The organism is Streptomyces sp. NPDC006997, assembly GCF_040635175.1.
Classification (GTDB): Bacteria; Actinomycetota; Actinomycetes; order Streptomycetales; family Streptomycetaceae; genus Streptomyces.
Genome location: NZ_JBEYHH010000015.1, coordinates 1 through 55,710, shown reverse-complemented (window position 1 = coordinate 55,710; position 55,710 = coordinate 1). Strand labels below are relative to the sequence as shown.

53 protein-coding genes (1 of these 53 only partly in view) are annotated in these 55,710 nt (G+C 74.5%); 31 read left to right on the top strand and 22 right to left on the bottom strand.

Going from position 1 to position 55,710, the window contains the following annotated elements; translation table 11 throughout:
• The 3 genes in view from ABZ659_RS16875 to ABZ659_RS16865 are tightly spaced (at most 38 nt apart) and all read left to right on the top strand, a layout consistent with a single transcriptional unit that may run on beyond the window.
• On the top strand, window positions 1-2,449 hold the 3' end of the coding sequence (locus tag ABZ659_RS16875) for an amino acid adenylation domain-containing protein (protein ID WP_360219714.1). Its footprint begins 6,845 nt before the window's first position; 2,449 of the gene's 9,294 nt are visible here — the last part of the coding sequence; its start codon lies off the left edge, out of view; the stop codon is at window positions 2,447-2,449.
• A gap of 38 nt (window positions 2,450-2,487) precedes the next feature.
• Entirely contained in the window at window positions 2,488-3,705 is a 1,218-nt protein-coding gene (locus ABZ659_RS16870) for a cytochrome P450 (protein WP_360219711.1), read from the top strand.
• Between the two features lie 34 nt (window positions 3,706-3,739).
• The gene (locus tag ABZ659_RS16865; protein WP_360219708.1) at window positions 3,740-4,954 is read left to right on the top strand and encodes an MFS transporter; all 1,215 of its coding nucleotides are present in this window, start codon (window positions 3,740-3,742) and stop codon (window positions 4,952-4,954) included.
• An 11-nt stretch (window positions 4,955-4,965) separates the two neighbouring features.
• Here the strand turns inward: ABZ659_RS16865 and ABZ659_RS16860 are convergent, their stop codons facing one another.
• The 6 genes from ABZ659_RS16860 to ABZ659_RS16835 are packed head-to-tail and all read right to left on the bottom strand — an operon-like array spanning window position 4,966 to window position 11,116.
• On the bottom strand, window positions 4,966-5,814 hold the full coding sequence (locus ABZ659_RS16860; protein ID WP_360219705.1) for an STM4011 family radical SAM protein: 849 nt from the start codon (window positions 5,812-5,814) through the stop codon (window positions 4,966-4,968).
• Window positions 5,815-5,825: 11 nt separating this feature from the next.
• Window positions 5,826-7,178 carry an STM4012 family radical SAM protein gene (locus tag ABZ659_RS16855; protein ID WP_360219703.1) on the bottom strand — a complete coding sequence of 451 codons (1,353 nt, stop codon included), beginning with the start codon at window positions 7,176-7,178 and terminating at the stop codon, window positions 5,826-5,828.
• Window positions 7,175-7,981: an STM4013/SEN3800 family hydrolase gene (locus ABZ659_RS16850; RefSeq protein WP_360220028.1), complete on the bottom strand. Its 807-nt coding sequence runs from the start codon at window positions 7,979-7,981 to the stop codon at window positions 7,175-7,177. Before ABZ659_RS16850 ends, ABZ659_RS16855 begins: the two co-directional genes overlap by 4 nt.
• 31 nt (window positions 7,982-8,012) lie before the next feature.
• A complete protein-coding gene (locus ABZ659_RS16845) occupies window positions 8,013-9,203 on the bottom strand; it encodes an STM4014 family protein (protein WP_360219701.1) in 1,191 nt (396 codons plus the stop codon).
• Window positions 9,184-10,152 (bottom strand): STM4015 family protein, encoded by a 969-nt coding sequence (locus ABZ659_RS16840; RefSeq protein WP_360219698.1) that lies wholly within the window; start codon window positions 10,150-10,152, stop codon window positions 9,184-9,186. The genes ABZ659_RS16845 and ABZ659_RS16840 overlap by 20 nt, the downstream gene beginning before the upstream one ends.
• 7 nt (window positions 10,153-10,159) lie before the next feature.
• Window positions 10,160-11,116, bottom strand: coding sequence for an STM4015 family protein (locus tag ABZ659_RS16835; RefSeq protein ID WP_360219695.1), 957 nt, complete (start codon window positions 11,114-11,116; stop codon window positions 10,160-10,162).
• Window positions 11,117-11,301: 185 nt separating this feature from the next.
• On the opposite strand from ABZ659_RS16835, the gene ABZ659_RS16830 reads away from it, so the two are divergent.
• The 7 genes from ABZ659_RS16830 (at window position 11,302) to paaE (ending at window position 16,622) form a co-directional block, all read left to right on the top strand.
• Window positions 11,302-11,628, top strand: coding sequence for a hypothetical protein (locus ABZ659_RS16830; protein ID WP_360219692.1), 327 nt, complete (start codon window positions 11,302-11,304; stop codon window positions 11,626-11,628).
• Between the two features lie 70 nt (window positions 11,629-11,698).
• On the top strand, window positions 11,699-12,778 hold the full coding sequence (locus ABZ659_RS16825) for a DUF6745 domain-containing protein (protein WP_360219689.1): 1,080 nt from the start codon (window positions 11,699-11,701) through the stop codon (window positions 12,776-12,778).
• A gap of 128 nt (window positions 12,779-12,906) precedes the next feature.
• Entirely contained in the window at window positions 12,907-13,860 is a 954-nt protein-coding gene (paaA, locus tag ABZ659_RS16820; RefSeq protein ID WP_360219686.1) for a 1,2-phenylacetyl-CoA epoxidase subunit PaaA, read from the top strand.
• Window positions 13,857-14,153: a 1,2-phenylacetyl-CoA epoxidase subunit PaaB gene (gene paaB, locus ABZ659_RS16815; protein WP_360219683.1), complete on the top strand. Its 297-nt coding sequence runs from the start codon at window positions 13,857-13,859 to the stop codon at window positions 14,151-14,153. Before paaA ends, paaB begins: the two co-directional genes overlap by 4 nt.
• A 29-nt stretch (window positions 14,154-14,182) precedes the next feature.
• Entirely contained in the window at window positions 14,183-15,010 is an 828-nt protein-coding gene (gene paaC, locus ABZ659_RS16810) for a 1,2-phenylacetyl-CoA epoxidase subunit PaaC (RefSeq protein WP_360220025.1), read from the top strand.
• A complete protein-coding gene (paaD, locus tag ABZ659_RS16805; RefSeq protein WP_360219680.1) occupies window positions 15,004-15,519 on the top strand; it encodes a 1,2-phenylacetyl-CoA epoxidase subunit PaaD in 516 nt (171 codons plus the stop codon). The genes paaC and paaD overlap by 7 nt, the downstream gene beginning before the upstream one ends.
• Before the next feature lie 2 nt (window positions 15,520-15,521).
• Window positions 15,522-16,622: a 1,2-phenylacetyl-CoA epoxidase subunit PaaE gene (paaE, locus tag ABZ659_RS16800; protein ID WP_360219677.1), complete on the top strand. Its 1,101-nt coding sequence runs from the start codon at window positions 15,522-15,524 to the stop codon at window positions 16,620-16,622.
• A 20-nt stretch (window positions 16,623-16,642) separates the two neighbouring features.
• Here the strand turns inward: paaE and ABZ659_RS16795 are convergent, their stop codons facing one another.
• On the bottom strand, window positions 16,643-17,515 hold the full coding sequence (locus tag ABZ659_RS16795; RefSeq protein ID WP_360219674.1) for an alpha/beta hydrolase: 873 nt from the start codon (window positions 17,513-17,515) through the stop codon (window positions 16,643-16,645).
• 335 nt (window positions 17,516-17,850) lie between these two features.
• Here ABZ659_RS16795 and ABZ659_RS16790 point away from each other — a divergent pair, with 335 nt between their 5' ends.
• The 4 genes from ABZ659_RS16790 to ABZ659_RS16775 are packed head-to-tail and all read left to right on the top strand — an operon-like array spanning window position 17,851 to window position 20,795.
• Window positions 17,851-18,966, top strand: coding sequence for a Gfo/Idh/MocA family oxidoreductase (locus ABZ659_RS16790; RefSeq protein WP_360219671.1), 1,116 nt, complete (start codon window positions 17,851-17,853; stop codon window positions 18,964-18,966).
• On the top strand, window positions 18,963-19,889 hold the full coding sequence (locus ABZ659_RS16785; RefSeq protein WP_360219668.1) for a PmoA family protein: 927 nt from the start codon (window positions 18,963-18,965) through the stop codon (window positions 19,887-19,889). The genes ABZ659_RS16790 and ABZ659_RS16785 overlap by 4 nt, the downstream gene beginning before the upstream one ends.
• Complete coding sequence (locus ABZ659_RS16780) at window positions 19,886-20,617, top strand: cupin (RefSeq protein ID WP_360219665.1); 732 nt, start codon at window positions 19,886-19,888, stop codon at window positions 20,615-20,617. The genes ABZ659_RS16785 and ABZ659_RS16780 overlap by 4 nt, the downstream gene beginning before the upstream one ends.
• Before the next feature lie 37 nt (window positions 20,618-20,654).
• Window positions 20,655-20,795, top strand: coding sequence for a hypothetical protein (locus ABZ659_RS16775; RefSeq protein ID WP_360219662.1), 141 nt, complete (start codon window positions 20,655-20,657; stop codon window positions 20,793-20,795).
• Window positions 20,796-20,819: 24 nt separating this feature from the next.
• Here ABZ659_RS16775 and ABZ659_RS16770 read toward each other — a convergent pair whose 3' ends face one another.
• Window positions 20,820-21,692: a cytochrome c biogenesis CcdA family protein gene (locus ABZ659_RS16770; RefSeq protein WP_360219659.1), complete on the bottom strand. Its 873-nt coding sequence runs from the start codon at window positions 21,690-21,692 to the stop codon at window positions 20,820-20,822.
• 6 nt (window positions 21,693-21,698) lie between these two features.
• Window positions 21,699-22,259 carry a redoxin domain-containing protein gene (locus ABZ659_RS16765; RefSeq protein ID WP_360219656.1) on the bottom strand — a complete coding sequence of 187 codons (561 nt, stop codon included), beginning with the start codon at window positions 22,257-22,259 and terminating at the stop codon, window positions 21,699-21,701.
• A gap of 132 nt (window positions 22,260-22,391) precedes the next feature.
• Here ABZ659_RS16765 and ABZ659_RS16760 point away from each other — a divergent pair, with 132 nt between their 5' ends.
• Entirely contained in the window at window positions 22,392-23,042 is a 651-nt protein-coding gene (locus tag ABZ659_RS16760) for a phosphoribosyltransferase family protein (protein ID WP_360219653.1), read from the top strand.
• Between the two features lie 8 nt (window positions 23,043-23,050).
• A complete protein-coding gene (locus tag ABZ659_RS16755; protein WP_360219650.1) occupies window positions 23,051-23,914 on the top strand; it encodes a universal stress protein in 864 nt (287 codons plus the stop codon).
• A gap of 9 nt (window positions 23,915-23,923) precedes the next feature.
• Here ABZ659_RS16755 and ABZ659_RS16750 read toward each other — a convergent pair whose 3' ends face one another.
• Both ABZ659_RS16750 and ABZ659_RS16745 read right to left on the bottom strand, forming a co-directional pair.
• On the bottom strand, window positions 23,924-25,762 hold the full coding sequence (locus ABZ659_RS16750) for a glycoside hydrolase family 15 protein (protein WP_360219647.1): 1,839 nt from the start codon (window positions 25,760-25,762) through the stop codon (window positions 23,924-23,926).
• 98 nt (window positions 25,763-25,860) lie between these two features.
• Window positions 25,861-26,640: a DeoR/GlpR family DNA-binding transcription regulator gene (locus ABZ659_RS16745; protein ID WP_360219644.1), complete on the bottom strand. Its 780-nt coding sequence runs from the start codon at window positions 26,638-26,640 to the stop codon at window positions 25,861-25,863.
• 135 nt (window positions 26,641-26,775) lie between these two features.
• Between ABZ659_RS16745 and ABZ659_RS16740 the strand changes: the two genes are divergently transcribed.
• Together ABZ659_RS16740 and ABZ659_RS16735 are read left to right on the top strand one after the other, a co-directional pair.
• Window positions 26,776-27,681 carry a sugar isomerase gene (locus tag ABZ659_RS16740; protein WP_360219641.1) on the top strand — a complete coding sequence of 302 codons (906 nt, stop codon included), beginning with the start codon at window positions 26,776-26,778 and terminating at the stop codon, window positions 27,679-27,681.
• A gap of 2 nt (window positions 27,682-27,683) precedes the next feature.
• Entirely contained in the window at window positions 27,684-28,547 is an 864-nt protein-coding gene (locus tag ABZ659_RS16735) for a ketose-bisphosphate aldolase (protein WP_360219638.1), read from the top strand.
• A gap of 16 nt (window positions 28,548-28,563) precedes the next feature.
• Here the strand turns inward: ABZ659_RS16735 and ABZ659_RS16730 are convergent, their stop codons facing one another.
• Window positions 28,564-29,697: a methyltransferase gene (locus ABZ659_RS16730; RefSeq protein WP_360220022.1), complete on the bottom strand. Its 1,134-nt coding sequence runs from the start codon at window positions 29,695-29,697 to the stop codon at window positions 28,564-28,566.
• A gap of 362 nt (window positions 29,698-30,059) precedes the next feature.
• Between ABZ659_RS16730 and ABZ659_RS16725 the strand changes: the two genes are divergently transcribed.
• The 4 genes from ABZ659_RS16725 to ABZ659_RS16710 all read left to right on the top strand — a co-directional run bounded on the left by ABZ659_RS16725 (window position 30,060) and on the right by ABZ659_RS16710 (window position 35,049).
• Window positions 30,060-31,307, top strand: coding sequence for an ROK family protein (locus ABZ659_RS16725; RefSeq protein ID WP_360219635.1), 1,248 nt, complete (start codon window positions 30,060-30,062; stop codon window positions 31,305-31,307).
• Window positions 31,308-31,454: 147 nt separating this feature from the next.
• Window positions 31,455-31,736: an SHOCT domain-containing protein gene (locus ABZ659_RS16720; RefSeq protein WP_360219632.1), complete on the top strand. Its 282-nt coding sequence runs from the start codon at window positions 31,455-31,457 to the stop codon at window positions 31,734-31,736.
• A complete protein-coding gene (locus ABZ659_RS16715; RefSeq protein ID WP_360219629.1) occupies window positions 31,733-32,491 on the top strand; it encodes an ABC transporter ATP-binding protein in 759 nt (252 codons plus the stop codon). The genes ABZ659_RS16720 and ABZ659_RS16715 overlap by 4 nt, the downstream gene beginning before the upstream one ends.
• Window positions 32,488-35,049, top strand: a complete 2,562-nt coding sequence (locus ABZ659_RS16710) for an FtsX-like permease family protein (RefSeq protein WP_360219626.1) — start codon at window positions 32,488-32,490, stop codon at window positions 35,047-35,049. The genes ABZ659_RS16715 and ABZ659_RS16710 overlap by 4 nt, the downstream gene beginning before the upstream one ends.
• A 159-nt stretch (window positions 35,050-35,208) precedes the next feature.
• On the opposite strand, the gene ABZ659_RS16705 is transcribed toward ABZ659_RS16710, so the two are convergent.
• Window positions 35,209-35,697, bottom strand: coding sequence for an ATP-binding protein (locus tag ABZ659_RS16705; protein WP_360219623.1), 489 nt, complete (start codon window positions 35,695-35,697; stop codon window positions 35,209-35,211).
• Between the two features lie 183 nt (window positions 35,698-35,880).
• Entirely contained in the window at window positions 35,881-36,201 is a 321-nt protein-coding gene (locus ABZ659_RS16700) for a hypothetical protein (RefSeq protein WP_360219620.1), read from the bottom strand.
• Between the two features lie 342 nt (window positions 36,202-36,543).
• Between ABZ659_RS16700 and ABZ659_RS16695 the strand changes: the two genes are divergently transcribed.
• A complete protein-coding gene (locus tag ABZ659_RS16695; protein WP_360220019.1) occupies window positions 36,544-37,686 on the top strand; it encodes a PLP-dependent cysteine synthase family protein in 1,143 nt (380 codons plus the stop codon).
• 36 nt (window positions 37,687-37,722) lie between these two features.
• On the opposite strand, the gene ABZ659_RS16690 is transcribed toward ABZ659_RS16695, so the two are convergent.
• Both ABZ659_RS16690 and ABZ659_RS16685 read right to left on the bottom strand, forming a co-directional pair.
• Window positions 37,723-38,205, bottom strand: a complete 483-nt coding sequence (locus tag ABZ659_RS16690; RefSeq protein ID WP_360219617.1) for an SRPBCC family protein — start codon at window positions 38,203-38,205, stop codon at window positions 37,723-37,725.
• 83 nt (window positions 38,206-38,288) lie between these two features.
• Window positions 38,289-39,137, bottom strand: a complete 849-nt coding sequence (locus tag ABZ659_RS16685) for a DeoR/GlpR family DNA-binding transcription regulator (protein WP_360219614.1) — start codon at window positions 39,135-39,137, stop codon at window positions 38,289-38,291.
• Window positions 39,138-39,612: 475 nt separating this feature from the next.
• On the opposite strand from ABZ659_RS16685, the gene ABZ659_RS16680 reads away from it, so the two are divergent.
• Complete coding sequence (locus tag ABZ659_RS16680; RefSeq protein ID WP_360219611.1) at window positions 39,613-41,958, top strand: hypothetical protein; 2,346 nt, start codon at window positions 39,613-39,615, stop codon at window positions 41,956-41,958.
• Between the two features lie 11 nt (window positions 41,959-41,969).
• Here ABZ659_RS16680 and ABZ659_RS16675 read toward each other — a convergent pair whose 3' ends face one another.
• From ABZ659_RS16675 to ABZ659_RS16660, 4 genes are all read right to left on the bottom strand, one after another.
• Entirely contained in the window at window positions 41,970-44,408 is a 2,439-nt protein-coding gene (locus ABZ659_RS16675) for a right-handed parallel beta-helix repeat-containing protein (protein ID WP_360220016.1), read from the bottom strand.
• 131 nt (window positions 44,409-44,539) lie between these two features.
• Window positions 44,540-45,142 (bottom strand): hypothetical protein, encoded by a 603-nt coding sequence (locus ABZ659_RS16670; RefSeq protein ID WP_360219609.1) that lies wholly within the window; start codon window positions 45,140-45,142, stop codon window positions 44,540-44,542.
• Window positions 45,143-45,389: 247 nt separating this feature from the next.
• Window positions 45,390-46,214 carry an MOSC N-terminal beta barrel domain-containing protein gene (locus ABZ659_RS16665; RefSeq protein ID WP_360219606.1) on the bottom strand — a complete coding sequence of 275 codons (825 nt, stop codon included), beginning with the start codon at window positions 46,212-46,214 and terminating at the stop codon, window positions 45,390-45,392.
• Window positions 46,215-46,257: 43 nt separating this feature from the next.
• A complete protein-coding gene (locus ABZ659_RS16660; RefSeq protein ID WP_360219603.1) occupies window positions 46,258-46,701 on the bottom strand; it encodes a DUF6643 family protein in 444 nt (147 codons plus the stop codon).
• 297 nt (window positions 46,702-46,998) lie between these two features.
• Here ABZ659_RS16660 and ABZ659_RS16655 point away from each other — a divergent pair, with 297 nt between their 5' ends.
• A complete protein-coding gene (locus ABZ659_RS16655) occupies window positions 46,999-48,318 on the top strand; it encodes a TerD family protein (protein ID WP_360219600.1) in 1,320 nt (439 codons plus the stop codon).
• A gap of 1 nt (window position 48,319) precedes the next feature.
• Here the strand turns inward: ABZ659_RS16655 and ABZ659_RS16650 are convergent, their stop codons facing one another.
• Complete coding sequence (locus ABZ659_RS16650; RefSeq protein ID WP_360219597.1) at window positions 48,320-49,495, bottom strand: glycosyltransferase; 1,176 nt, start codon at window positions 49,493-49,495, stop codon at window positions 48,320-48,322.
• A gap of 57 nt (window positions 49,496-49,552) precedes the next feature.
• On the opposite strand from ABZ659_RS16650, the gene ABZ659_RS16645 reads away from it, so the two are divergent.
• Complete coding sequence (locus ABZ659_RS16645) at window positions 49,553-50,338, top strand: aspartate/glutamate racemase family protein (RefSeq protein ID WP_360219594.1); 786 nt, start codon at window positions 49,553-49,555, stop codon at window positions 50,336-50,338.
• Window positions 50,339-50,410: 72 nt separating this feature from the next.
• Window positions 50,411-50,968, top strand: coding sequence for a hypothetical protein (locus tag ABZ659_RS16640; protein ID WP_360219591.1), 558 nt, complete (start codon window positions 50,411-50,413; stop codon window positions 50,966-50,968).
• Here the strand turns inward: ABZ659_RS16640 and ABZ659_RS16635 are convergent, their stop codons facing one another.
• On the bottom strand, window positions 50,969-52,012 hold the full coding sequence (locus tag ABZ659_RS16635) for a hypothetical protein (RefSeq protein ID WP_360219588.1): 1,044 nt from the start codon (window positions 52,010-52,012) through the stop codon (window positions 50,969-50,971).
• A 238-nt stretch (window positions 52,013-52,250) separates the two neighbouring features.
• On the opposite strand from ABZ659_RS16635, the gene lnt reads away from it, so the two are divergent.
• From lnt to ABZ659_RS16615, 4 genes are all read left to right on the top strand, one after another.
• On the top strand, window positions 52,251-53,861 hold the full coding sequence (lnt, locus tag ABZ659_RS16630) for an apolipoprotein N-acyltransferase (RefSeq protein WP_360219585.1): 1,611 nt from the start codon (window positions 52,251-52,253) through the stop codon (window positions 53,859-53,861).
• A 68-nt stretch (window positions 53,862-53,929) separates the two neighbouring features.
• Complete coding sequence (locus ABZ659_RS16625; protein ID WP_360219582.1) at window positions 53,930-54,409, top strand: NUDIX domain-containing protein; 480 nt, start codon at window positions 53,930-53,932, stop codon at window positions 54,407-54,409.
• Between the two features lie 54 nt (window positions 54,410-54,463).
• On the top strand, window positions 54,464-55,264 hold the full coding sequence (locus tag ABZ659_RS16620; RefSeq protein ID WP_360219579.1) for a 3-hydroxybutyrate dehydrogenase: 801 nt from the start codon (window positions 54,464-54,466) through the stop codon (window positions 55,262-55,264).
• Between the two features lie 199 nt (window positions 55,265-55,463).
• Window positions 55,464-55,710: helix-turn-helix domain-containing protein (locus ABZ659_RS16615; RefSeq protein WP_360219576.1), on the top strand; the 247-nt coding region annotated here is incomplete at its 3' end.

Sequence of the window (55,710 nt, the reverse complement as noted above, 5' to 3'; positions counted from 1 at the left end):
CCACTTCGCCGTCGACGGCGTCTCCTGGCGGATCCTGCTGGCCGACCTCGCCGCCGCCTGGGACGCGGTGGCCGCGGGCCGCGAACCGGTCCTCGCGCCGGTCGCGACGTCGCTGCGCGGCTGGGCCGCCCGGGTGGCCTCCCCGGCGGCCGTCGCCCGGCACCGCGCCGAACTGCCGGTCTGGGAGGACGTCCTGCGCGACGCCGAGCCGCTGGTCGCCGGGGAGCCGGACGCCGACCGCGATGTCACCGGCACCGAGGGACGCCTCACGCTGACCCTGCCCGTCGACGCCACCCAGCCGCTGGTCGGACAGGTGCCCGCCCTGTTCCACACCGGCATCCAGGACGTCCTGCTGACCGCCCTGGGACTCGCCGCCGCCCGCTGGCGCCACCGCCGGTCCGGCGCCGACGGCGGCCCGGTCGTCCTGGACGTGGAGAGCCACGGCAGGCACGAGCACCTGTTCGACGGCGTCGACCTGTCCCGCACGGTGGGCTGGTTCACCAGCGTCCACCCCGTCCGCCTCGACGGCGGGGCGCTCACCTGGGACGAGGTGACCGGCGCGGGCGACGCCCTGGCCGCGGCCGTCGTCCACACCGGCGAACGGCTCCGGGCGCTCCCGCGGCGCGGCCTCGGCTACGGAGTCCTGCGCTACCTCGACCCGGAGACCGCCCCCCGGCTCGCCGCGCTGCCCGCGCCGCGGCTGCTGTTCAACTACCTCGGCCGGGTGCCCGTCACCGACGCCGAGACACCGTGGCTGCCGCTGCGCGACGACACCGCCCCCGGCACCACCGGCGCCCGGCCGCTGCCGTACCCCCTGGAGGTCAACGCCGTCACCCAGGACGGACCGGACGGTCCGCGGTTGGTGGCCAACTGGAGCTGGGCCAGCTCACTGCTCACCGAGGACGAGGTGCGCGCCCTCGCCGACGACTGGTTCGACGCCCTGCGGGCGGTCGCCCGCTGCGCCCGCGCCGTCGAGGACGGCACCGTCACCCTGGTCCGCGCCGCCGACCAGCACGCCACGGCCGCCAGCGCCACCGACCTGCTGCACGCGCCGATCCCCCGGGCCGACCGCGCCGACGGCGCCGGACTCTCCTTCGGCCAGCTGGAGTTCCTGCTCCAGCCGGTGGGCCCCAACCACCCCCACCACGGCGTCATCACCGCCTGGCACCTGCGCGGCCCCCTCGACACCGCCGCCCTCCGCCGCGGCCTGGACGACCTGGTGCGACGCCACGACATCCTGCGCACCCGGTACGTCCAACGCGGCTCGTCCACCCTCCAGTTCGCCGACGGCCAGCCCACCTGGCCCCTCGACACCGTCGACCTGCGCGGCCACGGCGAGCGGGACCGCTACGAGAAGCTGCGCGCCCTGCTCACGGAGGAGACCGGACGGCCGTTCCGCATCGAGGACGGCAACCTGGTCCGCGCCCTCCTCGTCCGCCTCACCGACCAGGAACACGCGCTGGTCCTCGTCGCCCACCACATCCTCGTGGACCACTGGGGCTTCCTCGTCATCGTCGACGAACTGTCGGAGCTGTACGCCGCCCACACCGCCGGACGCCACCCCGCGCTGCCCGACGTCATGGTCCAGCACCTCGACTACGCCGCCTGGGAGCAGGGCCTGCTGGCCAGCGGCGCCCTCGACCAGCACGTGGAGCACTGGCAGGGCGAACTGGACGGCGCAGCCCGCGTCCTCGACTTCCAGGCGCCGCCGCACCAGCAGGACGACTGCGTCGACGGCTACAGCCACGCCGTCGTCATCGACGCGGAGCTGATGGCCGTGGTCAAGGACGCCGCCCGCCGCGAGGGCGTCACCCTGTTCATGATGCTGATGTCCGCGTTCCACGTGCTGCTGCACACCTACACGGGCGCGACGGACATCGCCGTCAGCCACCCGCTGGCCGGACGCGAACGGCCGGAGACCAAGTCGATGGTCGGCCCGTTCATCAACATCATCCTCAACCGGTCCCGGATGGCCGACGACCCGACCGCGCACGAACTGGTCCAGCGGGTGCTGCGGAGCGAACTCGACGCCTACTCGCACCAGAACGTGCCGCTGCGCGCCCTCGTCCACGACGGCGTCGTCGGCGACGGCAACCAGCTGCCCCTGCGCGTGATGCTCAACCTGCTCGGCGTGCCGAGCGGCTCACTCACCCTGGACGGCCTCGACGTGGCCCCGCTGGACGTGCAGGTCGGCGACGAGAGCCCGCTGCCCGGGCTCATCCTCGACATCGAGCCGCACAACCTCGACCTCTACCTGGTGGCCCGCGAGGTCGACGGCGAACTGCGCGGCCTGTGGGTCTACTCGCCGGACTACGTCGCGCCGCCGGTCATGGGCGCGCTGGTCCGCCAGTGGCCGCGGGTCCTCGAACTCGTCGCCCGGCACCCCGACCTCACCGTCTCGCAACTGCGCGAGCGGGTGCGCGCCGCCACCGGGGACACCTCCGACTGACACCCCTTGGCCCCTCACCCTCACCACCCGAGAAAGACATGGGAGACACAGAAGACATGGGCGACATGACCGAGAAGAAGTGCCCCATCACCAACGGGCTGCCGACGCTGCGGGAGCGGCCGTTCGACCCGCCGGAGGCGCTGCGCGCCGTGGACACGTTCTCCCGGATGACCTTCCCCGACGGGCACGAGGGCTGGCTCGTCACCGGGTACCGGCAGGGCCGGGAGATCCTCTCCGACAAGCGGTTCAGCTCGGCCGCGGTGCACAAGCACCTCGCGTTCCCGTCCGACCGCGCCTCCGACCTGGAGGCGGAGATCCCGGGCCTGTTCGAGCACATGGACCCGCCGGACCACACCCGCTTCCGGAAGCTGCTCGCCGGTCAGTTCACCCTGCGCCGGATGCGGCAGCTCGCGCCGCGCATCGAGGAGATCACCGCGCAGTACGCCGACGCGATGCTGCGCAAGGGGCCGCCCGCCGACCTGGTCGCCGACTACTCGGTCCCGGTCTCCTCGCAGGTGATCTGCGAACTGCTCGGCGTGCCGGTCACCGACCGGGACCGGTTCGAGGCCGCCTCCGAGAAGCTGCTGCGCCTGGACATCGACCCGCAGGAGGTCCAGGCGGCGCTGATGGACCTCGTCGACCTCACCGCCCAGCTCCTCATGCGCAAGCAGGCCGAACCGGCGGACGACGTGCTGAGCGTGCTGGTCGCGGGCGAGGACGTCAGCCTGGAGGAGTCGATCGGCGCCACCCTGCTGCTGCTGGTCGCCGGGCACGAGACCACCGCGAACATGCTCTCGCTCGGCACCTACGCGCTGCTGAACAACCCCGACCAGATGGACCTGCTGCGCGTGGACGAGTCCCTCGTCGAGAACGCCGTCGAGGAACTGCTGCGCTACCTGACCGTCGTCCACGTGGGCGTGCAGCGCAGCCCCACCGAGGACGTCGAGATCGACGGGGTCACCCTGCGCAAGGGCGAGACGGTGCTGATCCACCTGCCCACCGCCAACCGCGACCCGCACCAGTTCACCGAGCCCGACCGCCTCGACGTCACCCAGGGCGGCCTCGGCCACCTCACCTTCAGCCACGGCATCCACCAGTGTCTCGGCCAGCAGCTGGCGCGCCTGGAGCTGCGCATCGGCTACACCACCCTGCTGCGCCGCTTCCCCGGACTGCGCCTCGACGCCAAGCCGGACGACATCCCGATGCGCTCCAACATGACCGTCTACGGCGTGCACCAGCTGCCGGTGGCGTGGTAGCGGCGATGCGCCCGGCCCGGACGGGGGCGGCCCGGTGACCACCGCGCCGCCGCGCCGCTCACCCCTGCGGGGCTGGCAGTTCCGCAGGGTCATCACCGCGGAGTTCATCTCCTCGGTCGGCACGCAGATGACGACGCTGGCGCTGCCGTGGTTCGTCCTGACGACCAGCGGCTCACCGGCGCGGATGGGACTGGTGTTCGTCATCCAGATCCTGCCGGTGCCGCTGCTGAGTATGCCCGCCGGGCTCCTCGTGGCCCGGTGGGGCGCCCGCCGGGTCACGATCGTCGGGGACGTCGTCAACGCCGTCCTGCTGGCGGCCGTGCCCACGCTGTACCTCGCGGACATGCTGCCGTTCTGGGCGCTGCTGGTGATCGTCGCCCTCGTCGGCAGCGTCGCGTCGGCGTACCTGTCCGCGCAGCGCATGTTGCTGGCCGAGGCCATCGGCCCGGACGAGGGCGCCGTCACCGCGGGCAACGCCCTGTTCGAGACGGCGACCTCGTCGGCGCGGCTGGTCGGGCCCGCCGTCGCGGGATTCCTCATCGCCCAGTTCGGCGCGCTCAACGTGCTGTGGATCGACGCGGCCACGTTCGCGCTGTCGGCCGCGCTGATGACCGGCCTGCCGCGCCGCGAGACGGTGCCGGAGAAGCTGTCGGCCAACAACATGGCGGAGGGCGTGCGCTACCTGCTCCGGGACCCGGTGCTGCGCACGATGTCGCTCGCCGCCCTCGGGTACGGCACCCTCATGCCGGTCGTGCTGCTCGCGCTGCCGGTCATGGCCAAGGCCCGCTACGGCGAGGACCCCCACGTGGCGGGACTGCTGCTGGCCGCCTGGGGTGGCGGCACCGCCCTGGGTACGGTGATCGTCGCCCGGCTCGCCCGGCGGATCTCACCGACCCGGTTCGCGGCGTACGGCGGTGTGGGCGCCGCGGTCATGCTGTGGCTGCTGCCCTGGGACCAGCCGGCCGCCACCGTCGGGCTGGTGGTGGCGGCCAGCTGCATGTTCCTGCCCGCGGTGACCGCGCCCGCCGTCGCCCTGCTGACCCTGCGGCCACCGGAGCACCTGCGCCCGCACGTGCTCCCGGTGTTCGGCGCCGCCGTCTTCCTCGCCAGCCCGATCGCCTACGCCGTCGCGGGCTTCCTCTTCGAGCACCTCGCGGTCGGCACGGTGCTCGTGGCGGTCGCCGTGGGCGCGACCCTGTGCGCGCTGGTGCTGCTGAACCTGGCCGGACGCGGGGCGGAGGCGGACTGACCCGAGGCGGCTCAGGGCACGGCGGCCGGGACGCGTTCCAGGACACCGCCCGCGAACACGTCGTACAGCGGCAGCGTCTCCAGGTGCACGTAGCCGATGTGGCAGTCGCAGACCGCCAGCGGGCAGGGGCGCGGGCGCAGCGCGTCCCGGTAGGAACCGTCGTAGAGGTTGCCCAGTTCGGCGCGGACGAAGTGGCAGCGGCGGACCGTGCCGTCGCCGTCCACCGAGACCACCGACTCGCCGGTGCGGCAGGGCAGCCCGGCGCTGCGGTGCGGGTGGCGGCTGTACGGGAAGAGCGGGTCGAGGGCCGTCCACGTGTCGGCCTCCGGGTCCGTGTACGTGTGGCCCTCCGCCGCGTTGACCCACAGGTACACGTGCGCGGGCAGGTCGGCGCGGAGCCGTCGGGCGTGCTCCAGGTGCTCGGGCAGCCCGACCACGCCGACGCTGTACCGGACGCCGCGGGCGGCCAGGTCCCGGCACTTCGCCAGGAAGCGGTCGTACGGCGTCTGACCGGGGTGGTACGTGCACCACAGGGCGAGGGTGTCCGGGTCGGCGTCCGCCAGCCAGTCCGTGCGGCAGCTGAGGTTGGTCTGGATCGCCACCCGGTCGACGTGCGGCAGTCGGCTCAGGTCGGCGAGGGCACGGCGGTACCAGGAGCGCACCAGGCCCTCGCCCCACGGCGTGAACAGCAGGGAGAGGCGGTCCTCCCGCCGCTCGGTCGCCCAGTCGGCGAAGCGGGCCAGCGCCTCGCGGTCCGCGGTCAGCTGGGCGCGGCTGTCGCGGCGCTTGGCGAACGGGCAGTACGGGCAGTCGTAGTCGCAGGACGCCAGCGGGCCGCGGTACAGGATCGTCAGGTCCATCGCCGCGGCCGTCACTTCGCCTCGTAGGCGGCCATGCGCTCCCGCACCGCCGGGGAGAACAGCTCGGGGCCCAGCGCGTCCGAGTGGGCGAGGCCCTCGGGGGAGAGGCGCAGCAGGCCGGGGGCGGCGGAGTCGTCCAGCCAGCCGTGGGCCGCGAACCCGGCCAGCTCGCGGCCGAAGTCGGCCTCGGGGGCGCTGCCGAAGCGGCCGTGGTAGTCCGCCACCGACATGCCCTCGGCCTGGAGCAGCGACTGGAGCAGATGGCGGCGCCGGGACTCGTCCGCCGTCATCCGCCAGCCGAAGTCCGCGTGCCGGAACTCCTCGGTGGTGCGGGCCGTGTAGTCGTCGACGATGCCCCGGATGCGGCGCATGTCCACGGCGTAGTCGAAGGAGTAGTGCAGCCCGGCCGTGTACGAGCGGGCGCCGCAGCCCAGGCCGATCATGCCGTCCGACTGGCAGGAGTAGTCCTCGCCGCCGCCGTCCGGGGCGTCCGCGCGGCGGAACATGCGCATCGACACCTGCTCGTAGCCGTGCGCGAGCAGGTGGTCGCGGCCCTCCCGGTACCGCCTTAGCCGCTGCCCGTCCCACTCGGAGTCCGCCGCCGCCCGGCCGCGGTGCCGGTCCAGGCCGGTGAGGGGGCGGACGTACAGGGGGTAGAGGTACAGCTCCTCGGGGCGCCAGGCCAGCGCGGCGTCCAGGGAAGTGCGCCAGGTGTCGGCCGTCTGGCCCGGTATGCCGTAGATCAGGTCGATGTTGAGGACGGGGAAGCCCGCGTCGCGGATCCGGGTCAGGGCCGCCTCCACGTCGCCGCGGCGCTGCGGGCGGACCGCCGTACGGGCCTCGCTGTCGACGAAGCTCTGCACGCCCAGGCTCAGCCGGGTGGTACCGCGCTCGGCGAGCACGCCCAGCCGGTCCGCGGTCGCCGTGGCGGGCGACGCCTCCACCGACACCGGGACCGCCCGCAGGTCGGCGCCCAGGCCGTGTTCGGCCAGGTCGCACAGGCGCGCCAGCTCGGCCGCCGTCAGGAACGTCGGAGTGCCGCCGCCGAAGGCCGCGTTGGCGAACCGCGCGCCGTCGCCCAGCGCCTCGCGCACCGCCGTCGCCTGGCGTTCCAGGGCGTCCAGGTAGGCCGTGGTCAGGCCGTCCGGCGCGCCGATCCGGGTGAAGAGGTTGCAGAAGCCGCAGCGCACCTCGCAGAACGGGATGTGGAAGTAGAGCGACAGGGCGTCCTTCGGTTCCCCCGCCCACACGTCGCGCAGGCCCGCCTCCGCGCGGGGCAGGGGGCGGTAGGCCGTCTTGTGCGGGTAGGCGTAGACGTACTGCTGGTACGGGCTGAGGATCGGGGTGGCTGCTGCGCTGGTCATCGGGCCTCGTCGAGGAAGAAGTGGGCGTAGGGCACGGTCCAGACCACGTCGTGGCCTATGCGGTGGCCGGTGTGGCCGTCCTCGCCGTACGCGGTGCCGTGGTCGGAGCAGACGACGGCGAAGCACGGACGGCGGGAGCGGACGGCGTCGAAGAGCCGCCCGATGTGCCGGTCCACGTACTCCAGCGCCGCGGCGTGGGTCTCGCGTGTGTCGCCCGCCTCGCGGGTGGCGCCGGGCAGGTGGAACCAGTTGGGCTGGTGCAGCGCCGACACGTTCACGAAGAGGAACAGCCGCCGCTCGCGCGGGAGTCCGGCCACCACCTCCTCGGCGCGGGCCACCTGTGCCTCGAAGGACGTGGGCGACGGCACCCCGAACTCCGGCTCCCAGTGGCTCTCCTGGAAGAAGCCGGGCAGCACCGAGCCCAGCGGGCCGCGCTTGTTGAAGAACCCCACGCCGCCGACGCACACCGTGCGGTAGCCGACGGCGGCCAGGCCGGAGACCAGGTCCGGGGTGTCGTAGACGAAGGTGCCCTCCGCCGTGCTCTCGCTGCCCGCGAACGCGGCGGCGAACAGCCGCGGGTGCGGGCCCGGGGTGACCGGTGTCGGCAGGAAGCCCGCGAACATGGCGTGGTGGGAGGCGTAGGTGAAGCTGCCCGGCGCGTGCCGCCGCTCCCAGGCGCCGCCGGGCAGGTGCCGCGCCAGGTTCGGGATGCGCCCGGCCTCGGCCAGCTCCCGCGCCACGTCGTAGCGCAGGGTGTCCAGGGTGACCATCAGCAGGTCGTGGCCGCCGACGACCTCGTTCATGTCGACCGGCGGCGACTGCGCCGACGGGGCGTCAGCCGGTGGCGTCATGGTGGTGCTCCTCGTGCTGTTCCTGGTGCTGTGCTCGGTGCCTGGGGCAGCGCGTCGCCGCCGGTACGGCGGCCACCTGCGCGCCGTAGGTGTCCCGCCCCTCCGCGCCGCTGCCGGGCAGGCCGGTCAGGCGGGGCAGGAGGTCGCCGAAGGCGTTCACCTCGCCGACGGTGAAGCCGCGCCAGCCGGTGGACGGCAGCACGTCCACGCCGACGCAGAGCGTGCCCGGGAAGCAGGCCGCGGCGCGTTCGGCGACGCGCAGGGCGTCCTCGAAGGAGCCGCCCGCCGCCCGGATCGCCGCGCGGGCGGCGTCCAGGTCACCGCGGGCGCCGCCCAGGTGCAGGTTGGTCATCGGGTGCCTGCTGGTGCGCACGACGGCGTGTGTGGCGCGTCCGGCGACCACCACCACCCGCAGGTCGGCGGCGCGGCCGTGCTGCGAGGCCTTGGGCAGCCAGCGCTCGACGTGCAGCCCGTCCGGGGCCAGCGCGTCGACGAGGGCGGCGACCTCCCGCTCGGTGGTGTAGTGCCGCACCCGCAGGGAGTTGAACAGCCCGCCGTCGGGTGCCGTCTCCACCGAGGTGGTCGCCTTGACCCGGCCCCCACCGGCCACCGAGAGCGCCACCACGCCGGACGCCGACGACCCGTGCGCCGGCTTCACGAACGCCCGGGAGACGCCCGCCGCCGCCAGCCCCGCCCGCAGGTCCGCCCAGCCGCCGACCGGGCCCGGCAGGGCCCACGGCACCGGGACGCCCGCCGCGGTCAACCGGGCGTGGCAGCGCCGCTTGTCGAACATCACCGCCACCTCCCCGGCGTCCACGGACGGCACGGCGCCCGCGCGGCGTGCCGCGTCGGTCAGCTCACGGACCGCCGCGGTGAAGCGGCGGTACCACAGGGCCGTACCCTCCACGCGCGTGGGCTCGTCGGTGCCCCGCAGCAGCCGGTCGACCTCGGCATTCTCCCCCGGGGAGTCGATCCGCACGAACTCCCCGGGCGCGAAGGCGTACCGGCCGCGCAGCACGTCCAGCCAGGCCAGTACCCGGGGCGCCGGACGGCCCGCCGCGCGGACGGCGTCCGCGAAGAGCGCCGTCCGCCGGTTCTCCGGGTTGCCGACCACGACGCAGCGCCACCCGGCGGGGGACGCGTCGCCCTCGCGATCACTCGGAGACGGCGACATACCGCCACTCCGTGTCCCGCCACAGGTGCGGCACCTGGCGGTCCGACAGGTCCACCTCGGTGGCGCCCGCGGCGAGGGCGGTGCGCACCCGGTCGGTCACGGCCTCGCTCAGGTAGTGGTGGTGCAGGTCGAGCCGCTTGAGGTGGCCCAGCGGCTGACCGGCGAGCAGCGCCTCGGCACCGGTGTCGGTCAGCGTCCCCAGCGCCAGGCTCAGCGACTCCAGCTGGGCGACGACCGGCGCGGAGGCGACCGCCGCCGCGATCTCGTCCTGCACCTCGCTGTCCTCCAGGGCCAGGTGCCGCAGCGCCGGGAACCGGCCGCCGCCGAGGATCGGCGCGAGGTCGGCGACGGCCGTGTCCCCGCCGTACCGCCGCACACCGAGCCACATCTCCAGGCGCTCCAGGGCGGGCAGTTCGCACGCGCCGACCGCCCGCACCACCTGACTGGGCAGCCCGCCCGACTCGAACCGCAGGACCCGCAGCGCCTCGTGCCGCACCGGCCGCAGCGACAGCGGCTCGTCGCCGAGCCCCGACGAGTCGCCGCCGCGCACCCCGAACTCCTCAAGGAGGGGGAACGCCTCAAGGGCGGGGGTGACGTCGGTGAGCTGGAGCCAGGAGATCTCGCACTCCTCGCCGGTGGCGTCGGCGAGGAACAGGGCGCGCAGCGCGGGGAACCGGTCCGCGGCGGCCACGATCCTCTCCAGCACGGGGCGCAGTTCGTCGTAGCCGTCGTCGCCCCACCAGGGGCCGATCACCAGGGCGCGGACGGACGCGCTCGGCACCCGCTCGGTGAAGCTCTCCCACAGCTCGTCGAAGGCCACCATGTCGGCGGCGTAGCAGTCCAGCCGCCAGGCGACCGAGTCGGCGGCGGGGAGATCCTCCGCGTCGAGTCCCGGATAGGTGAGGACGGGCAGGCCGTGGAACGTCGTGAGGTGGTCGGCGAAGGTCATGACGGCATCACTCCGCGACGGCGGTGAAGCGGTGGACGACGCCGTCGTCCTCCCACTCCTCGCCGGTTCCGGACAGGTCGACCTCCACACCGGCGGCCTCCAGCGCGTCGCGGGTGCGCTGGGCGACCGCGTCGGAGACGAAGTTGTGGTGCAGGTCGAGCCAGGTCAGATGGGTCAGCGGCTGGCCGTCGAGGAGCGCCGTCAGGCCCTCGTCGGTGAGCACGCCGAGCGACAGGTCGAGCGACCTGAGCTGGGCGACGACCGGCGCGGAGGCGACCGCCGCGGCGATCTCGTCCTGGATCTCGCTGTTGCGCAGGCCGAGGTGGTGCAGGGCCGGGAACCGGCCGCCGCCGAGGACCGGCGCGAGGTCGGCGACCGTCGCGTCACCGCCGTACTCCTCCACGCCGAACCACATCTCCAGGTACTCCAGGGCGGGCAGTTCGCTGGCGGCGACACCGCGCACCACCTCGCCGGGCAGACCGCCCGCCTCGAAGCTGAGCGTGCGCAGCCGCTCGTGCCGCACGGCCGGGAAGCGCAGGCCGGATCCGCCGCGCACGCCCAGCTCCTCCAGGAGCGGGTAGGCGTCGAGGACCGGTGTCACGTCGGACTGCTGGATCCAGGAGATCTCCGCCTCCTCCATCTCCAGGTCGCCTATGAACACCGCCCGCAGCCCGGTCAGCCGGTCCCTGGCGGCCACGATCCGCCGGACGACGACGCCGGAGTCGTTGTCGTACACCTCGCCCCACTGGCCCACGACGAGCGCGCGGACCCCGGCTGGGTCCACCGAGTCGAGGAACCGGTCCCACAGCTCGCCGAAGTCCTCCTTGGAGTCCCTGTCGTAGGGGTTGACGGACAGCCGCCAGGCGACGGCCCCGGCCTCCGGCAGGTCCCGCTCCCCGCCCGGTGGGGGGAAGTCGACGACGGCGAGGCCGTGCAGCTCCCGCAAGTGCTCGACGTAGGACATGAATGGTCTCCTCGCATGTGCGGTCCCGGCGCGCTCGGCCGGTCCGTGAGATTTCTACCAAGCCGCACTGACAACGCTGTTCGCGGGCCACCCGGTCGGAGCTGGAGCGGGGGGCGTTGTCAGACCCCTGTCGTAGCGTCGTGGTCATCGGGTCGGCGAGGTGCCGACGGCGGAGGGAGACACGTATGTACCGGCAAGGGGATGTCCTGATCGTGCCTGTGGCCGAGTCGGCCGTGCCCCCGGGCACCGACCGGCTGCCGGAGCAGCCGAGGGACGCGCGGGGGCGGCTGGTGCTGGCGCTCGGCGAGGTGACGGGGCACGCCCACGCCGTGGTCGGGCCGGGCACGCTGGTGCGGGAGAACGGCCCCTTCGGCGCCGCCTTCCTCCATCTCCCGGACGGCGGACGGGTGGTGCACGAGGAGCACGCGGCGATACCGCTGCCGAAGGGCTGGTACCGGGTGGTGCGCCAGCGTGAGTACGCGCCGGGCGCGGTGCGTGTGGTCGCGGACTGACGGCTGACGGCCGACGGACCGAGACGGCGAACTGAGAAGGCTGACAGGGACAGTGGGGGAGAGCGAGACGATGACGACGACGGAGACCCTGGTGACCGCGCCCGCGACGACCGCACCGGCGGACGCGACGGTGCTGGAGACGACGGCGCGGTGGCGTGAGGTCGCCGCCGCCACCGGACCGGCCGACCGCGCCGCCGCCGAGGAGGGGGTGCGCCTCGCCTACCGGCTGGCCGGGCTGCCCGGGCCGGAGCGGATCCTGTGGGCGGGCTCGCCCCCCGAGGGCGTGGCCATGGCGACGCGGCTGCTGGCGGAGGAGGCGACCGGCCGCGGCGTCCGTGAGGAGGTGCGCACCCGGCCCTGGGCCGCCGCCCGGCAGCGCGCCGCCGACCGGCTCGGACCGGCGGGCTGGGCCGAGCGCTGGTCGCTGACCGGCGCCCAGCTGTGGGACGGCACGAGCGGTCTGACCGAGCGCGTCAGGACGGGTGTGGTCGAGGCGCTGTCCGAGACGCCCGAGGGGGAGCGCGCCGTCCGGCTGGTGCTCCTCGACGCGGTCCTCGGGCAGCACGACGCGGCCTGGCTCGCCGCCTTCGACGGCCTGGACGGCGCGGAGCCCCTCGCCGGGATCGCCGCCGTCGCCCGCGCGGCGGGCTGGTGGTGGCCGTACGAGAAGGTCGCCGTCATCGCCGAGCGCCCGGTGGAGCTGCACCGCGACGAGGCGGGCCGACTGCACCGCGGGGACGGGGCGGCGCTCGCGTTCCCCGACGGGTTCGCGCTGTACGCCTGGGGCGGGATGCCGGTGCCCGCCGCCTTCCTCGACGAACTCGCCGCCCTGACCCCGCGGCGCATCCGCGAGGAGGAGAACGCCGAGCTGCGCCGCGTGATGCTGGAGCACTACGGCTACGACCGCTACCTGGAGGAGTCCGGCGCCGAGCCCGTCCACCGGGACGAGACCGGGGTGCTGTGGCGGATCGAGCTGGAGGGCGACGAACCGCTGGTCATGGTGGAGGTCGTCAACTCCACCCCGGAGCCGGACGGCAGCCACCGCACGTACTGGCTGCGCGTGCCGCCGCGCACCCGCACCGCGCGCGAGGGCGTCGCCTGGACCTTCGGCCTGGACGAGGCGGACTACACGCCGGAGCGGGAGACCTGAGCGCGGACCTGACGAAGTGAGCTGAGGAGAGGGCCGCGCACGGAAGACCGCGTGCGCGGTACTTACCAGAACGCCGGTGTCCGTCGTAGCATGGAACCGAACGAATGGTCGGTTGGGGAGAGGGATGGATGGACACGGAGCCGGAACTCCAGGCGCACTTCGAGGCGACCATCGCGCGGGACCAGCGGATCGAACCGCGTGACTGGATGCCGGACGGCTACCGCGGGACGCTGGTCCGGCAGATCGCGCAGCACGCGCACTCGGAGATCATCGGTATGCAGCCGGAGGGCGAGTGGATCACCCGCGCCCCGTCGCTGCGCCGCAAGGCCATCCTGTTCGCCAAGGTCCAGGACGAGGCCGGGCACGGCCTCTACCTGTACTCGGCGGCGGAGACGCTGGGCGCCGACCGCGCGGAGCTGACCGAGCGGCTCGTCGAGGGCCGCCAGAAGTACTCGTCGATCTTCAACTACCCGACCCTGAGCTTCGCCGACGTCGGCGTCATCGGCTGGTTCGTGGACGGCGCGGCGATCTGCAACCAGGTCCCGCTCTGCCGCAGCTCCTACGGGCCGTACGCGCGCGCGATGGTGCGGATCTGCAAGGAGGAGTCCTTCCACCAGCGGCAGGGCTACGAACTGCTGATGACGATGATGCGCGGCACCGCGGCCCAGCGGGAGCTGGTGCAGGACGCGGTGGACCGCTGGTGGTGGCCGTCGCTGATGATGTTCGGCCCGCCGGACCACGACTCGCCCAACTCGGCGCAGTCCATGGCCTGGAAGATCAAGCGGCACAGCAACGACGAGCTGCGCCAGCGCTTCGTCGACATGACCGTCCCCCAGGCCGAGAAGCTCGGCGTGACCCTGCCCGACCCGGAGCTGCGCTGGAACGAGGAGCGCGGCCACCACGACTTCGGCACCCCCGACTGGGACGAGCTGAAACGGGTCATCAAGGGCGGCGGCCCGTGCAACGCCCAGCGCGTGGAGCGGCGGCGCACGGCCCACGAGGAAGGCGCCTGGGTGCGCGAGGCGGCGAGCGCGTACGCGGCCAAGCAGGCGGCACGCGCGGCGAAGGGAGCGGTGGCATGACCGCCGACAAGCAGCACGGCTGGCCCCTGTACGAGGTGTTCGTGCGTGGCAAGCGCGGACTCAACCACGTCCACGTGGGCTCACTGCACGCCGCCGACGACCGGATGGCCCTCACCCACGCCCGGGACCTCTACACCCGGCGCAACGAGGGCGTGAGCATCTGGGTGGTCCGCTCCGCGCACATCACCGCCTCCACCCGCGACGAGAAGGACCCCTTCTTCGAGCCGAGCGCCGACAAGGTCTACCGGCACCCGACCTTCTACGACATCCCCGACGACGTCCCCCACATCTAGTCCCGGCCCGAGGAACAGCCATGAGCGCCGTGCATGACGACCACGTCTACATGACCCTCGCCGAGGGACACGAGGACGACACCCGCTGGGCCTACGGCACCGGCTTCGAGGACCCCCTGCACGGCGTCGACACCGCCGTGCCCGAGGGTGTGGACGCCGCCGCGCTGGCCGATCTCTGCGTGGCACTCGCCGACGACGCCCTGGTCAGCGCCCAGCGGCTGGCCGAGTGGATCACCCGCGCGCCCGAGCTGGAGGAGGAGGTCGCGCTCGCCAACACCGGCCTCGACCTGCTCGGACAGGCCCGGCTGCTCTACACCCGCGCCGGACAGGCGGACGGCACCGGCCGCGGCGAGGACGCCTACGCCTACTTCCGCGACCCCGGCGACTTCCGCAACGTACGCCTGGCCGAACTGCCCAACGGCGACTTCGCGTTCTCGATGGTGCGGCTGCTGGCGCTGTCCGCCTGGCGGCTCGCGCACCTCCAGCACCTGGCGGCACACCCCGATCCCGTGCTGGCCGCCGTCGCCGCCAAGGGCGTCAGGGAGCTGACGTACCACCGGCAGTACGCCGCCGAGTGGGTCGTCCGCCTCGGCGACGGCACCGAGGAGTCGCACCGCAGGACCCGGGCGGCCCTGGAGCGCGTCGGCCCCTACCTGGGCGAGCTGTTCACCGCCCACGACGCCCGGGACGAGGTCGTCGGCGTCCTGCGCCAGGTCACCGAGGCGGCCGGGCTGCCCATGCCGGTGTACCGGCCGCTGCCCGGCGCCGGACGCGCCGGGGAGCACACCGAGCACCTCGCCCCGCTGCTCGCCGAGTTGCAGGACGTGGCCCGCGCCCACCCGGAGGCGACATGGTGACGACCAGCCTGGACGCCCGGCGCGCCCGGCACGTCGCCGAGCGGGTGCCGGACCCCGAGCTGCCCATGCTCACCCTGGCCGACCTCGGCGTGCTGCGCGCCGTCGAGCTGACCGACGACGGCACGGTGGTCGCCAGCCTCACCCCGACCTACTCCGGCTGCCCGGCGATGGCGGAGATGCGCGCCGACGTGGCCGCCCGGCTGCGCGACGCCGGGTACGCGCGCGTGGAGATCCGCACCGTCCTCGACCCGCCCTGGACCAGCGACTGGATCACCCCGGCCGGGCGCCGCAAGCTCACCGAGCACGGCATCGCCCCGCCCGGCGCCGCGCCCCGCCGCGACTCCGGCCCCGTCCCACTGGTGCTGTCGCCCACCCGGCGCACGGTGCCCTGCCCGCGCTGCGGCTCCGCCGACACCGAGGAGACCTCCCGCTTCGCCGCCACCTCCTGCAAGGCACTGTGGCGCTGCCGCGACTGCCGCGAGCCGTTCGAGTACGTCAAGGAGATCTAGAGATGACCGCGACCGTCCCCTCCCGGGCCGCGCGCCCGCGCCGCCGTGCGGCCTTCCACCCGCTGCGCGTCGCCGAGGTGCGGCGGCTGTGCGCGGACGCCGTGGCCGTCGGCTTCGAGGTCCCGCCGGAGCTGGCCGAGGAGTACGCCTTCGCGCCGGGCCAGTCGCTCACCCTGCGGCGCGACGTCGACGGCCGGGACGAGCGCCGCTCGTACTCCATCTGTGCACCGGCCGGCGCGGCACCCCGCATCGGCGTCCGCGCGGTCCCGGGCGGACTGTTCTCCTCCTGGCTGGTGGACGAGGTGCGCCCCGGCGACACCGTCGAGGTGATGGCACCCACCGGCGCCTTCACCCCCGGCCTCTCCACCCCCGCCCACCACGTCCTGATCGCGGCCGGTTCCGGCATCACCCCGATGGTGTCCATCGCCGAGTCCGTCCTCACCGCCGACGACCGCTCCACGGTCACCCTCTTCTACGGCAACCGCCGCACCGACACGGTGATGTTCGCCGAGGAACTGGCCGACCTGAAGGACCTCCACCCGGCCCGCTTCCACCTCGCCCACGTCCTGTCCCGGGAACCCCGCGAGGCCGAGGTGCTCTCCGGCCGCCTGGACGCCGAACGGCTGTCGGCGCTGATCGGCGCGCTGGTCGACGTACCGGCCGCCGACCACTGGTGGCTGTGCGGCCCGCAGGGCATGGTCGGCGACGCCCAGCGGGTGCTGTCCGGCCTCGGCGTGCCCCGGGACCGCGTCCACCGCGAGCTGTTCTTCGCCGACGACGAGCCCGTCCGCGAGGTCCGCCACGAGGAGACCGGCCCGAGCGGACCCGTCAGCCAGGTCACCCTCACCCTCGACGGCCGATCCACCACCGCCGCCCTCCCCAGGGACCGCTCCCTCCTGGAGGGCGCCCAGCGCTCCCGCCCGGACCTGCCCTTCGCCTGCAAGGGCGGCGTCTGCGGCACCTGCCGCGCCCTGGTCACCGAGGGCGAGGCGGACATGCGCCGCAACTTCGCCCTGGAGGACGCCGAGGTCGACGCGGGCTACGTGCTGACCTGCCAGTCGTACCCGGTGTCCGCGACGCTCACGGTCGACTACGACTCCTGAGGCCGCACCGCACGTGGGTGTCAGACCTCCCGGCTGAGGAGCCGTTCCAGCGCGGTGTTGACCTCGGCCGGGCGCTCGTCCATCACCCAGTGCCCGGCGTCGTCGACCATCGTCAGCTCGGCGTGCGGGACCTCGGCGGCCAGCTCCCTGGCGATGGCGGGGCTCAGGTACCGGTCGCCGCGCCCCCAGATGACCGCCGTGGGACAGGTGACCTGGCCCAGCCGGCTGCGCAGCTCGGGGCGGGCGGCGGTGCGGTAGTGGCCGAAGAAGTGCAGCAGCCAGCGGCGGCTCTCCAGGGGACGCACGTGGTCGAGGTAGCCGTCCATGACCTCACGGTCGACGTGACCGGCCTCGACCAGCGGTCCGAAGGCGATGCGGTGCAGGGAGCCGAAGGGCAGCCGCGCGGCGAGTGACCGGAGCACGGGCGTCCGGCCCGCCACCGTGAACGCGGTGAACAGGGCGCGCCAGTGCGGTACGAAGGTGGCCTGCGAGCGGCTGTTGAGGAGGGCCAGCCTGCGCACCCGGTCGGGGTGGGTCTGGGTGAAGCCGAGGGAGAGGAAGCCGCCGTAGTCGTGGCCGACGAGGTTGACGGCGTCGACGCCGAGGGCGTCGAGGAGCCGTCCGATCCGGGCCACCTCGGTGTCGTAGTCGAAGGCGAGGTGGTGGGGCTGCTCGGAGTCGCCCCAGCCGAGGAGGTCGGGGGCGATCACGCGGTGGGTCCGGGACAGCGCGGGGACCTGGTGGTCCCAGCTGTGGTGGTCGGCGGGGTAGCCGTGCAGCAGCAGCACCGGCTCGCCGTGGTCGGGTCCCGACTCCCAGCAGACGACCCGGGCGCCGTCGACCGTGACGGTCCGGGCGCGGGTCTGCTGGGTGGTGGGACGTGTCGTGCTCATGATGTCTCCTCGCCGTGCGTGTGCGGTGCCGCCCCTGGTCAGCGGCTCTTCCCGGAAGAACGCCCGTCCTCCGCACTGGATTACGTACCTGCGCGGACGGCATCCGTGGGGGTGGCGTCCCGGGCGCGCGCCACCGCCACCGGTTCGGGTGACCCGCCGCGTCCGAGCGGCGCACACCGGCGGCGGGGGAGGGGGTGCTTCCGGTCCCCTCCGTCAGGGGGTTGTTCCGGCTGGTGAGGGCGCCTAAGGTCTCCCCGCGGGGGGCAAGCGCTTTCTATCCCTCTCGGCGCCCCGCTTCCCGCCCGCCCGTCGGTCGGCCGTTCGAGGAGCGCCGTATGTCCCTACCGCAAGTCCGCCGCCGCGTCGCCGTGGTCGGCACCGGAGCCATCGTCGTCGGCAGCCACCTCGACGCCCTCCGGGCCCACGCCGACCGCACGGAGCTGGTCGCCGCCGTCGACGTCGACGAGCAGCGGCTCGCCGCCTTCCGCGCGCTCGCGGGCGACGAAGTCGCCGGGTACACGTCGATGGCGGACATGCTGGACGCCGCACGCCCCGACCTGGTGCTCGTCGGCACGCCGCCGTCGCTGCACCGGGAGCAGACCGTCGCGGCGCTCAAGGCGGGCGCCTGGGCGCTGTGCGAGAAGCCGCTGTGCCTGTCCCTCGCCGAGTACGACGAGATAGCCGCGGCCGAGGAGGCGTCCGGCGCGTACGCGTCGGTCATCTTCCAGCACCGCTACGGCTCCGGCGCCACCCACGCGCGCGAGCTGATCGCCAGCGGCGAACTGGGCGCCCCGCTGGTCGCGCACTGCCAGACCACCTGGCACCGCGACGCCGCCTACTACGCCGTGCCCTGGCGCGGACGCTGGGCCAGCGAAGGCGGCGGCCCCACCATGGGCCACGGCATCCACCAGTACGACCTGCTGCTGCACCTGCTCGGCGAGTGGGAGGAGATCCGCGGCATGGCCGCGCGCCTGGTCCACGACACCGAGAGCGAGGACGTCTCCACCGCCCTGGTCCGGTTCCGCAGCGGCGCCGTGGCCACCGTCGTCAACAGCGTGCTCTCCCCGGACGAGGTCAGCCGCGTCCGCGTCGACTGCGCCGACGCCACCGTGGAACTGACCCACCTGTACGGGCACCGCAACGACGACTGGACCTACACCCCCGCCCGGCACGTCGCCCCCGAACGCGCCGCCGCCTGGCGCACCCAGGCCGCCGACGTGCCCAGCTCGCACACCGCGCAGCTCGGCGCCGTCCTCGACGCCTACGACACCGGCACCCGCCCGCCGGGCAGCGGTCCCGAGGCCCGCGCCACGCTGGAGTTCGCCGCCGCCCTCTACAAGTCCGCGTTCACCGGCCGCCCCGTGCGCGCCGGGGAGATCGGACCCGGCGACCCGTTCCACGCGGCCATGCACGGCGGCCACCCCGACTGGGCCCCCGAGGAGCGCGTATGACCCTCCGCGTCAGCCACGCCCACGGAGACCACCTCGCGGTGACGGCGCCGGGCGGCACCGAGATCCTCCGCTACGTCTACCGCCCCGACCCCGAGCCGTTCGAGTCCCGCAAGCCGTACGCCCACCCGGTGCGCACCCTCGCCGGGCGCACCGTGACCGGGTACCGGCCCAACGACCACCGCTGGCACAAGGGCCTCCAGATGACCGCCAGCCACCTGTCCGGGCAGAACTTCTGGGGCGGCAACTCCTACGTCCACGGCGAGGGCTACCTCGCCCTGCCCGAACGGGTCGGGTCGATGCGGCACGACGGCTTCGAGGCCCTCACCGCCACCGACGACCGGATGACCGCCACCGAGAACCTGACCTGGGTGGCGCACGCCGGCGCCGAGTGGGCGCGCGAGCGGCGCGGGCTGACCGTGCACTCCGTCGACGAGGACGCCGGTTCCTGGGCGCTGGACTGGTCGATCCACCTCACCAACCTCCGCGCCGAGCCGCTGCGGTTCGGCTCCCCGACCACCGCGGGCCGCGAGCTGGCCGGGTACACCGGCCTCCAGTGGCGCGGCCCCCGCGACTTCACCGGCGGCCGGGTCCTCGCCCCCGACTCCGACGCCGGGGCCGCGGAGCTGATGGGCAGTCAGAGCCCGTGGCTGGCCTTCACCGCCGAGCACGACGAGGTCGACGCGCACTCCACCCTCGTCTTCGCGCACGCCCCGGAGAACCTCGGCGAGCGGACCGCGATCCACCCCTCGCACTGGTTCGTCCGCGCCGAGCCGATCCCGTCGGCGGCGTTCTCCTGGGCGTTCTTCGAGGAGTTCGCACTGCCGCCGGGGGAGTCCTTCGCCTACCGCTACCGGATCGTGGTCGCCGACGGCGCCTGGGACCGCGACCGGGTCGCCGCCCATCTGGCGGCCCTGCCGTGGTGAGCCACCCGCTGCCCGGGGCGGTCGGCCTCTCCCACCTCAGCGCCTACGACTGGGAGGCCGCCGACGGCGTGTGCGGCGGCTCCCCGCACCTGCACCTGGTGTGCACGGAGGCGTACGTCGTCACCGGCGGCCGGGGCGCCGTGCAGACCCTGAGCCCCGACGGCTACCGGGACATCCCCCTGGAGCCGGGCGTGGTCGCCTGGTTCACGCCGGGGACCGTGCACCGCATGGTGCAGGGCGGCGACCTGCGCGTCACGGTGCTGATGCAGAACAGCGGGCTGCCCGAGGCCGGGGACGCCGTGTTCACCTTCCCGCCCGCGCTGCTCGCCGACCCCGCCGCCTACGCCGCCGCGGCCACCCTGCCGCCGGGCACGGGGCCGGAGACGGAGGCCGCCGCACGGCGTCGCCGGGACCTCGCGGTGGCGGGGTACCTGCCGCTGCGGGAGGCCCTGGCCGCCGGGGACGCCGGTCCGTACCGGGACTTCCAGCGGGCCGCCGCCCGGCTGGTGCGGGCCAGGGTCCCCCGCTGGCGCGAGCTGTGGCGGGCGGGCGCGCTGGCCGCGGCGGAACGCACCGGCGCCCAGCTCACCGCCCTGGCGGACGGCGACCCGGCCCACCTCGACGAGGCGACCGCGTACGCGTCCGGGCCGAGCCGTCGCGGCGGCTACGGCATGTGCGGGCGCCGGGACGAGTACGGGCTGCCGGGGACGACCCTGCCGTACGCGTGAGAGCGTCCCGACGAGGTCGTCGCCGTCCCTGGCGTCGGTGTCATCGCTGGCCACGGGGGCGGGTCTCCCCCCGCAGTTCCTCGGCGACCGCAACGGACGGTTCGGTGACTTCGGCGTCCTCGACCGGGAGATCCGTACGTCCCTGCTGGCCCGGCGGGGGGTGGGCGCCACGGGGTGACGCGGGCTCGCCTCATCCCCCGGTTCAGGGTGTCGTCCCGTCGCTCGCCGAGCGGCGGAGCAGTCGGCGGCGGTGGCGCAGGCCCAGCGCCGCCAGCAGCAGGACGGCGCACAGGCCGGCGGCCGTCCCCGGACCCGCCGAGTCCACCGCGTCGGCCAGCGCCCGCTGCACCGACCCCGCCGCGTCGATCACCGGGTCCGTCGTCGTGGGATCACGCCGCACCCGGATCTCGTACCAGCCGTAGTACGCCACGTACGCTCCGACCAGCAGGAGCAGCCCGCCCCCCAGCCGGGGCGCCACCGCGCCCGCCCGGCGCAGCCGGGACACGGCGGTGCTGCGGGTGAGCGCCACGGCCAGCGAGGCCGCGCCGACGACCAGGCCCATCCCGGCCGCGTAGGCGACGAACAGGGCGACGCCCTCACCGGTGGAGCCGCTGCGGAAGGCCGAGACGACGATCGCGAGGAACGGCGCGACCGTGCAGCCGAGCGACGCCGCCGCGTACGCCATGCCGAACAGCGCCATCGCCGGGACCGAACGGCTCAGCCTCGGCGCCCGGCGCATCCTCGGCGCCAGCGCGGGCAGCTGCCGCCCGGCGAGCAGCCACCCCCCGGCCACCGCCAGCAGCAGCCCGAACCCCACCGTGAACCACGGCAGGTGCTCCTGCACCCGCCCCGCGACCGGCCGCACCGCGAGCCCGAACACGCCGAACAGCGCGGCGAACCCGAGGGTCATCGACACCGTCGCGGTCAGCGCCCGGCCGACCGCGACCGTACGGCCCGGCCGGTCCTCGCCCAGCACCAGCAGCGACAGGTACGCGGGCAGCAGGGCGAAGCCGCACGGGTTGACGGCGGCCAACATGCCCGCGCCCAGCGCGAGCGCCAGCGGCAGGTCACCCATCGCCGGTCAGCCGGTCAGCCCGGCGACCTTGCCGGACAGCCCCTCGCCGCCGGGCAGCACACCCTCGTAGACGGTCTCGCCGTCCTTGTCGAGGATGACGTAGCGGCTCTGCTCGGTCACCTCGAACCGCTTCCACACCGTGCCGTCCTCGTCGGAGAGGTGCGGGAAGGAGCCGGTGCCGGTCTGGTCGACGAAGTCGCGCATGGCGTCGTTGCCGTCGAGGCCCGCGACCCCGACGACGTTCGCCTTCCCCGCGTACTCCTCGGCCACCTTCGCGGTCTCGGCGGCCTGGGCGCGGCACTTGGGGCACCAGGGCGCCCAGAACCACAGCACGGTCGGACGGCCCGCGAGGGAGGCGCCGTCGAACGGCTTCCCGTCGACGGTGGTCCCCGTGAACCGCAGCGCCTCCGGCACCTCGGCCGACCCGCCGCCCTCGGAAGCGGTGGCCTTCGCAGAAGAAGGCGAAGACGTGGACGCGGGGGCCCCCGAGTCGCCGTCGCCCCCGCACCCGACGAGCGTGAGCGACGCGACGGTCAGGACGGCTGGCAGCAGGGTGCGGGTGCGCATGGGCGGACTCCTGGGCTCGCTCGGGAACGAGCCGACTGTAGGTCGGCCGGCGCCCGCGGGCCCCCGGCCGGACCCTTACGGTTCCATGACGTCCCGTGCATGGCCCGCGTCCCCAGGGGTACCCGCGGACCCATGCGGTTCCGTGACCGAAGGCAGGCCGGGCGGGAACTGGCCGGGAGGCTGCGCATCCTCCAGGAGAAGGGCGCGCTGGCCCACCCCGTGGTGCTCGCCCTGCCCCGGGGCGGGGTCCCGGTGGCCCGGGTGGTCGCCGAGGCGCTGGAGGCGCCGCTGGACGTGCTGGTCGCCCGCAAGATCGGGGCGCCCTTCCAGAAGGAGCTGGGCGTCGGCGCGATCGTCGGCGACGCGCCCCCCGTCTTCGACCCCCGCACCCTGGAGCACCTCGGCCTGACCGAGGACGAGCTGGCCCCCGTCGTGGCCCGCGAACGCGAGGAACTGCGCCGCAGGGACCGCCTCTACCGACACGGCCGACCCCTGCCCGACCTGCGCGGACACACCGTCATCCTGGTCGACGACGGCCTCGCCACCGGCGCGACCGCCCGCGCCGCCGTGCGCTGGGTGCGCGCCCACGAACCGGAGCAGGTGGTGCTGGCCGTGCCCGTCGCCGCACCGGAGGCCGCCGACCTGCTGCGCGCCGAGACCGACGACCTGGTCTGCGTGCAGCGGCCCGGCGACTTCCTGTCCGTCGGCAGCTGGTACGAGGACTTCGACCAGCTCAGCGACGACGACGTACTGGCCGACCTGGAGGACATGGCTGAGGGGTGAACGACCCGATGACTGCGCCGCCCGCGCCGACCGGACGCGTCGGCACCGTGATCGTCGGCGTCGACGACACGTCGTACTCGTGGCTGGCCGCGGAGTGGGCCGCCGCCGAGGCCCTGCTCCGCGGCGACGTACTGCGCGTCGTGCACGCCGTCGGACCCGGCGACGCCCCCGAGGCCGAGGCCCGCGTCCTGGACGCCGCCGCGAGCGTGCTGGACGACGCCCGGGCGCGGATCGCCACCGCCCGGCCCGCCCTGCGCGTCGATACCGTCCTCGGCCGCGAGGAACCCGCGGACGCCCTGCTCTCCGCCTCCCGCGACGCCGACCTGGTCGTCGTCGGCACGCGCGGGCGCGGCGGCTTCGCCGGGCTGCTGCTCGGCTCGGTGAGCCTGAAGGTCGCCGCGCACGCCGACTGCCCCGTGGTGATCACCCGCGGCCACCCGGAGAAGCCCACCGTCGGCGAGATCGTCGTCGGGGTCCGGGACGCGGGCGACGAGGACGCTGTACGGTTCGCGCTCGCGGAGGCCGAGCGGCGCGGGGTGGGGGTGCGGCTGGTGCACGCGTGGACACCGGCCGTCCGCTCCGGGCTGACGGTGCCCCAGCCGAGCCAGCTCGACGACGAGCAGCGCCTCCACGAACGCCTGCTGCGCCACGCCGCACGGCCCGTCGCCGACCACCCGCACGTGCCCGTCGACACCGAGCTGAGCATCGGCCCGCCCGCCGCCGCCCTGGTCGACGCCTCGGCGCGGGCCGCCCTGGTGGTGCTGCCGCGCCACCCGCCCCGCGGCCTCGGGCTGCGGCTGGGCTCCGTCGTGCACGCCGTGCTGCACCACGCGGACTGCCCCGTCGCCGTCGTGCCCACCGCCCCCGGCTGACGCCGGGCGTCAGCCCAGCGCCCGGTCCAGGTTGAAGGCCGCGCTGATCAGCGACAGATGGGTGAACGCCTGCGGGAAGTTGCCCCGCTGCTGCCCGGTGTGACTGATCTCCTCGGCGTACAGCCCGAGATGGTTGGCGTAGGTCAGCATCTTCTCGAACGCCAGCCGCGCCTCCTCCACCCGGCCGGCGCGGACCATGGCCTCCACGTACCAGAACGAGCAGATGGAGAACGTGCCCTCGTCGCCGCGCAGCCCGTCCGGGCTGGCCCGCGGGTCGTAGCGGTAGACGAGCGAGTCGGAGACCAGCTCCTGGGTGAGGGCGTCCAGGGTGGCCAGCCACTTGGGGTCGGTCGGCGCGATGAACTTCGCCAGCGGCATCATCAGCACGGACGCGTCCAGCACCTCGCAGTCCTCGTGCTGGACGAACGCGCCGCGGCTGTCGCACCAGCCCCGGCTCATGATCCGCCGGTAGACGGTGTCGCGGCAGCTCTGCCAGCGCGGCAGGTCGGCGGGGAGACCGCGCCGGTTCGCCATCCGCACCGCCCGCTCGATCGCCACCCAGCACATCAGCCGCGAGTACAGGAAGTTCCGGCGCCCGCCGCGGGTCTCCCAGATGCCCTCGTCGGGCTGGTCCCAGTTCTCGCACACCCAGTCCACCAGCGCGCACACGTTGTCCCACTGGTCGCTGGAGATCGGCTCGGCCCATTTGTCGTAGAGGTAGATCGAGTCGACGAGGGCGCCGTAGATGTCCAGCTGGAGCTGGTCGGCGGCGGCGTTGCCGACCCGGACCGGCGCGGAGCCCTCGTGGCCCTCCAGGTGCGGGAGTTCGCGTTCGGGCAGCTCGGTGCGGCCGTCGATGCCGTACATGATCTGGAGCGGGCCGGAGGGCTTGCCGTCGCCGGGGCTGATGTGGCGGCTCACGAACTGCATGAACTGGGCGGCCTCACCGGTGAAGCCCAGCCGCAGCAGCGCGTACACGCAGAAGGCGGCGTCCCGCACCCACACGTACCGGTAGTCCCAGTTCCGCTCGCCGCCCAGGTGCTCGGGCAGGCTGGTGGTCGGCGCGGCGACGATCGCGCCGGTGGGCGCGTAGGTGAGCAGCTTCAGCGTGAGCGCGGAGCGGTGCACCATCTCCCGCCAGCGGCCCCGGTACTTCGAGGCGGACAGCCAGCGCCGCCAGTACGCCACCGTCTGCCCGAACTGCTCCTCGGCCTCCGCGACCGGACACCGGCGCGGCTCCACCGCCCCGCTGACCTGGTCGAGGGCGAAGACCGCCGTCTCGCCCTCACTGAGCTTGAAGTCGGCCCGCGTGTCCGGGCCGTCCGCCTCCAGCGGCACCGTCGCGGTCAGGCCCAGGGAGAGCGCGGCGGACTCGAAGACGGCGACGTCGTCGACCATGGTCAGGACGTGCGGCTGGGCGCCGTACCCGAAGCGGGGCGCCACCCGCACCCGGAACGGGATCGTGCCGCGCACGCACAGCACGCGCCGGATCAGCCGGTGCCGTTCCGCCTCCGGAGCGTCCCCGGTGGCCTCGCTGACCGGCATGAAGTCCTGCACCTCACCGACGCCGTCCTCGGTGTAGAAGCGGGTGATCAGGACGTTGGTGTCGGGGAAGTAGAACTGCTTGGTCCGCGCGGGCACCGAGGCCGCCAGCTCGAAGCGGCCGCCCCGGTCGGCGTCCAGGATCGCGGCGAAGACGCTGGGCGCGTCGAAGGACGGACAGCAGTACCAGTCGACCGTCCCGTCCGTGCCCACCAGCGCGACACTGCGCAGATCGCCGATCAGCCCGTGCTCGGCGACCGGCAGGTACCGCCGTCCACCGCCGCCGTGCCCCGCTGCCCTGGTCATCGCCACCTCCAGGCCCGCCCGACCGGACTCCAGCTTAGGCGCCGGGGTGCCACGGGGCGCCCGGTCGCCGACACCCGGCGGGGACTACCGGACCCGCGTCACACCGCGACGACCTCCACCCCGGCCTCCTCGAACCGGCGGAGCACGTCCTCGTCCGCCGCCGTGTCCGTCACCAGGGTGTCCACCGCGTCCGTGGCGCAGATCCGGGCGAACGCGCGCCGGCCCAGCTTGCTGGAGTCGGCGGCGACCACGACCCGTCCGGCGCGCTCGCACAGCAGCCGGTTGACCGCGGCCTCCGCCTCGTCGTGCGCGGCGGCGCCGTGCCGGGCGTCGAAGGCGACCACGCCGAGCACCGCCACGTCCAGGGTGATCTGGCCCAGCACCCCGTCCGCGAGCGGCCCGGTCAGCTCGTACGACTGCGCCCGCGCCACCCCACCCGTCACCACGATCTTGAACTGGGGGCGCACGGCCAGCTCGTTGGCGATGTTCAGCGCGTTGGTGACCACGGTCAGCGCGGGAGAGCCCGAGGTGAGATCGGGGCGCACGGCGAGGGCGCGCGCCACCTCGGTGGTGGTCGTGCCCCCGGTCAGCCCGACCGCCTCACCGGGGGCGACCATCCCGGCCACCGCCCGGGCGACGCGCTGCTTCTCGGAGGCGCGGCGCGCGGTCTTGTAGCGCAGCGGCAGCTCGTACGACACCCCGTGCACGACCGCACCGCCGCGGGTGCGGACGAGCATCTGCTGCTCGGCGAGCTGGTCGAAGTCGCGGCGGATCGTCGCCGCCGACACCGCCAGCTCCCCGGCCGCCTCCTCGACGTCCAGGCGGCCCCGCTCCACGAGCAGTTCCAGCAGCGTCTTCCAGCGGGCGTCCCGCGACATCCGCACCGTCCTCCCTGGTCCGTACCTCCGGCGACCCTAGCGCAGCGTGATTCACCTGCCCGAATGCTTGAAGATGCTCGAAAGTCGGCGCTATCTTGCAGGAACGCGCACCACGTCAGGAGGGGGTCCGGCACCGTGTCGTACGCCGAGGACGAGCTGAACAGCCAGCCCGAGTGCTGGATCCGCGCCGTGGAGACGGCCGTCAGGCACCGCGCGGTCCTCCCGGCGCCGGGGGAGCGGGTCGCGGTCACCGGATGCGGCACCTCGTACTTCATGGCCCAGGCCGCGGCGGCGCTGCGCGAGGCCGCGGGCCAGGGGGAGACGGACGCCTTCCCCGCCTCCGAGTTCCGGCGCCACCGCCGCTACGACCGCGTCCTGGCCCTCACCCGCTCCGGCACCACCACCGAGGTGCTCGACCTGCTGGCCGCGCTGCGCGGCACCACCCGCACCACCGCCGTCACCGCCGACCCGCACACCCCCGTCACGGCCACCGCCGACGACCTCGTCGTCCTGGACTTCGCCGACGAACGCTCCGTCGTGCAGACCAGGTTCGCCACCACCGCCCTCACCCTGCTCCGCGCCCACCTGGGACGGCACCCGGACACGGCGGTCACCGACGCCCGCGCCGCGCTCACCGCCGACCTGCCCGCCCACCTCGTCAGCCGCGCCCAGTTCACCTTCCTCGGCCGCGGCTGGACCGTCGGCCTGGCCCACGAGGCCGCGCTGAAGATGCGCGAGGCCGCCCTCGCCTGGGCGGAGTCCTACCCCGCGATGGAGTACCGGCACGGTCCCGTCAGCATCGCCGCCGACACCACGGCCACCTGGATGCTCGGGCCCGCCCCGGCCGGGCTCGCGGACCAGGTACGGGCCACCGGCGCCACCTGGGTCCACGACGGCCTCGACCCGCTCGCCGGCCTGGTCCGCGCCCAGCGCCTCGCGCTCGCCGTCGCCACCGCCCGCGGCCTCGACCCGGACCGGCCCCGCCACCTCACCCGCTCCGTCGTCCTGCCCGACGCGCCCGGCGCTCCGGAAGGGGAGTAGCCGTGCCCCTCGTGACCACCGGCCACCTCGTCAGCGCCGCCGCGGCGGCCCACCGCGCGGTCGCCGCCTTCAACATCATCACCCTGGAACACGTCGAGGCCGTCATCGCCGGTGCCGAGGCCGCCGCCGCGCCCGTCGTCCTCCAGGTCAGCGAGAACGTCGTGAAGTACCGCTACGGACGGCTGCTGCCGCTGGCCCGCGCCGCCGTCGCCGCCGCCGAACGGGCCGCCGTACCCGTCGCCCTGCACCTCGACCACGTGCACGGCGACGCCCTGCTGCGGCAGGCCCCGGACGCCGGGTTCAGCTCCGTGATGTACGACGCGGCCCGGCTGCCGTACGCCGAGAACCTCGCCGCGACCCGCGCCGCCGCCGACTGGGCGCACAACCGAGGGCTGTGGATCGAGGCCGAGCTGGGGGAGGTGCGGGGCAAACACGGCCAGCCCCCGCCCGACCCGCACGCCCCCGGGACCCGCACCGACCCGGCCCAGGCCCGTGCCTTCGTCGCCGACTCCGGGGTGGACGCCCTCGCCGTCGCCGTCGGCAGCACCCACGCCATGACCACCCGCACCGCCGCCCTCGACCACGGCCTGCTGGGGCGGCTCGCCGCCGCGCTCGACGTCCCCCTCGTCCTGCACGGCTCCTCCGGCCTGCCCGACGCCGAACTGCGGGCGGCCGTCGCGGGCGGCATCACCAAGGTGAACATCGGCACCGCCCTCAACCTCGCCATGACCGGCGCGATACGGCGCTACCTCGCCGACCACCCCGAGGCCGCCGACTCCCGCGGCTACCTCGCCGTCGGCCGGGAGGCGATGGCCCGCACGGTGACCGGCGTCATCCGCACCCTGGCTACCGCTTCACCGCCCTGAGCACCACGGACTTCGGCTAGCGCTTCACCGCTCTGAGCACCACGAACTTCGGGTCGCTGGCGACCAGTTCGCTGTTCCCGAACAGCCGCCGCAGCTTCACGTGGTACCCCAGGTGCCGGTTGCCGATCACCCACAGCTCCCCGCCCGCCCGCAGCGCCCGCCGCGCGCCGGTGAACATCCGCCACGCGGTCGCGTCGGTCGTCGCCTGGTGCGAGTGGAACGGCGGATTGTTCACCACCAGGTCCACACTGCCCGACGCCACCCCGGCCAGTCCGTCCCCGACCCGGAACTCGGCGTGCCCCGGCACCCCGTTCGCCTTGAACGTCGCCTCCGCCGACGCCACCGCCTGGAACGACTCGTCCACGAACAGCACCTCGGCCGCCGGATCGGCCAGCGCCACCGCCGTCCCCACGATCCCGTTGCCGCAGCCCAGGTCCACCACCCGGCGCGCGCCCCGGGTGTCGGGCAGGTGCCGGAGGAGGAACCGGGTGCCGACGTCGAGACGGTCGGCGCAGAACACCCCCGCGTGGTTGACGACCACGCCCCCCGACACCGCCCCGAGCCCGCCCGGCACCTCGTAGCTGTACGGCCACGGGTTGCCGGGCCGGGCCAGCGCCGAGTCGGGCGCGCAGAAGACCAGCCGCGCCTTCTTCTCCGCGAGGGAGGTACGGGTCGGCCCCAGGATCCGCTCGAACAGCCGCAGCGTGGAGGTGTGGATCTCCTTCACCATGCCGGTCCCGACGACGACCGTGCCCGCGTGCACGCCGGGCGCCAGGCGCAGCAACTGGTCCTCAAGGAGCGCCAGGCTCTTCGGCACCCTGACCAGCAGCACGTCGATCCGGTCCGGCGGCGGGTCCTGCGTGGTCAGCAGCCGTACCGTGCCCGGTTGCACACCGGCCCGCGCGAGGTTGGCGCGGGTCGCCTCCTGGGTCAGGAAGGAGTCCGTGATCTGCGTCGGCGCGTGCGCCGCGAGCGCCGTGGCCAGCGCGCCCCAGCGGTCCCCGACGACCACGACCGCGCCGGACAGGGGCACGCCCTCGGCGGCGAGATGTCTGAGCAGGTACTCGTCGGACGCGTCCCAGGCGCGCAGGCGGTCCCGCGGGTCCTCGGGGAAACGGGTGAGCGCGAGATCGCCCCAGGGCGTCGGCATACGGTCGTTCATCGCGTCCAGGCTAGCGGAGCCGCAGTTCAGCGCGGGTGGCGGAGGACGGGCGCACGGACGCCGGGCCGTTCCGCCACGGCCGTACCCGGGTCGCGGGGGCGCGGCGCACGTCCCGGACCGGCTCGCCGCCGCGGCACGGCGCGCTCCGCTGGCCGCCCACCGGGACGGGGGCCGCTGGTTGCCCGCTGCGATGAGGCCCGCTGGTTGCCCACCGGGACCGCAGGTTGCCTACCGGGATGGGGCCCGCTGGTCGTCCACCGCGACGGAGCCCGCCCTGCCGGACCGCGCACCGAGGCCCTGGACCGGCGCACCCGAACGGTCCGCGTCCGGATCATGGGAGACTCCCCCTCATGAGTGGCAAGGCGGACCCCCGGCAGGCAGGGGAAGGGACCACCTCAAGGACGCGGCTCGACCGGGGGCGCGGCGCGCTCGGACCCGCGTTGGAACTGGTGCACACCGGACGGGCGCCCACCCGTGCCGTCCTCACCGCCGAACTGGGCGTCACCCGGGCCACCGCGGGCGCGGTCGCCGCCGAACTGGAGGCGCTCGGCCTGATCCGCGTCGACGCCCGCCCCGGCGCCGCCGCCGGATCCCAGGGCCGCCCCTCCCACCGCCTCCAACTCGCCGAGGACGGCCCCGTGGCGCTGGCCGCGCAGGTGCACGCCGACGGCTTCCGCGCCGCCCTCGTCGGCCTCGGCGGGCGGATCGTCGCCACCGCGCCCGGCTGCGAGACCGTCGACGCCGACCCGGCGAAGGTGCTCGGCTCCGTCGTCGAGGCGGGCGCCGAGCTGCTCCACGACACCGGCCGCCGCTGCGTCGGCGCCGGACTCGCCGTCCCCTCCGCCGTCGCCGAACCCGAGGGCCTCGCCCTGAACCCGCTGCACCTGGCCTGGCCCGCGGGCTCCCAGGTACGCGAGATCTTCGCCGACCGGGTCCGCGCGGCGGGCATCACCGGCCCCGCGTTCACCGCCAACGACGTCAACCTCGCCGCCCTCGCCGAGCACCGGCACGGCGCCGGCCGCGGCGCCCGCGACCTGCTGTGCGTGGCCACCGGACACCGCGGCGTCGGCGGCGCGCTGGTCCTCGACGGGCGGCTGCACACCGGCAGCGCGGGCCTCGCCCTCGAAGTCGGCCACCTCACCGTCAACCCCGAAGGCCGCCCCTGCCACTGCGGCGGTCGCGGCTGCCTGGACGTCGAGGCCGACCCGCTGGCCCTGCTCACCACCGCCGGACGGGACCCCGGCCCCGAGGTGTCCCTCCTCCAGCAGGCCAACGACCTCCTCCGCCACGAGTACGCCGACCCCGCCGTCCGCACCGCCGCCGAGGCCCTCATCGACCGCCTCGGCCTGGGCCTCGCCGGGCTGGTCAACATCCTCAACCCCGACCGCATCATCCTCGGTGGCCTGCACCGCACCCTCCTGGACACCGACCCCGACCGGCTGCGCGCCGTCGTCGCCGACCGCAGCCTGTGGGGCCGCAGCGGTGGCGTCCCCATCCTGGCCTGCTCCCTGGACCACAACAGCCTGGTCGGCGCGGCCGAACTGGCCTGGCAGCCGGTCCTCGACGACCCCCTGGCCGCCCTCGCGGACGGCGTCTGACCGGCCCGGGAGTACGGCACGCCAACCCGCCTACTCCCGGGGAGGTACACAGACTGCCGCTGGCCGTACGACGACCCGGACCCACCCCGCGCGCCACTGTCGAGACATCACCGAAAACGCGTCCTACCGACTCGGAGATGAATCGACATGGAGACCCTGGCACACTTCGCGGACGGCGGCCCCGGCCCCTGGATCCTGCTGTTCCCGCTGGTCTGGGCGGCCGTCATCGTGGGCGGCGTCACCCTGCTGCGCCGCACCGGCTGGCGCGCCCGCGGCGGCCCCCGCCGCCCCGCCGCCGACGAGAACTCCCCCCTCACCGTCCTCGGCCACCGCTTCGCCTCCGGCGAGATCGACGAGGACGAGTACTGGCGCCGACTGTCCGTCCTGGACGAGCAGTTCGGCCGCACGGGGAAGGGAGGCACGGCATGACCGCCCCCACCTCCCCCGGGACGGCCGCCCGGGTCGTCGACGCCGTCAAGCTGTACGGCACCGGCGACACCGCCGTACGGGCCCTGGACGGGGTGAGCGTCGGCTTCCCGGCCGGACGCCTCACCGCGATCATGGGCCCGTCGGGCTCCGGCAAGTCCACCCTGATGCACTGCGCCGCCGGCCTGGACACCCTCACCTCGGGCTCCGCCCACATCGGCGACACCGAACTCGGCGCCCTCGACGACCGCCGCCTCACCCTGCTGCGCCGCGACCGCGTCGGCTTCGTCTTCCAGGCGTTCAACCTGGTGCCCACCCTGACCGTCGCCGAGAACATCCGCCTCCCGCTCGACCTGGCGGGCCGGACCGGCGACACCGACTGGCTCGACACCCTCGTCGGCATCGTGGGCCTGCGCGACCGGCTCCACCACCGCCCCGCCGAACTCTCCGGCGGCCAGCAGCAACGCGTCGCCGTCGCCCGCGCCTTCGCGGGCCGCCCCGACGTCGTCTTCGCCGACGAGCCCACCGGCAACCTCGACTCCCGCTCCGGGGAGGAGGTCCTCGGCCTGCTCGGCCGGGCGGTGCGCCAGACGGCCCGCACCGTCGTCATGGTCACCCACGACCCGGTCGCCGCCGCCCACGCCGACGAGGTCGTCTTCCTCGCCGACGGCCGCCTGGTGGACCGGATGGAGTCCCCGACCGCCGACCACATCCTGGACCGGATGAAGGCGTTCGAGAAGGCACAGGTGGGATCGTGAACGCCGCCGTCCGCCTCAGCCTCTCCGCCCTACGCGCCCACCGCCGCCGCTTCGCCGGGACCTTCCTCGCCGTCTTCCTCGGCGTGTCCTTCCTCGCCGGGACCCTGGTCATGGGGGACACCCTGCGATCCGGCTTCGACACCATGTTCGGCAACGCGACCAGCGGCACCGACGCGGTCGTCCGCAGCGCCGACGCGATCACGACACCGGGCGAGAGCGAGGGGGTCCGCGCCCCGGTGGACACCGCCCTCGTCCGCACCGTCGCCGACGTCCCCGGCGTGGCGTCCGCCGTCCCCAACATCGAGGGCGCGGGCCAACTGGTCGGCGCCGACGGCGAGCCGATCGGCGGCCAGGGCCCGCCCACCCTCGCGGGCAACTGGATCACCGACCCGCGACTCAACCCGTACGAACTGGCCGAAGGACGCGCCCCGGAGCGCTCCGGCGAGGTCGTCGTCAACCGGGGAGCCGCCCACCGCGGCGGCCTGCACCTCGGCGACACCACCACCCTCCGCACCCCGGACCCCGTCCGGGTCACCGTCGTCGGCCTGGCGACCTTCGGCGGCGAGGACGGCATGGCCCAGGTCACCTTCACGGGCATGACCCGCGCCGACGCCGAGAAGTACCTCACCGCCCGCCCCGGCCAGGCGGCCAGCATCCAGGTACGCGCCGATCCCGGCACCGGCGAACGGGAACTGGCGGACGCCCTGGAGGCCGCGCTGCCACCCGGCCTGGAGGCCATCACGGGCACGGAGGCGGCCCAGGAGAACACCGACATGATCTCCGCCCAGTTCCTGACCGTCTTCACCACGCTCCTCCTGGTCTTCTCCGGCATCGCCCTCCTCGTCGCCACCTTCTCCATCCACAACACCTTCGCCATCGTCGTGGCCCAGCGCACCCGCGAGAACGCCCTGCTGCGTGCCCTCGGCGCCTCCCGCCGCCAGGTCACCGTGTCGACCCTGACCGAGGCGGTCGTGGTCGCCGTGACGGCGTCGGCCGCGGGCCTCGCGGGCGGCGTCGGCATCGCCGCCGGACTCCAGGCCCTGTTCCCCGCCATCGGCTTCCCGTTCCCGGAGAGCACCCTGGTGGTCAGCGCCCTCTCCCTGGCCCTGCCCCTCGCCGTGGGCACCGTGGTCTGCCTGGCCTCCGCCCTGCTCCCCGCCGTCCGCGCCGGACGCACCGCCCCCCTGGCGGCCCTGCGGGAGACCGCCGTCGACGCCTCCGGCGCCTCCCGCCCGCGGGCCGTCACGGGCGCGGCGCTCCTGGCCCTCGCGCTGGCCCTCTCCCTCACCGGCACCCTGCTCACCCCGTCGGTGTGGCTGGCGGGCACCGGCGCGGTCCTGGCCCTGGCCGCCTTCGTCGTCCTCGGCCCGGTCACCGCCACCAGCGCCGTACGCGTCCTCGGCGGCCCCCTGGACCGGCTGCGCGGCGTCACCGGCGGCCTGGCCCGCCGCAACGCGCTCCGCAGCCCCAAGCGCACCGCGGCCACCGCCGGAGCCCTGATGATCGGCGTCGCGGTGGTGTCCCTCTTCACGGTCTTCGGCGCCTCCCTCAAGGCGACCATGGACCAGACGGTCTCCCGCTCCTTCGCGGGTGACGTGGTCGTCAGCACCCCGTCCTTCGGTGCGGGCGGCAGCGGCCTCAGTCCCCGGCTGGCCGGAGCGATCGCCGGACTCCCCGAGGTGGACACCGCCGTAGGACTCGGCCGCGGCGTCGCCGAGGTGGACGGCGCGGGCCGCGCCCTGACCGTCACCGACCCGGTCGCCCTGCGCCGCACCTTCGACCTCGGCACCGTCGACGGCTCCCTGGACGCCCTCGGCACCGACGGCATCGCCGTCACCGAGAAGGAGGCCGACCGCCAGGGACTCGCCCCCGGCGACACCACCCGCCTCACCTTCACCGACGGCGACACCCGCACCTTCACCGTGCGCGCCGTCTACGGCCAGTCCGAACTGGCGGGTGACTACGTCATCACCCGCGCCGCCTGGGCCCCGCACCGCGTCCAGGACTCCGACACCCTCGTCGCCGTGACCTTCGCCGACGGCGTGGACCCGGCCGACGGCAAGGCGGCGGTGGCCCAGGTGGCCGCCCGCTACGGCAACCCCGACGTCCAGACGCGCGACGAGTACGCCGAGTCCTCCGCGGGCGGCATCGACATGATGCTCACCCTGGTGTACGCCCTGCTCGGCCTGGCCGTCCTCATCGCGCTCCTCGGCATCGCCAACACCCTGACCCTGGCGATCCACGAGCGCACCCGTGAGCTGGGCCTGCTGCGCGCGGTGGGCCAGACCAGGGCCCAGCTCCGCGCGATGGTCCGCTGGGAGTCGGTGCTGGTCGCCGCCTTCGGCACGACCGGCGGCCTGGGCCTCGGGGCGTTCCTCGGCTGGATCCTGGTCAGGGCCTCCGACGGCGCGAGCGACAGCTCCTTCGTCTTCGCCCTGCCACCCCTGCGACTGGCGGTGGTCCTCCTCGTGGGCCTGACGTCCGGAGCCCTGGCGGGCCTGCGCCCGGCGGGCCGCGCGGCCCGCCTGAACGTCCTGCGCGCGATCGCGACCGAATGACGGCTCGGTCGCCCGCGGGGCGCCTCAGCCGGTGCCGGGGCCGCGATCGTGCTCAGCCTTGCGGGCCTGCGCGCGTTCGCGGCCTCGACACCGGCGCCCCTCCGGCTCCCTCGCGGCCCACGCGTGGGGACGGGAACCGTCGGTTGGCCCGCCCCCGCTTCAGGCGGGCGCCCGCTCGACCTCGACCCCCACCCCCACGGCCTCCACGTCAACCACCCGCAGGTCCGGTGTGGGAGCGCGTTCAGCGGTGCTCCCCGCCGCGGGCAGCGTGAACCACACCACCTTCCCGGACTCCCCGTCCCGGCGGGCCCCCCAGCTCTCACTCATCGCGGCGATCATGGCCAGCCCCCGCCCGCGGGTGGACAGCTCCGCGGCGTCCTCCACGACGGGGAGCTGGGGATCGTGGTCCCGTACGGACACGGTGAGCCGGTCGAGCAGCAGCTCGATCTCCACGGTGCACATCTTGTCGGGCTGGGCATGGCGGTGGACGTTGGTCAACAGCTCTGTCACACCGAGCGCGGCCCGGTCTATCAGTGGGTCCAGATGCCAGTAGCGCAACTGCGCAGAAAGGATTCTGCGGACCTGGCCGATCCGCGACGGCAGAGCCTGGAGCTCCACCGTGCACTGCCTGCTCGGGTAACTGATCACGGCTGCGACTCCCCGACGTGAGGTCCGGAAGAACACTGAGGACGGATCCAGCAGGGTGCTTGCTGCCAAACGGCCGCCTGCTGTCATGGCCGGCGGGCTGGTTCGCAGCGTTATCGCCGGTAAACCCAGAGTGACGTGAGACCAGCGTGACGCAAGGGGTTCCGCACCGCAACTCGCGCGTAGCTACCCGCGTCCCGCCGCCCGCCGTACGGCTTCGATGAACCGGCGCGCCGCGGGCGGCCCCGGCTCACCCGACGAGGGATCCCGCCCGCCCAGCGTCAGCCGATAGCGCGTGCCGTCGAGGTCGGCGAGCGCCCGGTCGGCGGAGGCGAACCACGGCTTCGACGCCCGCACCGCCCGCACCGGCGCGCTGTCGATCTCGCTGCCGTAACTGGTCAGCAACTCCACCCTCCCGTCGCTGATCCGCACCTGTCCGGCCCGGGTGAGTGAGCGCAGGCCCTTGCCGATCCGCACGCCCATGGCCGTGAACTCCGGCTCCGCCATGCCCTGCCGCCCCTCGCCACGCCTTCCACCGTGCCGCTCCCGCGCGGTCGTGCCCCGCGTCGTCCTGACCCGGTGCAGTCTGCCTGCCACCCGGAGTGAACACCAGTACGCGTGACGGCCAGGAGTCGCACCACCCGAAGCACTCGTCCGAATGCGCCCCCGTCCGCCCCCGCGCCACGCCCGGCCCGCCCCCTCCTGCCCCAGCGTGCCTTTGAGCCTCCCAAAGATGCGTTTATGCAGGTGAGAAGGTGTGCGGACGGTGCCTATCATCGACCCACCGGCCGCGCGACGCGCCGTCGGCGCGCAGCCCTAAGGAGCCCCGCCGTGACCACCCCCCAGCAGATCCGCCCCGCCGGGACCCCCAGCCCGCACCCCGGGGCCGGCCCCGGCCGCACCCTGGACGTCGACCGGTCCGACACCGCCTACCGCACCTGGCTGAAAGAAGCCGTCCGCAAGGTGCAGGCGGACGCCAACCGGTCCGCCGACACACACCTGCTGCGCTTCCCGCTGCCCGAGCACTGGGGCATCGACCTCTACCTCAAGGACGAGTCGACCCACCCGACCGGCAGCCTCAAGCACCGCCTCGCCCGTTCCCTCTTCCTCTACGGCCTGTGCAACGGCTGGATCCGCCCCGGACGCCCCGTGATCGAGGCGTCCAGCGGCTCCACGGCCGTCTCCGAGGCGTACTTCGCCAAGCTGATCGGCGTGCCCTTCATCGCCGTCATGCCGCGCACCACGAGCGCCGAGAAGTGCCGTCTGATCGAGTTCCACGGCGGCCGCTGCCACTTCGTGGACGACTCCCGGAAGATGTACGAGGAGTCGGCGCGCCTCGCCAGCGAGACCGGTGGCCACTACATGGACCAGTTCACCTACGCGGAACGGGCCACGGACTGGCGCGGCAACAACAACATCGCCGAGTCGATCTTCCGCCAACTGCGCCTGGAGCGCTATCCCGAGCCCGCCTGGATCGTCGCCACGGCGGGTACCGGCGGCACCTCCGCGACGATCGCCCGCTACGTCCACTACTTCCAGGCCGACACCCGGATCTGCGTCGCCGACCCGGAGAACTCCTGCTTCTTCGAGGGCTGGACCACCGGCGACCCGGCCGTCACCTGCGACAGCGGCTCCCGGATCGAGGGCATCGGCCGCCCCCGTATGGAACCGAGCTTCGTGCCGGGTGCCGTGGACCGGATGATGAAGGTGCCGGACGCCGCGAGCGTCGCCGCCGTCCGGGCGTTGGAGCGGGCCATCGGCCGCAAGGCGGGCGCCTCGACGGGCACGGGCCTGTGGAGCGCGCTGAAGATCGTCGCCGAGATGGTGGCCCAGGGCCGTACCGGCAGCGTGGTGACCCTGCTGTGCGACCCGGGCGACCGCTACCTCGACAAGTACTACTCGGACGCGTGGCTGGCCGGACAGGGCCTGGACATCACCCCGTACGCGACGGCCATCGACTCACTGCTGACGACGGGGGAGTGGCGGACCTGAGCCAGCGACCGCCGCGACCAGCCCAGCTGCCACCGCCTACCCTCCGGCCCGCACCTCCAGGGCCCGCACCGCGTCCCTGAACGCCCGCCCCAGCCCCCCACGGGCCAGCCGCAGCACCCCCCGGAACGGCGCCGGACCATCGGCCGTGAACGTCCACCGCACCCGCGTACGCCCGGCACCGCCCCCCACCGGCGTCAGCCGCCACTCCTCCACCAGCGCCCGGACGCCCGGCAGGTTGGTGACGTCGACCCGGTAGGCGTACACCTCGGGCGCCTTCGCCGCGAGCACCCTCTCCCGGAACCGGGTCCCGCCGACGAGCCGCACGTCGCGTCCGGCGCCGTCGTCGACGACCCGCGCCGAGCGCACCCCCGGGAACCAGTCGGGCCAGCCCGCCACGTCCTCGGCGAGCACGCGGTACACCGCCCCGGGCTCGGCCGCGACCTCCTGGGCGAAGACCAGCCGGACCGGGGCGTGGGCGACGAAGTCGAGCCCCACCGGACGCAGTCGCCGAGCAGCCATGGACGCAACCCCTCCGTGCGGCAGCGCGGTTCAGGCAGCGCTCACCGTAGTCGTCGAGCCGTCAGATGTCAGTGCCGCGCCGCTCACTCCCCGGCGTCGGCGGCCATGTCGGCGTCAGCCGCCCCCGCACCGGCCACCACCAGCCGTCGTACCTGCTCCTCGATCCCCGCCCGCGCCGCGCCGGGCAGCCCGGCGTCGGTGACCCAGGTGTCCACCTGGTCCAGCGCCGCGAAGGAACTGAGGCCCACCGTGCCCCACTTGGTGTGGTCGGCGACCACCACGACCCGGCGCGCGGAGTGCACCAGCCGCCGGTTGGTCTCGGCCTCCGCGAGGTTCGGCGTCGACAGCCCGGCCTCCTCCGATATCCCGTGCACGCCGAGGAACAGCACGTCGAAGTGGAGGGACGCGATCGCCTGGTCGGCCACCGGTCCCACCAGCGAGTCCGACGGGGTGCGCACCCCACCGGTCAGCACCACCGTGGCGGCGCCCTGCCGGGGCCCCGAGGTGCGCTGCGCCGCGTGGAAGACGTCGGCCACCCGCACCGAGTTGGTGACGACGGTCAGGTCGGGGACGTCGACCAGCCGGTGCGCCAGCGCGTAGGTCGTCGTACCGCCGGACAGCGCGATCGCCGCGCCCGGGGTGACCAGGTCGGCGGCGGCCCGCGCGATGTCCTCCTTGGCGGTCAGCTCCAGGGCGGACTTGGCCTCGAAACCCGGTTCGTGGGTGCTGGCCTCGGTGACCGGCACCGCGCCGCCGTGCACCTTCTCCAGGACTCCCTGCCGGGCGAGCGCGTCGAGGTCGCGGCGGACCGTCATGTCCGACACCCCGAGCTTGCGGGTCAGCTCGTTGACCCGGACGCCGCCGCGGCGCCGTACCTCGTCCAGGATCAGGGCGCGCCGCTGCTCCGCGAGGAGGTTCTGATTCTCGCTCACGTACGCTCCGGTCCTTTCGCCTCAAGCCGTCCGACACGCCGTCCGCACCCGCTCCGACCAGGGCCTGTCGCTTGGATCATGCCGCAGACGCGGGGTCTGGTGCGCGCGTCTGCGGCGTCGTCGTCAGTCGCCGACGCTCCGCGTCGACTCCTTCCTCCGCCGCGCAGCCGCACGCGCCAGACCCCGCTCACCGGCGCTGCCCGGGCACCGCCGATGCCCTGCGACCTGCTCCGAACGACAGGTCTTGGGACAGACGTGCCGTTCCGGGCGCGTGGCCGTCCCATCCTCGCACGGGTGGTGGCTGGTCGCGCCACCGGCCGTACCGTCGCGCACATGTCATTTGCGTCTCATCCTTGGTACGGCTGTCACACGGATCGGGGAGATTCCGTGACAACGCGTGCGCGCGGGCGGGCCGGGGCGGGATCCTGAGGCCCGCACCGACACCAGCCGACGGCGCGTCACGGGGGACGGAACAGTGGAACGGGCCCAGGAGAGCAGTCACGACGGCATCCTCGCGGGGAGCGGCGGGGCGGCCCGCCCGGCCGAACGGCCGGAGGAGGCACTGGAGCTACTGGTCCACGGGGTGGGCGGAACCACCCCGGAGGAGATGTTGAACGATCCGCGCACGGTGCGGATCGCGGGCGACGACACCGCCGCCGTCTTCCGGCGCGCCGCGGACACCGAGGAGGCCGACACGCCCGCCGGCCGGTCCCGGTCCCGGCCGGTCCCGGAGGCGTACGTCTGGTGCAACCTCACCTCGGGCAACGGCTCCCGCGCGCTGTGGCTGTTGCTCCTGCCGTTCATGGTGGTCAACCTCGCGCACTGGATGCGGCCCAGCGTCCCGGACCGGCAGATCCGCGCGGTGCGGCTGTACGGCGCGCTGGTCCGGCTGGTCGGGCTGACCCTGACCGTGCTGCTGGTCGCGGCGGCCTGCGAGGTCGCCCTCGACCTGACCGCATGGCAGTGCGCGGGCACGCGCGCGTGCGCCGCGGACCACTCCTGGCTTGGCTTCCTGTCCCCGGGCGGGTCGGGCGGCGGCTGGTGGAGCGCCCCCGGCAGGCGGCTCGCGCTCGCCTCCGTGGTCCCGCTCGCCCTGACCGCCCTGCTCTGGTACCTCTCGCGCCGCACCTGGAACGCGTACGAGTCCCAGCCGCCGCTGGACCGCGGCACCGAGCAGCCGACCGGCGGCAGCGCGCTGGCCCAGCCCGGCTTCTGGTACGGGCGCCGTCTGGTGGCCCGGCTGCGCGCCGCGCACACCGCGGCGGGCCTGCTGACGGTGGCCGCGGGGGTCGGTCTCGCCGCCGCCCGCGAGGACCGCGCGCCCGGCGGTCCGGCCGTCCTCGACACACTGGGCCGGGTGCTGTCCGTGGCCCTGGCGGCCGGTGCGGTGACCGTGGTCTGGGTGGTCTGCCGCCGTGGCGGCACGGACCGGCGCGTCGACCTCGACCTCGACGGCCGTCTGGTGCGGTGGCTGCCGCTCGGGTCGCTGGTCCTGCTCGGCGCCACCCTGGTGTACGCGGGCTGGGAGCGGCCGGGCTGGGAGTCGCGGGGCAGGCTGCACGGCGACGCGCCGTTCGGCGGCCTCGCGGTCACACACGCGGCGCTGGTCGTCGTACTCGCCGTCGTCGCCCATCTGCTGCACCGCTCCCTGCCCGACGCGCGCGCCGCGATGCGCGGCCTCGGCGGGCCCGCCGTCGCGCTGCTGGCGTGCGCGCTCGGCGGGGTGATGGCGGGCGGTGTCGCCCAGCGGGTCGCGGACTGGCTGGACGGCACGGGCACCTCCATCGACGGCCCGCCCGTACTGCTGACCTGGCAGGCGTCCGTGATCCCGCCGCTGCTGATGATCCTGCTGGCGCTCTGCCTCTGGCTCGTGCGGCGCACCCTGCGGCGCGCCCGCGCGGAGCGCGCGGCGGTGGAGCGGGACTACCCCGACGAGGCCCGGGACGCGGACCGCACCGCGGCCATCGCCCGCACCCGCGCCCTGGCCGGGCTCACCGACGCGGCGCCGCTGCTGATCGCCGTCACCACCACCGTCACCCTGCTCCTCGGCACCGCCGCGGTCCTCGGCGCCTTCACCACCGGCGAGGCACCCGGACCGGCCGCGCGGGACGCCCACCCGTTCGTCCAGGGCGCCGCCGAGACCGCGCAGGCGCTGGGCTCCTGGCTGATAGGGCTCGGGTTCATACTGTTCGTCACCTGGGGCAGGCGCGCCTACAAGGACGCCTCCGCGCGGCGCACCATCGGCATCCTGTGGGACGTCGGCACCTTCTGGCCCCGCGCCGCGCACCCGTTCGCGCCTCCCTGCTACGCCGAGCGGGCCGTACCGGACCTGACCTGGCGGATCGACACCTGGACCCGCGCCACGGGCGGACGGCTGGTCATCTCCGGCCACTCCCAGGGCAGCGTCCTCGCCGCCGCCACGGCCTGGCAGCTGCCGTCCGGGGTGCGCGGCCGGGTCGCCCTGCTCACGTACGGCTCACCGCTGGAGCGGCTCTACGGACGCTGGTTCCCGGCCCACTTCGGTCCTGAGGCGCTCACCGCGCTGCACCAGGACGTGGACTGCTGGCGCAACCTGTACCGGCTCACCGACCCGATCGGTGGCCCGGTCCGGCTGCCCGACGGCGGCGGTGGGCCCGACGTGGACTGCGCGCCCCTGAAGGACCCCCTCGCGCACGGCCGTACCGTCCGTCACCCGCTGCCCGCGCCCGTCCTCGGCCACTCCGACTACCAGGCGGACCCGGCGTTCGCCGGGGAGCGCGAGCGGCTCCTCGCCCGGCTGCGCCCGGAGGTGCCCGCGCCCCGGCCGGAGACGCGGGCGTAGGGCCAGCGCGGTCACGGCAGTTCCGGAAGGTCCTCCGGGTACAGCAGGGTCAGGACGTCCGTGCTGGGCTCGTCCACCTGGGCGACCCGGCTGGCGTGCCGCTCCACCATGGCCTCGAAGGTCTGCCGCGCCGTACGGCCGTTGCCGAACGCCGGGCCCTTCGGGAGCTCGCCGAAGTACGTGAGCAGGGCCTGGTCGGCGCCCGGCGCCAGCAGGTACTCGTGCTCCTCGGCCTGCTGTTCGACGATCCGCAGCAGCTCCTCGGGGCCGTAGTCGCTGAAGGTGATGGTGCGGGAGAAGCGGGAGGCGACGCCGGGGTTGACGGAGAGGAAGCGCTCCATCTCGGCCGTGTAGCCCGCGACGATCACCACGACGGCGTCCCGGTGGTCCTCCATCAGCTTCACCAGGGTGTCGATGGCCTCCTTGCCGAAGTCGCGGCCCGCGTCCTCCGGGGACAGCGCGTACGCCTCGTCGATGAACAGCACCCCGCCGCGCGCCCGTTCGAACGCCTCCTGGGTGCGGATCGCGGTGGAGCCGATGTGCTCGCCGACCAGGTCGACCCGGGACACCTCCACCAGGTGGCCGCGCTCCAGCACCCCGAGGGAGGCGAGGATCTCACCGTAGAGCCGGGCGACCGTGGTCTTGCCGGTGCCGGGGGAGCCGGTGAAGACCAGGTGGCGCTTGACGGACGCCGCCTTGAGCCCGGCCTGCTGACGGCGGCGGCCCACCTCGATCATGTCGGTGAGGGCGCGCACCTCCCGCTTGACGCTGTCCAGGCCGACCAGCGCGTCGAGTTCGCCGAGCACCGCCTTGGAGGTGCGCGTCGGCCGCGCGGGCTCCTCGGGCGCGGCGGGCGGCGCCGGTTCGGCGGTCCGCTGCCCGGGGATCGCGCCCAGCAGCCCCGGGGACCGGTCGGTCGTCTGCTGGGCCGTCTGGAGCGTCGGAGACGGCCGTACGCCGCCGCTCTCGTCGCTGGTGCAGTCCTCGACGACCGGGCCGGTGCCGGGGGCGGCGTCCGGACCGGCCTCCGCGAACTCGTACCCCCCGCGCGCGCAGCGCTCCGTGCGGCAGCGCCGCAGCGTCGTACGGCAGCCGTCGAGGACGTGGAAGCCGTAGCCGCCGCTGCCGGTGACCTTGCAGTGCTCGAAGGTGCCCCGGCCGCCCGCCGAGACGTAGAAGCCCGCCTCCGCGGGCGAGTCGACGGTGCACCGCTCGATGACCGGGTCGGCGCCCTTGGTGACGATCACGCCGGTCTGGGTGCCGTCCAGGGCGCAGTTGTTGAGGGTGCCGCCGCTGCCGTGGTCGCGGAACCAGGCGCCGGTCGCGGCGTCCCGGATGCGGCAGTCGTCGAGCTGCGCGGTCGCCCCGTCGCTCACCGACACGGCGGTGTTGCGTACCTGGGTCAGATCGCTGTCGACGACGTCCGCGCGTGAGCCGCGGTCGAGGACGAACAGCGCGTCCGGCACGTCGTGGACCCGGCAGGAGTCGAGGACCGCGGTGGCGCCGTCGCTGACCCACACGGCCGGGTAGTCGCCGGTGCTGTCGAAGATCTCGCACTGGTTGGCGTCCACGCGGGTGCCCGGGTCCCACACCGACAGGCCGTTGCGGCCGAACCGGCACACGCTGGACCGGGTCAGCGTCAGCACGGCGCGGGAGCGCAGGTCGACCGCGTTCTCCGGGATGTCGTGGATGCGGCAGTCGGCGAGGGTGAGCACGGCGTCGGTGTCGAGGGTGACGCCGTCGGCGGTGGTGCGGTGGACGTCGCAGTCGGTGAGGTGGGCGGTGGCCCGGCCGGTGATCTGCACACCGCTGCCGCGCACCTCGTACACCTCGCAGCCGACGGCCTCCAGCGCGCTGTTCTCGCCGGTCGCGGTGAGGCCGGCGCCGGAGGCGTGGTGCACCCGGCAGCGCTCCAGGCGCGGGTGGGCGCCGCCGCGCACCGCGACGCCGGACTGCCCGGCCGCGACGACCTCGCAGTCCTCGAAGACGCCGCCCCCGCCGTCGACCACGGCGATGCCGACGCCCGCCGGGTTGTCGACGGTGCAACGGCGCACGGTGGGCCGGGCGCCGTCGCGGACCTCTATCCCGGCGGCGGATCGGGTGACGACCCGGATGTCCGTCAGCTCCGGGGTGCCCTCCTCCACCAGCAGGGCGGGCGCCGTCGCGTCCTGACCCTCGATGTGCAGGTCCTGGACGAGGGCCGAGGCGCGCACGGTCAGCGGCACGCCGTCGACGGGCGCGATGCGCACCGAGCCGGGGGAGCCCTCCGGGCCGCGCAGGGTCACCGCCCGCTGGACGACGAGGTTCTCCCGGTAGGTGCCGGGGGCGACGGTGAGGACGTCACCGTCGGCCGCGGCATCGAGGGCGGCTGCCAGTGACGCGTACTCACCCGTGCGGCGCCGCCACCGCGATGTGCCGGTGTGCGTCACCTGGACCGTGCCCTGTGCCATGGCGTTGCTGTGCCCCCACCTCGTCGTACGCGGGTCGATGCCGATGAAGTCCGGCCGGTCCACCGTAGCGTGCGCGCGGACGACGGGTGACCAGAGGCGTGATGCCGCTGACACCACCCGGCCCGGCACCCCTAACTCCCGGTGCCGGTCCTGCCCCAGTCCGGGCCGGCCTGCTCCCAGGCACGGTCCAGGCGGGCGTGTCTGCGGCGGACCATCCGCCACAGGACCAGCCGTCTGACGCACTCGACCAGACAGGCCGTCAGCAGCGCGGCGCCGAACCCGGCGAGGACCGCGTGCGTGGTGGCCGTCCCGGGGGCCAGCGGGCGGGCCGCCGGGCGGCCCCGGTCGTCGGTCCAGAGGCGGAACCGGTCGCCGGGCCCGGGGTCGTCGAGGCGGGCGATGACCGGGCCGCGCCGTGCGGTGCCGTCCGCGGCGGTCCAGTCGGCGAGGACACGGCTGCGCAGGTCCCTGGCGGGGGTCTCCGGGTCGGCTGCCAGGGCGCCGTCGGCGAGCTTGCGGACGACGGTGGCCGTCACCTCGTGCCGCTGGGCGCGCTGTTCGCGCACGGCCCGCTGGAGCGCGCTCTCGGCGGCGGAGCCGAGCAGGAGGCCGATCAGCGGCGCGGCGACGACGATCAGCAGCAGGGTGGCCAGCGCCATCCAGGACTCGACCAGGTCGGTCGTGCGGCGCAGCGGGTTGTGCCGCCACCGCCAGAGCCCGCCGATCGCTCGCACCGTCCGGCACCCCCGTCCCCTTCGGCCTGGCCCGCCCGTCCCGGTCCCCTCACAGACTGCTCACGAGACCTCAACGAGCGGGCGCCGCACAGGGGTTCCCGCGGACGGCGTACGGGTGTGTGTCTGGCCGGCATCCGCCGGTCAGCGCGGTGCGGGCCGCCTGCGGGCCGCCGTCCACGGCGTGGCTCGGACAGAACAGCCAGGGCGTGCCAGGCGTCGGGCGGCAGGCGGGACTTCCGCGATCCACCTAGGCGAGGACCCGCACCGGGTCACCGACCCGGATGGTGCCGCCGGACTGGGGTACGAGGTTCTGGCCGAAGACCAGTCCGTCCTTGAGGCGGCGGTGCCGTCCCAGGGTGTGCAGCGGCTCCCGGCCCCGTTCCGCGGTGCCCTGGTCGGTGGTGGTGACGACGCACCGCCCGCAGGCCCGCGGGATCCGGAAGGTGACCTCGCCGATGGCGACGCGCGACCAGCCGTCCTCGGCCCAGGGGTCGGTGCCCGTGACGACCACGTTGGGCCGGAAGCGGTTCATGGGCAGCGGCCCCTCGGCGGCGTACGGGCCCTCCGCGATCAGGGAGTTGAGGGCGTCCAGGGACGCGGCCGAGGCGAGCAGCAGGGGGTAGCCGTCGGCGAAGGAGACGGTCTCGCCGGGCAGCGCGTACTCGGGGTCGACGGGCCTGCGGCTGGCCGGGTCGTCCATGTGCACCAGCCGGACGTCGGCGTCGAGGTAGGCGCTGCACCAGGCGTGCGCGGCGGGATCGCCCGGCACCCCCTCCACCTTGGTGCCGAAGACGTCCACCAGCACCGTGTCGCCCGGTGCGGGCACGGGCACGGTCAGCGGCGCGGCGCCGGGCGCGGACAGCCGTACGCCGCCGTCGGGCAGGAGCCCGGCGGCGGCGAGCGCCAGGCGCGGCTGCTGGCGCTGGGTGACGATCTTCCCCCCGTCGTCGACCAGCACCCAGCGCCGGTCTCCGGCCAGCCCCCAGGGCTCCACCACGGCCTCCTGACGCGGCAGCGCCCGGAACGCCTTGACCGGATGCACGTGGATCGAATGCAGTTGCGGCTTCCCCATGGCGTCATCGTGCCAGGTGACGCCTACCGCGCGCGCGGAGTTGTCAGTAGCCGCGGTACTGCTGCTGGTTGTACGGGTCCTGGTACGGCGCCGGGGCGGGCCGGGGGGCCGCGGGGCGCATCGCCTCGTAACCCGTGCCGTACGGGGCGGCGGGCCGGGGCTGCTGCGGCTGCGGGCCGGGGTATCCGCGCGGGGCGGTCGCCTGCTGCGGGATGTACGCGGCGGGCGCCTGCTGGAACGGGGCGGGCTGCGCGGCCTGCGGGTAGCCGTACGCCGTGGGATGGGGGGACGGGGCCGCCGGAAGGGCGGGCAGCGACGACGGCAGCGCGGGCAGATGGTGGTTGCCCGGGGCGTCGTATGGCGCGGGAACCCGGATCGGGGCGATCTGCGGGGTGCCCCGCTCGGCGACGAGCGAGTCGTAGATCGGGGTGTCCGGGAAGGAGGCGGAGTAGTAGCCGCCACCATAAGTGGAGCGGGGGGAGGTCATGGCACATAAGTTAAGCCCACGATGTGCTGGTTGGGGAGACCGATAAGAGGGTTGTTTTCCGTGTCCGCGGTGACCTCGTGTCCCCAATGCGAGCGAACTTGGCAAAAAGGGGCAACAAGCAGCCTCTGAGTCGTGTAAAAGCTCAGCTCCTGGCGGGTTACCGGCGGTTGACCCGCCGTGTCCGCGCCCCGCCCGATGGGACTTCGGCGCCCTGGGCCATAGGTTGGGCGCGTGAAGGACCCGAAGGACGGGACGGCCGGGTGCTGCCTGGCGTGACGACACGTGATGGGGGCGGACATGTCAATGCCTAAGGGATCGAACGCGCCGGTGCCGACGGCGGCGCTGCGAGTCGAGGTGGGATGGCGCCCCGGGCCGGGCGTCCCCGACGCGGACGCCTCCGCCCTGCTCCTCACGGGGGGCAAGGTCCGCTCCGACGCCGACTTCGTCTTCTACAACCAGCCCGCGCACTCCTCCGGCGCGATCCGCTACGAGGGCAAGCAGAACTCCGGCGGGCGGGTCACCGACACCCTCCTCGTCGACCTCACGCGCGTGGAACCGGCCGTCGACCGGGTGGTGCTGGCCGCCTCTGCGGACGGGGGCAGCTTCGGCCAGGTGCCGGACCTCTCCATCGACGTCCGGGACGGCCAGGGCACCTCCGTCGCGCGGTTCGACAGCACCGGCGCCACGGTCGAGACCGCGTTCGTGCTCGGCGAGTTCTACCGCCGCCAGGGCGCCTGGAAGTTCCGCGCCGTCGGCCAGGGCTACAGCAGCGGCCTGGAGGGCCTCGCGACCGACTTCGGCATCACGGTGGACGAGCCCCAGCACACCGCCGCGCCCCCGGCCGCCGCCCCGGCGCCGCCCGTCGCCCCGCCGGTCACTATGACCCCGCCCACCATGCCCCCGCCGCCGGTGCCCCCGACGGCCCCCACCATCACCCCGCCGGTCGGCTCGCCCCCGCCGCAGACGCCGCCCGCCCCGGTGCGGCTGACCAAGGTGACGCTCACCAAGGCGGCCCCCTCGGTGTCGCTGACCAAGCAGGGCGGCACCACGGGCTCGATGCGGGTCAACCTCAACTGGGAGGTGCGCAAGCAGTTCTCCGGATGGGGCAGCAAGCTGGGCCGGGCCGTCGCCAACCACTCCGACCTCGACCTCGACCTGTGCGCCCTGTTCGAACTCAGCGACGGCAGCAAGGGCGTCGTGCAGGCCCTCGGCAACGCCTTCGGCTCGCTGGACCGACCCCCCTTCATCCACCTCGACGGCGACGACCGCACCGGCGCCGTGTCCACCGGCGAGAACCTCACCGTCAACCTGGACCGCACGCAGTACTTCCGGCGCATCCTCATCTTCGTCACCATCTACGAGGGCGCCCGCTCCTTCGCCGACCTGCACGCCACCGTCACCCTCACCCCGCAGCACGGCGCGCCCATCGACTTCTCCCTCGACGAGTGCACCGTGCCGTCCCCGGTGTGCGCGCTGGCCCTCATCACCAACAACGGCGGCGACCTGGTCGTCCAGCGCGAGGCCCGCTACCTGGTCCCCGAGCGCGGTGTCAGCCCGCAGCGGACCGTCGACTACGCCTACGGCTGGGGCATGAACTGGACCCCCGGCAGGAAGTGAGTCAGCACTCGTCGGCGACCGTCTCCGGGCGCGCGTAGGTGCGGCCCTTCCAGGCCGCACCGCGCCCCCGGTAGTGCCGCACCGCCGAGTCGACGGTCATCAGCAGGTACAGCGACGCCGTGAACGGCAGCAGCGGCGCGAGCCACGGCGGCTGCCCGTAGTAGCGCAGCATCGGCAGGTACGTGCCCGCCATCACCAGCCACGCCGCCGCGCCCAGCACCGCCGTCACGCCGTCACCCGCGACCAGCCCCGCCGCCAGCGCCATCGGCGGCACCAGGTACACCAGCGCCAGACCCGCGACCGTTCCCACCAGGAGCAGCGGGTTGTGCCGCAGCTGGGCGTAGGCACTGCGCGCGACCATCCGCCACAGGTCCCGCAGCCGCGGGTACGGGCGCACGCTGTCCACCCGGTCGGCCAGCCCCAGCCAGATGTGCCCGCCGCCCCGCTTGACGGCCCGCGCGAGCGCCACGTCGTCGATGACGGCGTGCCGGATCGCGTCCGGGATCCGCGCCCGTTCGGCCGCCTCCGTCCGCAGCAGCACGCATCCTCCCGCGGCGGCCGCCGTCCGGCCGCCCTTCCGGCCGATCCGCCGGAAGGGATACAGCTGCGCGAAGAAGTAGACGAACGCCGGGACGACGAGCCGCTCCCAGCCGCTCGCCACCCGCAGCCGCGCCATCTGCGAGACCAGGTCGAAGCCCCCCGCGCGGGCCGCCGCCACCAGCGAGCGCAGACTGCCCGGCGCGTGCGCGATGTCGGCGTCCGTGAGGAGGAGGTACTCCGGCTCACGCGCGCGTGCCAGGCCGATCCCGTGCCGCACCGCCCACAGCTTGCCGGTCCAGCCCGCGGGCGGCTCACCCGGCGAGCCCACGGTCAGCGGCAGCCCGCCGTGCCGTCGCGCCAGCTCACGCGCGAGGTCACCGGTGCCGTCCGTGCTGCCGTCGTCGACGAGGAAGACCTCCGCCCGCCCCGGGTACTCCTGCGCGAGCAGCGACGGCAGACTCGACGGCAGCACCTCCGCCTCGTCCCGCGCGGGCACCACGACACAGACCGGCGGCCACGCGCCGGGGTCCGGCGCGGGCGGCAGCCTGACGTCCGTACGCCAGAAGAAGCCCTGACCGAGCAGCAGCCACAGCCAGGCGGCGAGTGATCCGGCGGCGATCCACATCAAGGCGGTCATCCGCGCAGTGTCCCCCACCCGACCGGCCGGGCGGGGCACATCGTCTATCGTGGCCGGGTGAAGATCGCGCTCATGGACTCCGGAATCGGACTGCTGGCGGCCACCGCAGCGGTACGGCGCCTCCGCCCCGACGCGGATCTCGTGCTCTCCCTCGACCCCGACGGGATGCCCTGGGGCCCCCGCACCCCGCAGGACCTCACCGACCGCGCCCTGGCCGTCGCCGAGGCCGCCGCCGCGCACGGCCCGGACGCCCTCATCGTCGGCTGCAACACCGCGACCGTGCACGCCCTGCCCACCCTGCGGGCCCGCCTCGAACCCGGGCTGCCGGTCATCGGCACCGTCCCGGCGATCAAGCCGGCCGCCGCCGGTGGCGGCCCCGTCGCCATCTGGGCCACCCCAGCCACCACCGGCAGCCCTTACCAGCGCGGTCTCATCGAGGACTTCGCCGACGGCGTGCCCGTCACCGAGGTGCCGTGCTGGGGCCTCGCCGAGGCCGTCGAGCACGCCGACCAGAGCGCCATCGACGCCGCCGTGGCCGCCGCCGCGGAGCTGACCCCGCGCGAGGTGACGACCGTCGTCCTGGGCTGCACCCACTACGAACTGGTCGCCGACCGCATCCGGACCGCCGTGCGGCGCCCCGGCCACCCGCCGCTCGTGCTGCACGGCTCGGCCGGGGCGGTCGCCGCGCAGGCGCTGCGCAGGCTCGGCGAGTCCGCCACACCGCTGGCGGCGGCGCCGGGCTCCGTGACCGTCCTGCTCAGCGGACGCCCGGGCCCCCTGCCCGCCGCCGCGCTCGCCTACCCGGAGGGCCGTCTCCTCCAGGCCGCCAGCCCCGTCCGGTGAGCGGGGGCCGACCGGCCTGATCACCGTGTGCGACGGGTACGCGCGCACCGGAACATGAGTAGTCTCGGATTCATGAGGGACCACCCCCACGGCAGCCACACGCCGTACCCCGAGGTGTGGACCGGCCGGGCCACGAACCGGATCCAGTGGCTGTTGGCCCTGCTCGGCGCGGCCTGTATGGCGCTCGGCATCGAACTCGCCGTCGACTCCGCCTGGACGTCCGGCATCCTCCCCCTGGCGATGGCCGTCGTCGGCTGTATCGCCGCCGGGTTGCTGGTCCTGTTCGGCACCCTCGCCTTCGTGCACGTCGCCCTGCGGGTGGACCGGGAGGCCCTGGAGGTGCGCTGCGGCCACATCGGCGTACCGCGCCGCCGCATCCCGCTCTCCCGGGTCGTCGACGCCGAGTTCATCGCCCATGTCACGCCCCGGCACTGGGGCGGCTGGGGCTACCGGTGGCGGCCCGAGAAGGGCACCGCCGTCGTCGTACGCCGCGGCGAGGGCCTGCTGCTGCGGCTGTGGGACGGCCATACGTTCACGATCACCGTCGACGACGCCGAGGCCGCCGTGCGCGTCATCCGCGCCCGCCTGCGGCCCACGGCGCCGGGAACGCCGGGACCGGCGGCGCACTGATCACGTCAGCCGGGCCGCGACGCCGTCCGGGTCGTGCGCCAGCGGGCGGGCGGTGGCCAGCCCGGCGAGCAGGCCAGCGCCCGCGGTCACCGTGGTGAAGCTCAGCGCGTTGCCCACCGAGGCGACCACCGCGAGCGCCGTCAGGGCCGCGCCCGCCGTGAGGGCGACCGGCGCGGGGCGGGCGGTACGCCACAGGGCGAGCAGCATCCAGCAGTACACCGCCGCGAGCAGCAGGACGCCGACGACCCCCTGCTCGGACGCCAACTGGAGCGGCGCCGAGTGCGGTCTGCCGTCGGACAGCGGCGACCGCGCCGCCGTGGGGCTCAGCTCCCCGAACCGGCCGGGTCCGACGCCGAGCCCGGCGTCCCCGCGCGCCAACGTCAGCGCGTCGTGCCACAGCTCCACGCGGTGCGCGGTCAGCTGACCCTCCAGGGCCACCGTGAGCCCGTCCGGCAGCGCCCGTCCGGCCACCGCCCAGATCACGCCGGTCGTCAGCGCCGCCACCAGCGCGAGAACGGTCAGCCCCACCCCGCGCCCGCGCGTCCGGCCCGCGGCGAGGGAGCAGAGCAGCACCGCGGCGCAGGCGGTCACCCCGATGGCGGAACCGAGCACGACCGCGGTCAGCGCGATCCCGGCGGCCAGCAGCCGCAGGGTCAGCCGCGCGGCAGGGGCGGCGGCGGCCCAGGCCGCGCAGCAGGCGGCGCCGGTGGCCAGCGCGAGCAGGGCGGCGACGGCGCCGGAGTGACCGAGCGGCGCGTCGGGGCGCGCCCCCGGGCCGAGCCGGGGGAGGGCCACGGCCAGCGCCAGCCCGGCCACGGCCCCGACGCCGGGCGCCGCCACCGGCAGCACCGCACCGGCGATCCGCCCCGCCGCGTGCCCCGCCGCCACCGCGAGCACCGCGAGGAGTACCCCCTCGGGACGGCCCCCGTGCACGGCGGCCGAGACCACCGCCCACACGGCGCACCCCGTCAGGACGACGGCCCCCGCCGCGTCGGAGGCACTGCGTCTTTCCCCCGCGGCGTCCGGACCGGCCAACGACGTCATCCCCGTGGAACCCACCCCGTGCCCCCCGCGCCCCGGCCGCCCCCGCGGCCCGTGATCGCCCCGCCGCCGCGGGTGTGGTGCCCGGGCGTGCGGCGAAGGCTCCGGCTCACCGTAACGGCTGGTGGGCGTTTTGGGGATGACCTGGAGCGAGGTCGCGCGGAAACGATCAGGCAGCCTGCGGGAGGGCCCCGCGGACCGCACTTGTCGGCGGCGCGGTCACCCGCCGTACACTCCCGGGGTGACCGTCACCGCAACCTCCGTGGGCCCGTCGGACCAGGCACAGCCCGGGACGGCGCCCCGGCCGCGGGCCGCCCGGCTGCTGCGTCTCGTCCCGGCCGCCGCCGCGGCGCTCTCCGGAGTGCTGCTCTACGTCAGCTTCCCGCCGCGCACCCTGTGGTGGCTGGCCCCGCTCGCCTTCGCCGTCCTCGGCCGGGTGCTGCGCGGCCGGAGCTGGAAGGCGGGCCTGGGCCTCGGCTACCTCTTCGGCCTCGGCTTCCTGCTGCCGCTGCTGGTGTGGACCGGCGTCGAGGTCGGCCCCGGGCCGTGGCTGGCCCTGGTCGTCATCGAGGCGGTCTTCGTCGCGCTGGTCGGCGCGGGGATCGCGGCGGTGTCGCGGCTGCCCGGCTGGCCGCTGTGGGCGGCGGCGGTGTGGACCGCGGGCGAGGCGGCACGCGCGCGTGTCCCCTTCAACGGCTTCCCCTGGGGCAAGATCGCCTTCGGCCAGGCCGACGGTGTCTTCCTGCCGCTCGCCGCGGTCGGCGGGACCCCGGTGCTGGGCTTCGCGGTCGTCCTGTGCGGCTTCGGCCTCTGCGCGACCGTACGGCTGCTCCTCGAACGGCGCGGCGGTACGGCCGTACGCCGCCCGGTCGTCGCCGTCGCGCTGCTGAGCCTCGCGCTGCCGGTGGCGGCGGCGCTCGCCGCGCGCCCGCTCGTCAGCGACCAGGCCGAGGACGGCACCGTCACGGTCGCGCTGATCCAGGGCAACGTGCCCCGCGCGGGACTGGGCTTCAACGACCAGCGCCGGGCTGTCCTCGACTACCACGCGCGGGAGACCGAGCGGCTCGCCGCCGAGGTCCGCGCGGGCAAGGTGAAGCAGCCCGACTTCGTGCTGTGGCCGGAGAACTCCTCCGACATCGACCCCTTCGCCAACGCCGACGCGCGTGCCGTCATCGACGGCGCCGCGCGGGCCGTCGGCGCCCCCATCTCGGTGGGTGGCGTGGTCGCGCGGGACGGCGAACTGCTCAACGAGCAGATCCTGTGGGACCCCGACAAGGGCCCCGTCGACACCTACGACAAGCGGCAGATCCAGCCGTTCGGCGAGTACCTGCCGCTGCGCTCGGTCCTCGACGCGATCAACGAGGACTGGACCAGCATGGTCCGCCAGGACTTCAGCCGGGGCAGCGAGCCCGGCGTCTTCACCATGGACGGCGCCCGCGTGGGCCTCGCCACCTGCTACGAGGCCGCCTTCGACTGGGCGGTGCGCGACACCGTCACCGGCGGCGCCCAGATGATCTCCGTACCCAGCAACAACGCCACCTTCGACCGCAGTGAGATGACCTACCAGCAGCTCGCCATGTCCCGGATCCGCGCCGTCGAGCACAGCCGGACCGTCACCGTCCCGGTGACCAGCGGGGTCAGCGCGGTCATCATGCCGGACGGCCGGATCACCCAGCGCACCGGCATGTTCGTCGCCGACTCGCTGGTCCAGGAGGTGCCGTTGCGCTCCTCGAAGACCCCCGCGACCCGGCTGGGCATCCTGCCGGAGATCGCCCTGGTGCTGGTGGCCGCGGGCGGCGTCGGCTGGGCGGTCGGCGCCGGTGTGCGCGGGCGGCGCGCGGGTGACGTGTAGCGGTACGACCGCCGTACGCCCCCGGCGGCGGCCAGGGGCCCCCACGGCGGCCCGTTAGGGTCGGTGCCATGGCAACTCCTGACTTCATCACCACCTTGCGAGCGTCCGCCGGTCACCAGCTCCTGTGGCTCCCCGGAGTCACCGCCGTCGTCTTCGACGACGACGGCAGGGTGCTGCTGAACCGGCGCTCGGACACCCGGAAGTGGGCGGTGATCGGTGGAATCCCGGAGCCCGGCGAGCAGCCCGCGGCCTGCGCCGTGCGGGAGGTCGAGGAGGAGACCGCCGTGCGCTGCGTCGCCGAGCGGGTCGTCGTGGTGCAGGCCCTCAGCCCCGTCACCTACGACAACGGCGACCTCTGCCAGTACATGGACATCACCTTCCGCTGCCGTGCCGTCGGCGGGGCGGCACGTGTCAACGACGACGAGTCGCTGGAGGTCGGCTGGTTCGCGGTGGACGCCCTGCCGGACCTTAACGAGTTCGGCCGACTGCGGATCAAACAGGCCATGTCCGAGGGCCCCACATGGTTCGAGCCCACAAGCCTCCAGTGAAGTATGGGCGCTGACCACATGGGTCGGGGGGTAGGCGCTGCCTAGGGTCGGACCATGAGCCTGTCCCGTGCCCTCCCTGGCGCCCCCGACCCCACACTCGACCTCGGCGGCCGTACCGCCCTCGTCACCGGTGCCGCCGGTGGCATCGGCCGCGCCTGCGCGCTGCGGCTCGCCGCCGCCGGGGCCAAGGTCAGAGCGGTCGACCGCGACGACGCCGGGCTGGCGGCGCTCGCCGAGTCCGCCGCGGGCCTGCCGGGCACCGTCGAACCGCGCCTGCTCGACCTCACCGACCTGGACGCCGCCGAACACGCGGCCGCGGGCACCGACGTCCTGGTCAACAACGCCGGACTGCAACTGGTACGGCCCATAGAGGAGTTCCCGCCCGACGTCTTCCACACCGTGCTCACCGTGATGCTGGAGGCGCCGTTCCGGCTGATCCGCGGCGCCCTGCCGCACATGTACGGGCAGGGCTGGGGCCGCATCGTGAACGTGTCGTCCGTGCACGGGCTGCGCGCCTCGCCGTACAAGTCGGCGTACGTGGCCGCCAAGCACGGCATGGAGGGGCTGTCGAAGACCGCCGCCCTGGAGGGCGCCGCCCACGGCGTCACCTCCAACTGCGTCAACCCCGGCTATGTGCGCACCCCGCTGGTCGAACGGCAGCTCGCCGACCAGGCGAAGGCGCACGGCATCCCCGAGGAGCGGGTGCTCACCGAGGTGCTGCTCCAGGACAGCGCCGTCAAACGGCTCATCGAACCGGAGGAGGTCGCCGAGGCCGTGGCCTACCTGTGCGGGCCGCGGGCGTCCTTCATGACCGGGACCTCCCTCGTCCTCGACGGGGGCTGGACCGCGCACTGACCAGCCGCGGTCCGGGGAGACGGAAGTTGTCCACAGGGCTGACGGGGCGCCCGGGTGATCAGGTAGCTCTTCGGCGTGAACCCCGGACTTCAGGCCGGGGATAGCCGGTCCTCGCACCGGAGCCGCGCAGCGGCGGATTTCGCTGCGTTGTCAGTGGCGTGCACTACGTTGATCACATCAGGTGAAGGGGGGTGTTTTCATGCTGTCCGGTCGTCGCTACCTGCTCGACCTCTCGGCCGAACAAGAGGAGATGTGCGAGGAGTTCGGCAACATCTGCCGGTCGGTGTGGAACACCGGCCTTGAGCAGCGTCGGGAGTACCGGCGGCGCGGGGCGTGGATGAACTACGTGCCGCAGGCGGCCGAGCTGGCTGAGGCCAAGCGCGAGCACGAGTGGCTGAAGGCCGCGCCGTCGCACGTGCTTCAGCAGACGCTGCGGGATCTGGACC

Bases quoted from the DNA above. Each gene is read 5' to 3' on its own strand.
- ABZ659_RS16870 (WP_360219711.1), top strand. From the start codon at position 2,488: ATGGGAGACACAGAAGACATGGGCGACATGACCGAGAAGAAGTGCCCC.
- ABZ659_RS16860 (WP_360219705.1), bottom strand. From the start codon at position 5,814: ATGGACCTGACGATCCTGTACCGCGGCCCGCTGGCGTCCTGCGACTAC.
- ABZ659_RS16855 (WP_360219703.1), bottom strand. From the start codon at position 7,178: ATGACCAGCGCAGCAGCCACCCCGATCCTCAGCCCGTACCAGCAGTAC.
- ABZ659_RS16850 (WP_360220028.1), bottom strand. From the start codon at position 7,981: ATGAACGAGGTCGTCGGCGGCCACGACCTGCTGATGGTCACCCTGGAC.
- ABZ659_RS16845 (WP_360219701.1), bottom strand. From the start codon at position 9,203: ATGTCGCCGTCTCCGAGTGATCGCGAGGGCGACGCGTCCCCCGCCGGG.
- ABZ659_RS16840 (WP_360219698.1), bottom strand. From the start codon at position 10,152: ATGACCTTCGCCGACCACCTCACGACGTTCCACGGCCTGCCCGTCCTC.
- ABZ659_RS16835 (WP_360219695.1), bottom strand. From the start codon at position 11,116: ATGTCCTACGTCGAGCACTTGCGGGAGCTGCACGGCCTCGCCGTCGTC.
- ABZ659_RS16830 (WP_360219692.1), top strand. From the start codon at position 11,302: ATGTACCGGCAAGGGGATGTCCTGATCGTGCCTGTGGCCGAGTCGGCC.
- ABZ659_RS16825 (WP_360219689.1), top strand. From the start codon at position 11,699: ATGACGACGACGGAGACCCTGGTGACCGCGCCCGCGACGACCGCACCG.
- paaA (WP_360219686.1), top strand. From the start codon at position 12,907: ATGGACACGGAGCCGGAACTCCAGGCGCACTTCGAGGCGACCATCGCG.
- paaB (WP_360219683.1), top strand. From the start codon at position 13,857: ATGACCGCCGACAAGCAGCACGGCTGGCCCCTGTACGAGGTGTTCGTG.
- paaD (WP_360219680.1), top strand. From the start codon at position 15,004: ATGGTGACGACCAGCCTGGACGCCCGGCGCGCCCGGCACGTCGCCGAG.
- paaE (WP_360219677.1), top strand. From the start codon at position 15,522: ATGACCGCGACCGTCCCCTCCCGGGCCGCGCGCCCGCGCCGCCGTGCG.
- ABZ659_RS16795 (WP_360219674.1), bottom strand. From the start codon at position 17,515: ATGAGCACGACACGTCCCACCACCCAGCAGACCCGCGCCCGGACCGTC.
- ABZ659_RS16790 (WP_360219671.1), top strand. From the start codon at position 17,851: ATGTCCCTACCGCAAGTCCGCCGCCGCGTCGCCGTGGTCGGCACCGGA.
- ABZ659_RS16785 (WP_360219668.1), top strand. From the start codon at position 18,963: ATGACCCTCCGCGTCAGCCACGCCCACGGAGACCACCTCGCGGTGACG.
- ABZ659_RS16770 (WP_360219659.1), bottom strand. From the start codon at position 21,692: ATGGGTGACCTGCCGCTGGCGCTCGCGCTGGGCGCGGGCATGTTGGCC.
- ABZ659_RS16765 (WP_360219656.1), bottom strand. From the start codon at position 22,259: ATGCGCACCCGCACCCTGCTGCCAGCCGTCCTGACCGTCGCGTCGCTC.
- ABZ659_RS16760 (WP_360219653.1), top strand. From the start codon at position 22,392: ATGCGGTTCCGTGACCGAAGGCAGGCCGGGCGGGAACTGGCCGGGAGG.
- ABZ659_RS16755 (WP_360219650.1), top strand. From the start codon at position 23,051: ATGACTGCGCCGCCCGCGCCGACCGGACGCGTCGGCACCGTGATCGTC.
- ABZ659_RS16750 (WP_360219647.1), bottom strand. From the start codon at position 25,762: ATGACCAGGGCAGCGGGGCACGGCGGCGGTGGACGGCGGTACCTGCCG.
- ABZ659_RS16745 (WP_360219644.1), bottom strand. From the start codon at position 26,640: ATGTCGCGGGACGCCCGCTGGAAGACGCTGCTGGAACTGCTCGTGGAG.
- ABZ659_RS16730 (WP_360220022.1), bottom strand. From the start codon at position 29,697: ATGCCGACGCCCTGGGGCGATCTCGCGCTCACCCGTTTCCCCGAGGAC.
- ABZ659_RS16725 (WP_360219635.1), top strand. From the start codon at position 30,060: ATGAGTGGCAAGGCGGACCCCCGGCAGGCAGGGGAAGGGACCACCTCA.
- ABZ659_RS16720 (WP_360219632.1), top strand. From the start codon at position 31,455: ATGGAGACCCTGGCACACTTCGCGGACGGCGGCCCCGGCCCCTGGATC.
- ABZ659_RS16715 (WP_360219629.1), top strand. From the start codon at position 31,733: ATGACCGCCCCCACCTCCCCCGGGACGGCCGCCCGGGTCGTCGACGCC.
- ABZ659_RS16700 (WP_360219620.1), bottom strand. From the start codon at position 36,201: ATGGCGGAGCCGGAGTTCACGGCCATGGGCGTGCGGATCGGCAAGGGC.
- ABZ659_RS16690 (WP_360219617.1), bottom strand. From the start codon at position 38,205: ATGGCTGCTCGGCGACTGCGTCCGGTGGGGCTCGACTTCGTCGCCCAC.
- ABZ659_RS16675 (WP_360220016.1), bottom strand. From the start codon at position 44,408: ATGGCACAGGGCACGGTCCAGGTGACGCACACCGGCACATCGCGGTGG.
- ABZ659_RS16665 (WP_360219606.1), bottom strand. From the start codon at position 46,214: ATGGGGAAGCCGCAACTGCATTCGATCCACGTGCATCCGGTCAAGGCG.
- ABZ659_RS16660 (WP_360219603.1), bottom strand. From the start codon at position 46,701: ATGACCTCCCCCCGCTCCACTTATGGTGGCGGCTACTACTCCGCCTCC.
- ABZ659_RS16655 (WP_360219600.1), top strand. From the start codon at position 46,999: ATGTCAATGCCTAAGGGATCGAACGCGCCGGTGCCGACGGCGGCGCTG.
- ABZ659_RS16650 (WP_360219597.1), bottom strand. From the start codon at position 49,495: ATGACCGCCTTGATGTGGATCGCCGCCGGATCACTCGCCGCCTGGCTG.
- ABZ659_RS16640 (WP_360219591.1), top strand. From the start codon at position 50,411: ATGAGGGACCACCCCCACGGCAGCCACACGCCGTACCCCGAGGTGTGG.
- ABZ659_RS16635 (WP_360219588.1), bottom strand. From the start codon at position 52,012: ATGACGTCGTTGGCCGGTCCGGACGCCGCGGGGGAAAGACGCAGTGCC.
- ABZ659_RS16625 (WP_360219582.1), top strand. From the start codon at position 53,930: ATGGCAACTCCTGACTTCATCACCACCTTGCGAGCGTCCGCCGGTCAC.
- ABZ659_RS16620 (WP_360219579.1), top strand. From the start codon at position 54,464: ATGAGCCTGTCCCGTGCCCTCCCTGGCGCCCCCGACCCCACACTCGAC.